Raw genomic sequence first — 57,671 nt, forward strand, 5'->3', positions numbered from 1 at the left:
GTTTGAGTATTTACAATTGAGACAGTTTGTTCAAATTGGTGACGCCCTAACCACAACTCACCATCCAATTCGAAGGGTGGGAAATCCTCAATAAACCAGGCGGGCACTGCAAATGGTTTGCCACTACGACTCAATAACTGCTTGCCATTCCAATAAGCCCGCACGCCGTCTAATTTCTCACTCATAAGCCAGCCATTAATATTTTGCCCTGGCTCATATTGCTTTAATAGCAGTAAATTAGGAGCAACTGGCAATATCGCATTTTCAGTCCGAGACGAATTAAGTATTGATCCCTGCACATTCCCATCTGATGTTAAGTCAATCGCATAGACGACGAAACTAGAACATAAAAGAACTAACCAAATAACCAGGCCTGGTAGATTACGTGTCGAATAGGAAGTCATCAATCATTCTCATTTAAGTATAGGTTTGAATGTATTAAGAGCAAACACAAAGAAATATTTCACTTGCAGTCTAATGAAATATACCAATTGATGAATCTCAGAATAAAAACATAACATCACAGAATATCACCCAAACTCATGGTAAAAAAAAGCCCAATCAGAATGACCAGGCCTGGTTGAAATGCTTTCGCAGTAAAAATTATTTTGCGGTTTTAAACACTAAATCCATCTTGATTTTTTCTAAGGTTTTCTCACCAATGCCTTTTACCTGCAGAAGGTCTTCTGGCTTTGTACATGGCGTTGCTTGGCACAATTTAGAAATAGCCACGGCTTTGGTAGGACCAATACCCTTTAAGGCCGAAGATATCTCTTCTGCTGATCCCGTATTTACATTAACCGGACTGGATAAAACACTTGCACTAAAACTCAATAGTGCGATTAATAACCCTGTTTTCAACAACATAACAATACTCCCATTTGAAAGAACATAACCACATAAAAAACATGGACAAGTTAATCATATCAGAATGCCTAGACCAGGTAAAAAGTAAATATACTTAGCATTGTATTTTTAAATACGCAACGCAGCATCTATAATTAATATTTCTGCTGTCTAAATTCCCTCACCACACGTCATTTTTTTGGTTTGATAGATGGGTTACACTACACAAGGAGAGATAGCGCGTCAATCGCGATAATGCCCCTAGAACTCATCTTTTTCCAACGACACTCACGGAATTTTGCATGGCTAAGTGTCACTTGAGAGTAAAATATAAATTTTTATAATAACCAAATCATGAATATTCTAAGGTAAATTTTCGCCGTATTGGCGTTTATAGGGTTCGCAAATGCAGACACATTTAAACTATTTAATCCAACACCAGTCACATTTTTAGACGTACAAAAATTTAAAGTACGGCATAATATAAAAAGTAATCTTACGTATTCAAAGTAATAGAAAAGTGCTATTAGAATATAGAGTGCGCACAATAAAAGTACTAATTAAATAGATTAACTGGGTTATTTTCACAGTAGAGTGTGAAGTTTGAATGGTACAGCTGACCTAACACTTTTCTTTTAGGTATAATCCTCTCATTAAAAAAAGTGAGTTACTTATGTTATCTGGAATTAAACCCGATCAATCCGGTTTTGTTTGGCTACATCGTTTTACCGATGCAGTGCTTCCCTTAGCTCTGCTTTCTGCCATTGTCCATTTATCACCTGCGCCATGGCATGACCGTTATCTGGTGATGGGTATTCTTGGTAGCTTGTTCTTCGTTTTTTCAGCCCAAACTGTTGGCATATATCAAAACTGGCGTGCCCGCCCTCTTTTCTCCAGCGCAAAACTTATCTTAAATGCTTGGTTATTGACTTGGGCGAGTTTAATCATCATCGCCTTCTTAACGAAAGATGCTAATAATTTTTCTCGTTTAGCAGTAAGTATTTGGGCCGTAGTCACACTACTTGGCTTAATTAGTTACCGAATTCTAATCAGGATACTTTTAGGTAAATTACGCTCTTCAGGAAAAAATGGTCGTACCATTGCTATTATTGGAGCGGGCAACATAGGTAAACGCATTGCCAGCATCATTAATGACAACTCTTGGTTAGGCTATGAGGTTTCCGCTTTTTATGATGACAATCCTGAATTACACAATTCAGATATTAACAACATTCCTGTTATGGGATGCACACATAACATTGCTGACAATGTAAACCTAAACAAATATAATGAAATTTACATCTGCCTACCACTTAGAGCGGAATCAAAAATCAAACAAATACTCGACGAGTTGACTGATACCACGGCCATTGTAAAATTTGTTCCTGATGTTTTTACCTTTGACCTTATGCATGCAAAGTGGACAGAATTAAAAGGCATCCCCATCGTTAGCGTTTTTGACACACCTCTAAACAGTAATTCCGCTAGATTCCTTAAAAGAATAGAAGATATTGCGCTATCCTTGTTAATACTAATATTAATAAGTCCCATTATGTTTATTGTTATTTTAGGTATAAAAATTACATCTCCAGGACCTATTTTTTATAGACAAACACGCGTTGGCTGGAACGGAAAAAACTTTGAAATGTTCAAGTTTAGATCAATGCCTATCGACACTGAAAAATCGGGTATTCAATGGGGTAGCGCAAAAAGCAAAACAAATACTAAGTTTGGACAGTTTATTAGAGCTACTAGCCTTGATGAGCTCCCACAATTTCTAAATGTACTAAAAGGGGATATGTCTATTGTCGGGCCACGCCCTGAAAGAGATATTTTTGTAAAACAATTCAGAAAAGAAATTCCACGTTATATGCAAAAACATATGGTGAAAGCTGGCATTACGGGCTGGGCACAAATTCACGGCTGGAGAGGCGACACATCTTTAGAAAAAAGAATTGAATACGACCTACACTACATTAATGCATGGTCTGTCTGGCTAGATATTAAAATCATCATACTGACTGTATTTAAAGGGTTTATAAACAAAAATGCCTGCTAAAAACAGGCATTTTTTAATTTAAAATCATTATAAAATCATTATAAAATCAGCATTAAATCTTGGCTAGTTTCTTCTCCCATGCCCAAGCATGGCCAACAATGGTTTTTACATCTTCATATTGAGGCTGCCAATTCAGCTCCTGCTTGGCTTTCGTTGCATCCGCTACCAACGCCGCTGGATCGCCAGGTCTTCGCTTACCCTCTTCAACCGTTAGACTGCGCCCTTCTTCAGCAACTACATTTTTAACCACATCGATTACTTGTTGAACAGAAAAACCACACCCATTTCCCAAGTTATACATCAACGCCTTACCCGAACTCTCTTTCAGGATTTTTTCCAAACCTAAAACGTGTGCTGAGCACAGATCATTAATATGAATATAATCACGAATACAAGTACCGTCTTCCGTATCGTAATCACGTCCAAACACAGTTATAGAGTCTCTTCTGCCTGAAGCAGCTTGTAATATTAAAGGAATCAAATGGGTCTCTGGATCATGGTTTTCCCCTAACTCTCCCTCGGGATCGGCACCACAAGCATTAAAATAGCGTAAAGAGACCGAATTTAAACCATAGGCCGCAGCATAATCTTTTAGTATACACTCTATCATTAATTTACTTGAACCATAGGGGTTAATCGGTTCTTTAGGGTGGGCTTCATCTATAGGTGTATATTCCGGCTCGCCAAAAATCGCCGCCGTTGAAGAAAAAACAAAGTTCTTCACATTGTGACGGACCATAACATCAAGTAGATTAAGAGTATTGGCCACATTATTACGGTAGTATTTAGCTGGTAACATCATTGATTCGCCCACCAAGCTATTCGCGGCAAAGTGTATAACACCATCAAATTTATGCTCATTAAACAGATTTTCCAATAAATGAATATCTGCTAAATCACCAATAACAAGATGCCCGTATTTAACGGCGTCCCGAAAACCCGTAGACAAGTTATCCAATACAACTACATCATGATGACCACTTCTAGTCAACATCTTCACCATGTGGGAACCAATATAACCTGCACCACCAACAACTAATACTTTCATTTTAAATTCCAGATTAAATATGTTTAACGCCCATAGATATCATTGATTCGAACAATATCATCTTCACCAGTGTACTCACCTACTTGAACTTCAATCATAATTAAATCAATCTTGCCTTGGTTTTCCAAGCGATGAACTTGCCCCATTTGAATATAGGTTGATTCATTTGGCCTAACTAAGAAAACATCTTCATCAACGGTAACTTTTGCGGTTCCTGAAACCACGATCCAATGCTCATTACGGTGAAAATGCTTTTGTAAAGACAGCTTGCTACCAGGCTTCACCACAATACGTTTTACTTTGTATTGTTCAGAATCTTGTAACACTTCATAAGTCCCCCAAGGTCGGTGTGCTAAGCGATGAATTTCTGCAAGTTCAGGAACCGTTCCCTTAATCTCAGCGACAACCTTCTTCACTTTTTGCGAGCTACCCTTTTGCGAAATCAAAATTGCATCTGAGGTATCGACGATCAACAAATCGTTAATATCAATCAGCGCGATAGTACGTTCACGGCTCACAATTAAATTATTAGTCGAATCCACACAAATAGGTTCAGGTGAATTGGCTAAACGTGGCAAAATGGCATTGACCAGGCCTGGTTGTTTTACTTCGTCATACAAAGCATCAAAACTGCCTAAGTCAGACCAACCCATCTCACAAGGTACAACCTTCACTTTGTCTGATTTCTCCATCACTACATAATCAATACTGTCATCAGGTATCGCATTCATCGCGTCTAAAGCAATACGAATCTCATGGTCACTACAGTCTGTTGGCATGGCATTTTGGCAGGCCTGGAACATATCAGGGGCGTACTGTTTTAGCTCTTCTAAAAACACGCCGGCTTTAAAGCAGAACATGCCAGAATTCCAGTAGTAGTTACCTTGGTCAATATAAGATTGAGCAACCTCTTCAGAAGGCTTTTCCTTAAAAGATAAAACATCATTGCCTTGATTTTTATTCGCTTCAATGTAACCAAACCCTACTTCTGGATAAGTTGGCTTAATACCAAAGGTGACTAAATGTCCTTCTTCTGCTAAAGACTTTGCCTGTTTTACAGCTAGTTCATAAGATAACTGATCTTTAACCAAATGATCAGATGGCGTCACCAGTACTAAATCATCTGCATCTAAAGCCATACAGGTCAACGCGATGGCTGGTGCAGTATTACGCCCAACGGGTTCCAATAAGAACTGAGGTGATTCTGAAGAGATTTGTGCAAGCTGATCTACGGCTAAAAAATATTGTTCATTATTCGAAACTACAAACAGATGTGAGCATACAGATTGATTTCGTAATATTGTATCTTGGAACAATGAGCGGTTATCAAATAAACGCACAAATTGTTTGGGTAACATCGTTCGACTTAATGGCCACAAACGTGTTCCTGAACCCCCACATAAAATAACATTGATCATATTCACTCCATTGTTGAATAAGGATAAAAATTTAAATGCACTTCACCGACGATCTTGTCTCTATGGGTACCGCCCTTACTTTGAAAATAACTCCTAACAAGACCCAACAAATTGGAGCTAGAAAATGCAATTCAAGTACAGGTGTCGTCAAGCCCATTAAACACAATACTAATGCTAAAGGTAAAAGTAATAAGACATTTTTATCATAGACAATCTTTCTTAGTGCAAATACTCTTCCTAGGAGTAATAAAAATGGAACGAGACCAATAACACCAGAGTAATATAAAATCAAAAGATATGAGTTATGGGGATTACTATCTATAATTCCGTTACAGTCTGAAACAAACCATGGTGATGAGAAAGAAGAAAAAACAGTATTTGAAAAAAAAGGAGTCACTCCGTTACCATATAATCCACTTTCAATACTTGTAAACATCAGCTGTACATAATCCTTCCACACTAAAAATCTGTAGCTTATGTTAAACCAAAATATATCCCCATTGTTGGCAAGTGTAATGATATGAGGAAGGTCTTCATAAATAAGATATAAAACTCCTGTAACAAACACGACAACAACAAAAGCCATTGATTTTAAATAAGCTTTACATAAAATTAACAGTAAAGCCAAAATCGCAGCCAGCAGTACACCTTTCACCAATATCAAGTAAGAAAATAAAATAAAAGGTAATAATAAAACTAAATAACGTTTGTTAAACACCCAAGCATAGCAAAGAATGGACACCATCAGACCTCCCGCCATAGCGGGTAAAATATCAGAGGAGGCTCGAATCAAAAATGGCAACTGACCATTTTCAATATAAAATGAACCGACATAATATGAAATACCTAACAAACAACCTAGAAATATAACACCGAAAATCAAGACTACATCTTTACTTTCAAAAAACAAATAACCAAACAAAAAAAATACCGGATAGATAAATATTCCTGAGTGGCCTAAAATAAAGTTTTCAGGGAAAAGGTATATATAACCCCGAATGAGTTGAATAAATCCAATAAAAAAAATGACTAGAAGAATCTTAACTTCAAAGAGTTTGAACAATTTGTATTTGAAAAATAAAATTATTGCAACGGGTGAAACTATCAGCATTACCCATTGAGATGCTCTTAATCCATTAACCTCAAAAGCTTGTATTTCTTTTCCGGACAAAATTGAAAAAAAAAGATAACAAAGTAAAATTATTTTTAATAAATATTTTAGATTCTCTTCCGTAAAACCTAAAACTTTCACTCTGTTTGCCTCCTATGTAATGCTGCAACAACAGCAATAAAACCTAACATAAACCACGTTTGAACATGGTACAAGTTGTGATGCATAAAAGAGACTATAATAATAAAAGCTAAAATTGCAATTAAAAGTCCTTTCTGTAATGAGCGTTCCATTCTAAAAATACCGCCAGTATAGAGAACTATGCCTATAACAAATGTTAGCAATCCTATCAAACCTACTTCATAAAGAAGTTGAAGGGGTACATTATGAACATACATATTGGTTGCCCACCCAAAACCAAACATAAGCCTTAATACATCACTGGATACAGCGTTAAATACATACTCAAACTTTTCAAGTCTTTCCTGTCCAGATGCGCCCATATTGAAACTTGTTCTAGAATCAATTAAATATTTTACTTCTTGCGAACTATTATAAATTACAAAAAATATTAATAAGAATAAGACGACAATACTTAAAGTCCATTTAACATTCTTTTTAAAAATGGGCATGAAAAACGTAGCCAAGAATGTTGAAAGAATTAGTGCAAGCCAAGATGCTCTAGTCAATGTAGCAAATTCGAGGATTAAAAACGCTATTATTAATATGTACTTCTTTCTTTTTGAGAACTTTGTGAAAGGCGTGAGAAAAATGGCATAAGCCAATATCATAGAAAACTCGTTTACATTTGCCCCTGGGTTAAATCTATAAAAATTTACCCCTGCCATATGGATAATATGGACACCTGCTGAAATCGGCTCCAATCCAGCCGAATCTAGGTTTCCAGTAAGAACCATTAATGAAATTCCTGCCCCTATAATAGAAGCATAGATGGTCCCTAAAATAAAATATTCTGCAACGGTTGAGAGCATTCTTGGGTTTTTATAAATAGCACTATAAATGACAGTGGAATACAGAACTAGAATTAAAATGGTCAAAAATCTCAAAGCACTACTTTCATTCTGCTCTGCATTAAGTTTGTATAAGAATACCCAATTAATATTCTCAATATACAACAACGAAGCCAATGGGATAATTAATATCATAAAAATAAATAATACATTTGAATGAACTCCCCTTACCATTAGCCAAATAAAACTAACTATCGCTCCATAAATAAATGAAAACTTTAAACCTGTTAAACCTGGTATTGGAAAATAGATTAACTTACCCAATGGAATAAGTGAAACAGAAAAAATTAATAATTTTTCAACCCACGAATACGTTATCTTTTGGAAAATAAAAATCTTTAAGGCAATAATTACAAATGCAAAATACCCTAGAGAATAAAGAATCGACAACATATTAAGAGCTACCTTTTAATTTCTTTATGAGTCAAGGTGTGATACTCAGCACCAAGAAATTCACACATTCTTTGAAGTGTAAAACAATGCGTCACATGAGCATGAGCTTTATTTATTCTTTGTTGAATATCAGATTCGCTCGAATTAATTGCTGCTAAAATTGTAGTTTTCATTGAAACTATTTCACCCGCTTCAAAAATAAAACCTCTATCGACTCCTAACACATCGACTAGACCACCGACATTTGAACTAATCACTGGCTTGCCCAAAAACATTGCCTCTACAGCAACATAACCAAATGACTCAAATAAAGATGGAATTACTATAAAATTCATACCTAGCATCTTCTCGTTCACATTATCAACTTCACCATGAATAATGATTGATCCACTTAAATTGTCTTGATGTATATTTTCGATCAACGTATCCTTCATTTCACCTTCGCCAAAAAAATGAAGTTCGACATTAAACTGCTCATCAAGCAGTTCTTTAATTACTTGGTAAGCCAAGTGGGGGCCTTTTTCCTCGCGCAGCATTCCAAAAACTCCAAATTTCAATGTATTGTCAAAGTGAAACTCTTTGGCCTTGAGGTTTGGGGGAGTGATACCATTGTAGTTAGTAACTTGTTTAACTTTTTTACAACATATTCTTTTATCAAAAGCTTTTTGTGTATATTTAGATTCAAAGATAATTAAATCTGTGAACTTACAAAGTATTTTTTCAACACCTCTATATATAAAACTTTCAAGTGGGCTAAACATATCATGCACAATTCCCCCATGCGGAGTATAAACAACTTTGCATCCCAGTAACTTCCCGGCAATTCTTGCATACATGCCACCTTTAGCTCCATGACCATGAATAATATCGATTTTATTTTTTATGATAAATTTCATGATTTTGAAGATATTAAATACATCTGTAACAGCAGGACGCTTGACTATATTTAAAGGTAAATAACCTGAAAGTAACTTCATTAAAGCTGGTAATTCATTATAAAAAATTTTATCGCCAAACTGTGAAGTCACATAATAAAGATCAAACTCTCCTTGAAGCCCACCGAAAATGTCATGTATATGTTTTCTGATTCCTCCGGCAGGGTCTCCAACAACATGTAGTACTTTCAACTTATTTTTAGTCATTCCGAAACCTTACTTTTTTGATTAAAGTAACCAAATAAACATTTAAAGGCAGTTTAGTTAACAACATTACACCCATTGCCATTACAAAAAATTTCATATGAAATCTTGACGTTAAAATATGTTTAAAATTCATTATTAGACTTATATTCTGGAAAGTACTTTGCCCCAAAATGAGTCTATTGAGATTTGTATTAGCTCGATCCTTCATAAGTAAAAAATCTTTTTTAGATTTTAGGTAACGACAATAATATAGTTGTTGATCAATAGTGCTGAGGTAATCATTTAAAACTAGAAACAGATCATGATCCTCGACTCTTACCCTAGAAAGGTTAAATGAAAAGCTTACGTTTGATTCCCTATACTTTATTAAAGGCTTATTAATGAACCCAAAACATTGCTTTTCTGTCACTCTAAACCACACATTCAAATCAGCAGAACTCTTGAATTGCTCGCCTCTAAAGCTTTGAATATGCGCTTTAAGCAAATCACTCTTAAATAATACACTTGGGCACGTTACAAAGTTTCCATATTTAAATGAGAGTTCAATCAACTGCTTTCTAGTCAACTCAATAGAAGTCATATTTCTTATTTCATATGGCACAAAGCGTTCACTCAACTCATTATTTTTTTCATCAATTACACTTGCATGAGTAGCAACGGCACCACAAGAGGGGTGGCTTTGTAAAAACGCTACTTGCTCAGAAACCATTGTTGCGGTGTAAAGATCGTCCGAGTGAAAAATTGCTGAATAATCACCTTCAGCATTCTCTATGCAGGTATTAAAGTTCTCTTCTCCACTAACGGTTTCTTTTCTAGTGAATAACTCAATATTATTATATTTATTCACGAATCCACGAATAATATCTCGACTGCCATCAGAAGATGCATTGTCAAACACTTTAATTTTAAGACTAGAGTAGTCTTGAGCAACGATACTGTCTAAAGTCTCTGATATCGTGCTTTCATTGTTGTAACAAGGTATACATATACACACTAACGGTTGTTTGCTCATTCAATGCCTCTGGCATACTGTCTATATAAGATAACTGACGAATATACCCCTACAAGCACTATAAAACTACTTGAGAATATTAAACTATCAGAGTGACTCGAAAATAATACAGATAGTAGCCCAACAGGGGATAAATAGACAATGACACGTAACATAGCCTTAATTGGTAACACAAAAGGTATTAAACGTTTCGCGGAACGTACCATTATAGCCAATGTCGAAAACCAAGCTATTAATAATGAAGCAATGACCCCATACTCCCACTGTGAAGATTGCACGGCAATAAAAATCCCAATCGTAGCGACAAGTGCACCATAGAAATAAGGCTTAATGTTCTGAGCTGTTTTATATTCACTGTGTGCCACATGACTAACAATATTGGCGGTGACTCTAAAAAACTCAATCAATAAGCCAAACATCAGAAATTGATAAACAACAGAAAACCGGGAGTCAACAAGAAGAGTTAAGATAAAGCCTGCGGAACAAATTAGCACAAATAGGGAGCCTGCCATTATGGGTAAAGTCCCATCCACAAACCTTTGAAAAACAATCGTTCTGTCTTCAATTGAGTTTGAACTGGCTAATCCCTTATAAAAAGAAGAATGAAAAACTTGCATCAGGAGTGATTCAATCGAACCCGCCAAGCTCGTTGACAAAATTAATGCAAGACCAATATATGCCAGTGCTTCAGCATCAATTTGTCCCTCTATGATTAATTTATAGGCATTTCCCAGTATCCATAAAAAAAGAGTGGCAATTGATAATGGCATCGCAAATCTTATAACTTTTCCTAACTCTTTCAATTCAAAACCAATCTCTAAATTATTTTGATTTTTCAGAGGTCCAAAAAACATATAAATAAATGCACTTATAAAGCCAAGCGCCAACCCACTCACTTGCCCCATTAACCACCAATATGCAGTTGGTTCTATAAGCAATACAAACACACTCGCAAGCAATAAATATAAGGAGACGGTTAAGATCGTAAAGACTACGAATGCTTTTCGGTGGAATAACAAATTCAACGAAGGGATAATGGTTTGATTCCATGTATTAAAAAATACAAAGAGGCTGACTACAATTGAGAAAGAGAGTGTATTGATTGAGGTACCAACTCCAAACAAGGCCAACAAATATGGGGCGCCAAAAGCAATTACAGAAACGGTTAATATATATCCACTAAATATAACGAATTTACTTAATACCAAGCCATTGAGATACCATTGATTTAATTCTCTATTAAGATAACTGCCTACAGGATTAACCAATGCCAGACCAAAAAACATCGTTACGGCCAGAATTAATATTAGATTCCCTATTTCTACATCAGATAAGTAGTTCGTAAAGAGTCTCACGGCTAAAAAGAGTAACAACATCTGAATGATTTTACCTATAGTCAAAATAAATAAATCTGACTTGATGAAAGTGACCACTCTTTTCATTTTATTACAGTTTTATTTACGACAGTCTGCGCAAATGTCTCAGCTGAAAAATCTTGTATTTTTCCTGAATTCAAAAACAGCTCTATTTCATTCAATCTAAAGGAGTAATCTTCATCGTTCATCTCTATTAAATACAGATATAACTCTTCATATGAATTAAAGTTTCTCATATCGACATAACAGTTGTCTGGAATGTAATCAGAAATATTGCTGGCACCCCAGTAAACGGGGATACAACCTGCAAAAAGGCAATCAAATATTTTTTCAGTGATATAGCCTGGTATGTCTCGTGCATTTTCATAACAAATTGCAAACTTATACTTTTCCAAAGTGGTTTTCTTAACATCAACCCTCCCTTTATAAGAAGGGTATTTAGGTGCAAACAACTTAGTAAGAAATGTGACTCGATTTAAAGCTCTTATTATTTTAGGACCAGAAAATCTGTGACGATCCCATCCAACACCATATAGATCAAAGTTTTCCGGATGATGTTTTTCAAACCAACGAATCACTTCAATTCTCTTAGAATAGAGCTCTAAAGGGTGACTTACCTTCTTATTACCTGCAATTAAGGTGCAAAGCTTTTTCTTTTTTGATAAGTCTTTAGAGACCCCTTTAATAATGTCAAAAGAAAAATTTATTTTGGAATAGTTATTGGTCCCCACCAAGTCGTCATGCCAAGTAAAAACCGTATTAAAAGCTTTATGATTTTCTACAATCCAATTATCTGGCCGAATTAGCTCACTTTCAAACAGCATTAAAAAAGACTTTTGCTTTTCAGACGGGGCTGGTAACACCCGGGGCATTTCATTATATAAAACTAATTCTGAATTGCTGGGTAGATTAAGGTCAGAAGTTGATAATTCATACCCATTTTCTAACAATTGCTTTTGTAATAGGTAAAAAGGGAATAAGCAATTATCTCTATTAGCAATAGGGTCGTCTAAATTAAACAGACGATTGTCAGTATAAAAAGAATCACCCGTAACAATACATGCTTTTTTCATTTGATTTGCTCTAAAATTTTTTCAAATCTATGTATGTATCCATGCGTATTAGTAGCTCTTTGCTGTCCTGACAATCTAACTTTTTCCCTCAATTCTTCATTTTTTAAATAATAATTAATTTGCAAGGCTGCTTCTTCAGGGGTTGAATAGCAAGCAACTTCATTTCCTATATCAAAATATGCTTCTAATGATGGGACATAATCAGAAATCTGAAAGCCTCCAAAAAAAGGAATCTCGAAGTTTCTTGCTTTAATCTGACTATTTGATTTTTTAGATCTTATGGCAAGAATTAATGCCTTAATAGAAGAGGTTAAATATCTGATATCAAAACTATTACTATTTGAAATATTCAAATTAATTTTTGATTCTCTAAAAAGTTGGTTCATGCTTTCTGGTGATAATGAACCATTTGGCCACCCATGACCAAAAACCTCTACCGAAATTCCATTTTTAACAAGCTGATTTATGAACCAAGCTCTATATGGGTGAAAGCCGCCTACAAAACTTACATCGTGTTTATATTGAATTTCTTGAGGTTTATTATTGTGCGAATCAATCGCTGCCCATTGACTCATTACTACTTGATTCTGGCCAATATCCACGTACTTATCAACTGAATATAAATCTGTTGTGACACACCATGTGAAATCATTAGCATAATGCTTAGTAAAAGTATCGAAACGCCACTGATCATCACCAAACCAATTTAATGTTACATATTTAGACTTAAGTTCTAAAAGAGTTGCATGTTCAAATTGATCTTTAAATAAGCAGAAAAAAATCAAGTCAGGCTTAATCTTATCCGCAAATTTAAGCAGTGCTGACTGCAGGGGTTTCGTATCTGGTAGATACTGATCATAATAAAACGGGATAACTTCATGGCCAAGTTTCTCAAAACTGTACTTAAAACCATCATGACCGATTATGTTTTTTCCTCTTGATTCAATTCCGTAGTCAAATTCAAGGTCAACAAAAAGTATTCTCATTTAATTAGCTCAGTAATTCATGAAGTGATGTTATTTTATCTTTGATATCAACTTGTTGATTTCCTACAAACAAACCATATTCATCAATATATTCAGCATTTGTTAAAGAACCAGCCACTTCATAATCAAAGAACTCTAATACTTCTTTATTTTTCAAGAAGTTCCCCGTGACAATAGGTCGGCATTCAACACCATTATCCTGTAATTTAGCAACTAATTCTTTACGTGTGTATGGTGCATTTTCTTTAAGAATCATGGAAAAACCAAACCAGCTACTTTTTTCTGTTTCTTTTTGTATTTGGATATATGGGTGGTTTTTAAAAAGATTTACGAATAACCTGGCATTATCTTGTCTATTCTGAATAAAACTAGGTAACTTTTTCAACTGTTCAATACCAATAGCGCCACTCATTTCCAAGGGACGTACATTATATCCAGGCAAAACAAACTTGAATGCCTCTTCGAACATATCATCACTTTTGGTTCCTGTTACATGATTTACTTTTGGTAGATTACGTGTCCAACCGTGAGCACGAATGGTTAAGAGTATATGGTAAAGCTCTTCATCATCGGTAACAACACAACCGCCTTCCATCGTCGCAATATGATGACTAAAGAACGAGCTATATGTTCCCATTAAACCAAACGTGCCAGCCTGTTTGTCTTGGTAAGTGGCGCCCATCGACTCGCAATTATCCTCTAAAAGGGTGATTCCTTTACCTTTAATCATCTTATTAATGGCATTAAAATCGTTAGGATTTCCAAGTAAATTAACGAGTAGTATTGCTTTTGTTTTTTCGGTAATAGCGGCTTCTAATTTTTTCAAATCGATGTTTAAAGTTTCGCGATCTATATCAACGAACTTAACTTTTAGGCCATACTGTTGTAGTGGAAAATAAGTAGTTGACCACGAAACTGCGGGTACAATAATTTCATCACCACGCTTCAACTTCAACTCTTTATTTTTGGTAAAAAATAAAGACGCTATCATTAATAAATTAGCGGTTGAACCTGAGCTCACCATCAATGCGTATTTTGAACCAAAAAATGATGCAAAATCCTGTTCATACTGTGCAACATGCTTACCCATCGTAAACATATCTGAGTCAATCACGGTCTGAATGGCATTTAGTTCTTTTTCATCCCATGTGCTACTAGCAAGCGAATAACTAGACATTTTCTTGTTCCTTTAAAAATTGAAAGGTGGCCTTCAAGCCTTCTTGTAAGGAAGTTTTATACTGCCAACCAAATGCTTTTAATTTAGTATCGTCAATTAACTTTTGCTTCATACCGACAGGTTTGGATAAATCGTGCACAAACTCTCCGTCAAAGCCAATGACCTTAGCGATTTCAGTATAGTATTCATTAATCGTATGATCATGCCCCAACCCTACATTGATGTTTTGGGGCATTACTTCAAAGTTTTGGATGGCGAAATAGATGAAATCCGCTAAGTCACCCGCATACATGAACTCTCGTCTTGCTAATCCATCACCCCAAATATCAATTTCTTTTTGACCGCGATTCTTTGCATCAGATATCTTTTGAATGACTGCAGGAATCATATGAGAATGTTTTGGATCAAACTTGTCATGCCTGCCATAAAGATTGCAAGGTATCACTGTTTTATATAGGAAGGCATTATTTTCCCTATGAATATATTCACATAGACGGGTACTAGCTACTTTTGCAAGGGCATAACCTTCATTGGTCGGCTCCAACTCACCTTTTAAAATCAACTCTTCTGCTAGTGGGTTTTTTGCATCCCTTGGGTACATGCATGAGCTACTCAGATTCATGAATCGTTCAATGTCTGCATTTTTTGAGGCTGTTAAAATATTTAACCCCATTTGCATATTATCGACTAGAAATCTAACAGGCTCTGCAATATTGGCCTGAATACCACCAACAACCCCCGCCGCATGAATTACCATGTCTGGTTGATTTTGAGACAGATACGCTTCAACCTGTAATGCATCCAGTAAATTTAACTCTTTACGATTGGGAGTTAATAACTCATAAGAGCTGGCGTCAGGGTGCTCTAGAATGTTTTGCCCAACCATCCCATTTGAGCCCGTAATTAATATCTTCATCAATTATTTACTCCACTGCAACGGGAATGTCATGGCCATGTTCTTTGAGTAATGCATGACGCTGTGCGACTTTTAGATCAGCGGCAACCATTTCAGTACACATTTCTTGTACAGTGATTTCGGGTATCCAGCCTAGTTTTGCTTTAGCTTTACTTGGATCACCTAACAGCGTCTCGACTTCCGCAGGACGGAAGTATCTTGGATCGATCTGAACAAGAACATCTCCGACTTTTAAAGCAGGTGCTTTATCGCCGTCAATCGCAATCACAATACCTTTTTCATCAATACCATTACCCGTAAACTCAAGTGTAATGCCTAACTCTTCTGCAGACCAGCTAATAAACTGGCGAACAGAGTATTGAACACCAGTTGCAATAACGAAATCTTCAGCGACATCTTGTTGCAACATCATCCACTGCATTCGCACGTAATCTTTAGCATGACCCCAGTCACGTAATGCATCAATATTTCCCATAAACAAACACTTATCTAACCCTTGGGCCATATTGGCTAAACCACGAGTGATTTTACGAGTTACAAAAGTCTCACCACGACGAGGAGATTCATGATTGAATAAAATGCCATTACAAGCGTACATACCATAAGATTCACGGTAATTTACGGTAATCCAATAAGCGTACATTTTAGCGACGGCATAAGGTGAGCGAGGATAGAATGGCGTAGTCTCTTTTTGTGGAGTCTCTTGCACTTCACCATATAATTCAGAAGTAGAGGCCTGATAGAATTTAGTTTTCTTCTCTAACCCTAACAGACGAATCGCTTCTAATAAACGCAAGGTTCCCATACCGTCTACATCTGCGGTATATTCTGGGGATTCAAACGATACTGCAACGTGAGACTGAGCTCCTAAGTTATAGACTTCATCAGGCTGCACTTCTTGTAAAATTCGCGTTAAATTTGAAGAGTCGGTTAAGTCTCCATAATGCAAAATTAGGTTTTTATTCTCAACATGAGGATCTTGAAAAATATGATCAATACGCTGCGTATTGAAAGAAGATGCGCGGCGTTTAATGCCGTGGACTTCATATCCTTTTTCCAATAAAAATTCTGCTAAATAAGAGCCATCCTGGCCCGTTATTCCAGTTATTAAAGCTTTTTTCATACAACGCCCTTACTGTTAAAATATTTTTTTGTATATGTGTGAACTAAGGGATCACTTTCCAAATCCCTTAAACTAAAATAACGATATTCATTGTGCTCTGAGCTTGGCAAAGTCTCGAGAGAGCTATCACCACACTCTAACTCAAATGCTAACACGACATAATGAGTTGTTATGGACTCAGAAACAAAACTATTGTCATAAAAATGTTCAAAAATGCCTATAAATTTAAAGTTACTCAAACTCTTTTCAAGATTAACTTCTTTTAAAGAAATTCTTTTAATGGCGTGGGAGAGGCATTCATTTTTTAAAACTCGCCCGCCAGGTACAAACCAAAAGTCCTTAGCAGGCTGATTATTTCGCTTACCTAACAACACACCACTTGAGCTTTTGATAATTAAATCAATGGCAACCAGAGGTGCTGTTTCTATAAGGCTTTCAAACTTCGTTAGACTTAACAATGGCTTATAACTTATCGATTAGCATCAACTGCTCAACAATACCTTCTAATGAAGTTTTTTGCGGCGCATAACCAATCATTTCAGCAATTTTATTGAGCGAAAAATATTTCAATTTTGAACCCGTTGCATTCACTACATCTGTAAAGTCAGAAATTTCAACCGGTAAGCCAAATCTACTTTCTAACTCAGATAATAATACCAACTTTTCAACAGGAGACTTCGTATAGCAATCAAGTGCTATATTTGTTGGTTTAGCTTTGATAATCGCTTGAACCAAATCAAAAAAACCATCAGGTGTAATAAAATCCCTAACAATATTCTCAGGCGAAGTTTTAAAAACCTCTTTCATCTGAATTGCACGTACAATATCGGTAATTAAAAATCGCGTATTCATATCTTGCGTATGGCTGAAATAGTTAAATACCCGAACATCAATAATTGAATAATCACTTAGTGCTCTATGTTTTGCTTCTGCATATAGCTTTGCAATGGCGTACCAATCAGTCTCTTTCAAGTTATTTATAGTTACAGTTGCTTGGGTATTTTCGTTAACAGGGGTTTCAAAACTTCCTCCATAAACAGCACCACTACTAATGAAAATATATTTGCAACCTGGATGAACTTTCAAGTAATTTAGTGCTAAATTGTCATAATGCTCGGTAATAGCGAATATGTCTGCACCCATTTTCTTAGCGGCGGCTGGGTCACCAACTCCCACAAAGTTTATAATTACATCATAGGCATCATGTTCAGAAAAAGATTCATAAGTTAAGTTTAAATATGAAATTTTAATATTTAAATCTAAAAACTGTTTATCTACTCTTGCAACATCACGAGAAAATAAAACACATTCATAATCTGTGTACTCTGAAAATGAAATGATCAAATCTTTTGCAATTTGACTTGTTGCACCCAATATTGCAATCTTCATTAATTTCCCTTTACTGGAGGAATAATCATTTCATCTAAAAATTCTTCTCTTGACAAAAATGGGTACATATCTTCAAATGGTTTAGAAACCATCGTTCCATCATCTTTTTTCATAGCTGAAACTGCAGGAATGATTTCCTGAAATGGGGGACAGATAATTTCACAAATTACAGGTCCGACAAAATCCATCGTTTCTTTTAAAGTACCTTCTAAAGCTACGAATGTTTTGGCTATAAAATATTGAAGACCATATGCCTCTGCTATTTTATGCAAATCAGGAAAAGAAATACCTGTTGAAGCTTCTGTTCCCATCAATCTCCCTTCAAAAAATTTCTTTTGTGTAGTCCTTATCGATAAATAGCCATCATTATTCCAGACAAATATTTTTATTGGCAACTGGTAATGAACAATAGTTTGCAACTCCTGTATATTCATCTGAAATGAACCATCTCCTGTTATAGCGACGACCTCACCCTTCTTGGCTATTGAAGCCCCAATGGCAGCAGGAATAGTAAACCCCATATCTGCTTGAGCACCAGAGGTGATATATCTTTGACTTCCTGAAATTCTTAGTGCCTGAGCGGTTACATAATATGCAGAACCTGCATCAGCTACAATAGTTGAATCGGGCAATAAATACCTTCCCAAATACTTTATGAAGGTATACATATTAATTGCACCATCTCTATCTTCATAAGCGTTAAGAGCCACAGGCCATTTATTGCGCCAAATATTACAACGCTCAATCCATTTTTTTCTATCTGAAAAATTCATTTTTTGTGAATTCAATACGTTAAGAAAGCTTTTAATATCCGCATTGATAAAAACGTCTATTTTTACCGTATTTTTTTTGTGTTCAATGGCATCAATATCAACAACAATTATCTTTGCATTCCTTGCAAACAAGTCATACTCAAACCCACTAACGGCAACAGATAAACGTGAACCTAAAACAAGGACCAAATCTGAATTTTGAAGGGCAAAATTACCTGCTCGATCACCCTTTATACCCACGCGCCCAACACATAAATCATCCTCACTTGCTATCAAATCAATACCCAAATACGTCGTAACTACAGGTAATCGATACTTGTTTATAAATTCAATAAATTCAGAAACTGCATTGCCTAACCTAATCCCATTTCCGGCCAATACAATTGGTCTTTGAGCGTTATCTAAATCTTTAATAATAGTAATTAAATCTTTATCAAGTAAATTATCTGTATAGGCCAATCCTTCCTCTAGAGGGGAAAAATGTATTAAATCACACTCTTCAATCATTGCACCTTGAACATCCTGAGGAATATCAACCCATACAGGACCAGGCCTTCCTGAGATTGCCAAAAATGCAGCCTTTTCTAGATGGTAAGCTATCTGACTAGGCTCGTTGACCATGACAGAATATTTTGATATTGAGCTTACAATAGGAATTATATTTGCTTCCTGGACTCCCACTTGCCGTAAACTAAGAGGCGAATTGTGTACTGTTTCTTTTCTTTTGACTTGTCCAGAAATAAAAAACACTGGTGTATTATCTTGCCACGCATCTAACAATCCAGTTACAGCATTTGTTGCTCCGCACCCACTTGTTGTCATTGCGACTGAATATGAATTGTTGTATTTTGCATATGCTACAGCAGCCATCGCAGACGCTTGTTCATGATGATTGCAGATAGGATTTAACTTTTCATGTTTTGCAACACCATCATTTAAAAACATTGCGCCGCCACCAGTCACTAGAAATACATCTTTAACACCCAGGGTTGAAGACAAAAAGTTAGCAACATAATCAGCTACTCTTATTTTACTCATCATTAGACCCTTGTTTATTAACATTCCATTTGATTGTGTGAAGCAACGCCTCTTTAAAGGTGAAATTCTCTTTCACACCAAGTTGTGTATGTATATAATCCAAACTTGGAATAAAATTAGACTCTAGCGTGTTATTATTTTTTACAATGATATCTACAGGTATTGATATAATTGAGTTTATTTCATTTGCAACTTCTAACAAAGAAACCTCTTCAGACGAGCCTAAGTTATAAACTTCACCATCTTTACCATTAGCCAAAATTGCTAGCAACCAGGCAGCCATATCAGTCGCATACAAGTAACTCCTTTTAGGCTTTCCATTCCCTAAAATCCTGATTGGCTGCCCATTTAATGCTTCTTGCATAAAAGAATTGATTGCCCATGGCTTATTTAACTCTTGATAAGGCCCTATAAAAGAAAAAGGCCTTACAATTGTTACAGGTAGTTTGTATAAACTCCTATATGCTAAACATAGCGCTTCAGAGTAACGTTTCGCCTCTGGATAAATAGAATTTATACCCTTTTTTAATAAGTAACCTTGGCTATTCTCACTAATTGCAGCACCATTTCCTGGCGCGTCACCATAAACTTGTCCAGAGCTTAAATATACAATCCCTTTAATATCAGAAAGCCTTGATGCAGCATCCATAATTGCCTTAGTGCCTATAGCGATAACATCCATAGTATTTACAGGATCTGACATATGGACTCGATTATCTGGGTTCGCTGCCGAATGTATAATATAATTAATGTCTTGCGGTAAATCATGCAAACTACGTATATCTGATTTTATAAAAGATATGTCCGACCTTCCATATAAATCAGGATCAAGCTCCTCTAGTTTTTTAGGATTTCTAGTAAGAATAATAATACTACAGTCAAAATTTAATTCATCATTTAGCCAAACTAAAGATCTTGCAACCCAAGCGCCGACAAATCCAGTACCTCCTGTAATAAGTATCACCTTCCCCTTTAGCGAACCAAAGGTTGAAGATAGACCCTGAATAGATCTTTGGATATCATCTTGAATCATTTTTTTCATCTAAAGTCCTTAATGGCCAAAGCTTGAGCTACTTCAACTATCAAATCTTCTTGACCAGCTATAGCTCCCAGCCTGCCCAGTTCAAAATAAATATCCCGAGGATCTACATTGTATATTTCTGCCACTCTTGCTACAGGCTTTGAGAATACAGAAACTACACCACTCATTCCACTGACAATACTCGAGCTAGTAATTTTAGGTAATACACTAAACAGTTTCTCTGCAATATCAGCAGCATCCAACAACTTATATAAGTCAACCCCAGTTTTATAACCTTCCATAGAAAACACTGCGGCTAATAACTCTATACTTGCATTACCCGCACCTCCACCAAAGCCTGAAATTGAGCCGTCAATTATAGTCGCCCCTGCCTTTACTGCAGATAAAGAATTGGCAATTGCCATTCCTAAGTTATTATGCCCATGAAACCCTACAGGAACCTTTAATGAATCAACCAAAAGACCTATACGTTTCTCTACATCTGCTGGCAAAAAAGTCCCTGCTGAATCTAAAATTGTAATTCCTTCAGCACCATATGACTCCATTTTTAAAGCCTCTTGAACCAGCATCTCGGGAGAAATCATATGAGACATCATAAGACCTCCAAATACACGACGCCCAGTTCCTCTTACATAAGATATATGCTGCTCTGAAGTATCTGCTTCAGTACACTGTGTAGCGATTCTTATTACATCGACTCCACAATCAATTGCCTTAGAAATATCCCTTGATATAGTTGCATATCCAGGCACAACATGAATCCCTAACAATGAGTGCTTCAAATTTTCTCTTGCCGTAGTCAACATCTGTTCATCAGATAACAAGCTTTTTCCAATCTGGAGAGAAGAGGCACCAAGCCCAATGCCATGTCCCACTTCTACAACACCTACCCCTGCACTATCAGCTAATTTTGCATAAGTAGCAATTTGATCTACATTCAATTGATGACGAATGGCGTGCGATCCATCCCTTAATGTAACGTCATACAATGAAACTTCTAGATTATCCATAGTTTAAACCTTAGCTAGCTTTTTATGAGCAAAATGCTCTGCAACTTCAATTGCAGCGCAATTTATAATATCTAAATTTCCTGCAAATTTAGGTAAATAATCTCCTAATCCCTGGACCCGAACAGTTGTCAATAATTTCCCATTATCAAATGTCGGCTTTACTATTAACTTATACCCTGGCACATATCGCTGTATCTTGCTCACCATTTTTTCTATTTCTACAAGAATATTTTCAATATCTGGATTTTTAAGTTCGACCAATACTGTTGTTTGCATATCTATCGCAGGATTAGCAGGATTCAAATTAATCATGGCCTTAGCATGACTAACCCCACAAAACAATTTCAATCCCTTCTCCGTTGCTTCAATGTACTCATCAATATTAATTCTGGTTCCTGGGCCTGCGCTTCTAGAGGAAATAGTTGACACTGTTTCAATATAGTCTATCTCAGAATGAACTTTACTTATTGCATATGCAATGGGAATTGACGCCTGACCACCACAAGTAATCATGTTGACATTTCTTGAACCAATAGCCTCTTCCAAGTTCACTTCTGGAACACATAAAACTCCAATTTTCGCTGGCGTCATATCAATCACAAACTTTCCAAGCTGCTCCAGAATCGAAGCATGCGCTAAATGACTTTTTGCAGATGTTGCATCAAAAACAATATCACAAAGATCTGGCTCCCTTACGATGATATCAATCCCTTCATCGCTTAATCGAACACCCATTGCGGCGGCCTTACTCATCCCAGAAGATGCTAAGTTTCGGCCAGAAAAAATAGTACATTCTAAAAACTTTGAACGCTGAACTTTCATAAGCAAATCAGTTCCAATATTCCCAGTCCCTATGATACCAACACGTATTTTACTGCTCATTTACCCACCGACTTTTCAAGCTTTTGAAAAAAGTATTTTTTAACTCTAGACATATTTAAATATCTTTAAAATCCAACACCAAAAAATTCTTCTAGCTTTTCGGCAACATAATCCAGGTGTTCTTTACCCAGGCCTGGGTAAATGCCCAACCACATCGTTTGGTTCATGGTGATGTCTGTATTGGTTAATTCACCAACAACACGGTATTCAACATCTTCAAAATATGGCTGACGTGTTAAATTCCCTGCAAAAAGAAGCCTAGTGCCAACTTTATTCTGGTCAAGATATTTAGTTAAATCCACACGACTAACACCTGAAGTTTCTTTGATCGTAATTGGAAAACCAAACCATGAAGGCGTTGAATTTTCTGTTGGTTCAGTTAATTCAATAAAGTCCGTTAGGCTCGATAATCGTTTTGATAAGTAATCAAAATTAGCATTACGCTTTTCAATAAACTCAGGCAGACGTTTTAACTGCGCGAGCCCACATGCGGCTTGCATATCGGTAATTTTGAGATTATAGCCTAAATGAGAGTAAGTATATTTATGATCATAACCTTGAGGCAAGGATCCTAATTTCATATTAAAACGTGTGCCGCAAGTATTGTCACAACCAGGTTTACAATAGCAATCACGCCCCCAATCACGAAATGATTCTGCAATTACTGCAAGCTGTGGATCATTCGTAAATACGGCACCACCTTCACCCATTGTCATATGATGAGCAGGATAGAAACTGAGAGTGGCTATATCACCCCAAGTTCCAACCATTTTCCCATCATATTTTGCTCCTAACGCGTCGCAACAATCCTCTATTAGCCATAAGTGATGCCTATCGCAAATTTCTTTTACTTTTGCCACATTAAATGGGTTGCCCAGTGTGTGGGCTAGCATAATCGCTTTAGTTTTTGGTGTAATGGCCGCCTCAATAAGATCGGTATCAACATTATGTGTTTTTAGATCAACATCAACAAAAACTGGAATCGCGCCAAATTGTACAACAGGGTTTACCGTTGTTGGAAAACCTGCTGCAACACCAATAACTTCATCACCTTTTTTAATCGCTTTTGGACCAAGCTTGGGTGATGTCAAAGCGCTGAATGCAACCAAATTCGCAGAGGAACCAGAGTTGACGGTAATAAGGTGCTTAACACCAATGAATTCCGCTAACTCTTTCTCAAACATATCATTGAACCGGCCCGTTGTTAACCAACCATCTAATGAGGCTTCAACCATATACTGGAGTTCAGTTTCTCCAATCACCTTTCCCGAAGGTGGCACCACTGAAACTCCCGGCTCAAAAGGCTTTTCGACATATTGCAATTCGGCATATTTTTTAACAAGTTCAGAAATTTCTTTTCTAATGGTTTCAGTGGTTTGCATTATTAATATCTCTCATATATTCGTTAATTTCTTGCAGGCAAACGGATTGCATATTCTCTTTGTTTAGCCAAGCCTGATGCCATTGAACAATTTTTTCAAGCGTCTTATCCAAAGGCCAAGTAGGCTGCCAATTGAGTCTTGACTTAGCTTTCGATATATCCAGTTTTAAATAACCCGCTTCATGTGGATGAGCATCCTTGTCAAGTTCCCAGCTCGTACCAGGCCATTTTTTAACCATGCAATCTAAAATCCAATCAACCTGCTTTGCATCTTCATCACGTGGCCCAAAATTCCAACCTTCGGCATATTGGTCTGGATGTTGGTATAAATTCTGCGCTAAAACGAGGTAACCTGACAATGGCTCTAACACATGCTGCCAAGGCCTTGTTGACATAGGATTGCGAATGACAACCGCCTGATGATGTTCAAAAGCTTTTAATATATCTGGAATTAAACGGTCATCAGCCCAATCCCCACCGCCGATCACGTTACCAGCACGAGCTGAAGCTAACCCTATACCTTTTTCTTGCATAAACGAACGTCGGTAAGCTGAAGTCACTAATTCGGCACAACCTTTTGAACTGCTATAAGGGTCATACCCGCCCATTGACTCATCTTCTCGATAACCCCATACCCACTCTTTATTTTCATAGCATTTATCGGTCGTGACACTCACAATTGATTTTAAGTTTGGACAATTCCTAGCGGCTTCAAGCACTTTAACCGTACCCATGACATTGGTTTCATAGGTTTCTATCGGTTGCTTATAAGATAACCTTACTAAAGGTTGTGCAGCCATATGAATAAGAATATCTGGATTAAATGCAATCATACTAGCGCTTAATTGATTTAAATCGCCAATATTACCGATTTCTGAGTCTATTTTTTGTGCAACATTTGCTTCGTCAAAAAGGCTTGGAAAGGTTGGAGGTATTAACGCGTAGCCTTTTACGACCGCTCCTAATGAACCTAACCACAAAGAGAGCCAACTACCTTTAAAGCCAGTGTGACCTGTTAAAAATACCCTTTTACCTTGCCAGAAAACTTGATCAATCATTGCATTACTTCCATGTATTCCATGGAGCCTTACCAGACAGCCATAATTCTTCAAGATAAACCTTATCTCTCAATGTATCCATTGGTTGCCAAAACCCCTCATGCTGAAATGCCATCAATTGGCCGTCTTCAGCTAAACTCATTAAAGGCTTCTGCTCCCAAGTACAGTTATCACCGGTAATGCGCTCCAATACTTCAGGGGAAAGTACAAAAAACCCTCCATTAATCATCGCGCCATCACCCTTTGGCTTTTCTTTAAATTGCATAATTTGATTATTTTGAATATCTAAGGCGCCAAAACGTCCGGGAGGATAAGTTGCTGTTAGGGTCGCTTGCTTACCATGAGATTTATGGAACGCGACTAATTCAGTGATATTAACATCCGACACTCCATCACCATAGGTAAAACAGAATGCCTCTTCATCTTTCACATGATCAGCGACTCTTGCCAAGCGACCACCTGTCATTGAATCATCACCTGTATCCACCAAAGTAACTGTCCAAGGCTCTGCACGCTCTTCATGAACTTCCATACGATTCTCTTTCATACAAAAAGTCACGTCGGATTGGTGCAAAAAATAATTGGCAAAGTATTCTTTAATCACATAACCTTTATATCCGCAACAAATCACGAAATCATTGATGCCATGAGAAGAATACATTTTCATAATATGCCATAGTATCGGCTTGCCACCAACTTCAACCATCGGCTTAGGACGCAGACTGGTCTCTTCACTTAAACGAGTTCCAAGACCACCTGCTAGAATCACTGCTTTCATTATCTACTTCCTTTTTTAAAAACTTTGAACAAATGCATCTGAATAAAACTGTTTTTCTGGTAAACCTATGTCAGAAAATACCTGTTTTGAAGATTGAATCATGGCATTAGAACCACAAGCATACACATCACTGACCACTAATTTAGCGCCTAACTTCTCTAACGCAATCATCTGAACATAACCTGTCTCCCCCCCCCAGTCTTTATCTGATTTGGAAATGACTTTTTCTACACTTACTTCTATATTCTTGAACATCGGTTGCCAAACAAAGTCTTCTTTATAACGATTGCCCCAGAATAAATGGATAGCATGTTGCTGTGTAAACTCAGAGTCTTGATCTATTTTAGTTAATATCGACATAATCGGAGCGATGCCTGTTCCGGTCGCAAGAAAAACAAGGGGCTTGACTGCATCTCGAATAAAAAAGGTGCCCTTTGGACCTTCAATTCTTAATAAATCATTCACTTGAGCTTGATCAAACCAATAATCACTCATTTGACCTTGGTCAACTTTCTTAATTAATAATTTAACCTTTTTGTCCAAAGAGGTACTCGCAATAGAATAACTACGCCTGATATTATTCCACAGTACATCCAAATACTGTCCCTCAAGAAACTTAATACTAGCAGCAGGAGGGAAACGGAGAACCACCTCAATGATATTTTTAGCAGGAAAATTAATTTCACTAATCCTTACTGGTAAAGTCTTAACATCAATATTTTTTAATCGTGTCAAGTCTTCTGCATCTATCACAACATCAGAAACTGGCTCACAACAACATGTCAATATTTTATGATTTTTCTTTTCTTCATCTGTTAGCGCAAACTGAGACTTTAACTCTAAAACCTTACCCTCAATTAATGTCGTCTTACACACGCCACATAGACCATTTTTGCAACTATATTCAAAGATAAATCCAGCTAACAAGGCCGAATCCAAAATACTGTTGGCTTCCGTAGACGAAAACTCATTACCTTCAATTGTTTTTATTCTCATCACTTATTCAACCGTCACCGACTTAGCCAAATTTCTAGGTTGATCTACATCAGTACCTTTAATAAGTGCCACGTGATAACTCAATAACTGCAATGGGATATTGAACGTGATCGGTGCTGTGATGCGGCCCACATTAGTAGTGGTTTTCACTACTTTAAAACCGGGCTCGGAGCTGATATTTGACTTTTCGTCTTCAAACACGATCATTTGCCCGCCGCGGGCATTAACTTCTTGAAGGTTTGATTTGAGTTTTTCCAATAAATCATCATGTGGGGCAATTGCGACGACTGGAATATGCTCATCAATTAATGCCAAAGGGCCGTGTTTTAACTCTCCGGCAGGATAAGCCTCTGCGTGGATGTAACTAATCTCTTTGAGTTTTAACGCCCCTTCCATCGCAATAGGGTACATAGTGCCTCGACCTAAGAACAAGGCATTGTCTTTATCGGCGAAGGTTTTAGCGATCTCCATGATTTGATCTTCATGCGCTAACGCATTTTTGACTAGACCTGGCAATTTTTGCAGACCTTTTACAATAGTGATTTCGCGTTTTTCACTTAGCAAACCTTTGGCTTTACCTAGGCAGGTAAGCAGTAACGCTAACGCAACTAGCTGAGTCGTGAACGCTTTGGTTGAAGCCACCCCTATTTCTGGTCCAGCATGCGTTAAAAACGTTAAATCGCTTTCTCGGGTCAAGCTAGATTCAGCTACATTGCAGATCGTTAGGGTTGGGATATTCTGATGTTGCTTAAGACCTTTAATCTGCTGCAATGCGGCCAATGTATCAGCCGTTTCACCAGACTGGCTAATGGTGACAAAGAGGGTATTGTCAATAATGACTGGATTGCGGTAGCGATATTCACTGGCAACCTCTACTTGGCAGGACATACCTATAATATCCTCAAACCAGTACTTGGCGACCAGACCAGAATGATAGCTGGTACCGCAAGCGATAATCTGTACCTGCTGAATGGTCTTGAAAACGTCTTCCGCCTGAAAACCAAATGCTGATATAAGTACATGCTCTTGCGTGATACGCCCTTCTAAAGTATCTATAACCGCTTGCGGCTGTTCAAAGATTTCTTTGTGCATAAAGTGGCGATGTTCACCTAACTCTACAGCATTTGCTGACAGATTAGACTGCTTAATCTCTCTTTCGATGCATTCGCCTGCATGGTTATAAATTTCCAGGTGATTACGTTGAATCTTAGCAACATCACCCTCTTCTAAAAAGATAAAATTCTGAGTTACAGGTAATAACGCAGAGACATCGGAGGCAATAAAGTGCTCTCCAATGCCAATACCGATGACCAACGGGCTGCCTTTTCTTGCAACAACCAACGTCTCAGGGTCATCAATAGCAACCACACCTAAGGCGTAAGCACCTTTGAACTGTTTTACGGCTAGTTGTACTGCTCTTACAAGTCTATTTTGGTCATCTCTTGAAGACGAGCGTCGCTCATTTGAAATGTATGCATTGTCGGTGATAGGCCTCTCGGCTTCAGCGTCCTGCAGTTCAGAAAGGGCTTTATGAATGGCGTGTGCAACCACTTCGGTATCGGTTTCAGACGTAAAACGATACCCTTGAGCCAGCTGCTGAATCTTAAGCTCGGCATAATTTTCAATAATGCCATTGTGCACGACTGCAACACGATTATTACAGATGTGCGGATGAGCGTTATTCTCTGAAGGTATACCATGGGTCGCCCAGCGGGTATGTGCAATCCCGATATGCCCTGAAAAAGTTCCAGAATGGTTTTGAATTTTCTCATCAAGACTTTTAATCTTGCCGATTGAACGTAATCGTTGAATTTGACCGTCTGAATCTAAAAGCGCAATACCAGATGAATCATAACCGCGGTACTCTAATCTTCTTAGGCCTTCCAACAGAATTGGAACAATATTTCGCTCAGCAACGCCACCAACAATTCCGCACATAAAACCTAACTCGCCTGAAAATTAAATAAGCTGAGGATTATATCATCACAAACTGTATTTTATAAGCTCATTAAAGCCTAACTACGTAATACTCGCCTCTTTTCACTCATTCATTTGATGCGCTATGATTCTAACAAGAGACAGATATTTTAAAAACGATATTTAGAATGGCAGAAAGGTGCGCGTGTTATGTATTCAAAAGGAATTAGATGACTAAATTAATTCGTTCTGACTGAGGTCTTTAGGTGAAGACACAAGTTACTGGATCGAGCATGGTGATGATGTGGATGGTGATGACTAGGACCAGTCTAGCCATCACACTATTAACGAAATAGGTGACTAACTCAGCAAAGTTATGGGAGTCAGTTTCCAAATATCGTCGTTATATTCTTGCATAGTACGATCGGTTGAGAAGACACCACTGCGAGCCGAGTTGATAATACTCATCCTCGTCCAATCTTCTCGGTTTTTATAAGCGGTTGAAACCTGTTGTTGTACCGTTATATAACTGTGAAAGTCTGCCAAAGTCATCCATGGATCGTTTGAGCTTTTCATGGAGTTAATGATGTCGTTAAAGATGCCTGGTTCGAATTGGTTGAAATGCCCAGATTCCAATAATCCCATGACAGCTTGTAACTCTAAACTTTCATCAATGTAACCTTGTGGATTATAGTGATGTCGTAAAGTTTCTACATCAGGGGTCTGTAACCCAAATAAGAAGAAGTTTTCATCACCGACGGCTTCCCGAATTTCAACATTGGCACCATCCAAAGTTCCTATTGTTAGAGCACCATTCATCATAAACTTCATATTACCGGTTCCGGAGGCTTCTTTACCAGCCGTCGAAATCTGTTCAGAGAGATCGGTCCCCGGGCAGATCACCTCCATCGCCGAGACTCGGTAGTTTGGAAAGAACACCACCTTTAATTTTTCACCCACATCGGGATCGGCATTAACGATCTGTGCAACATTATTAATCAGTTTGATAATATTTTTAGCCATCACATAACCCGGTGCCGCTTTACCCCCGAAAATAACACTTCGATTGGTCCAATCAGTGGTGTCACCGCGTTTAATGCGTGAATAAAGATGAATCACATGCAACACATTGAGCAATTGGCGCTTATATTCGTGAATTCGTTTGACCTGAACGTCAAACATTGAGTCAATACTCAAGGAGACATCGGTCTCTTTTTTAATGAGATCGGCGAGGTTTTGCTTATTTGCTTGCTTGACGCCATACCAAGCCTTTTGGAAGTCCAGGTCTTGCGCTAAAGGTTCAATCTTAGATAACTGAGTGAGTTCGGTAATCCAACCTTCGCCGATTTTATCTTTCAGGAGCGCTCTTAACTTGGGGTTGCAACCCGCCAGCCAGCGACGCTGAGTTACCCCATTGGTTTTATTATTAAATTTTTCTGGCCAAAGCTGATAGAAATCATTGAATAGACCCTCTTTTAGTAATTGTGAATGCAGTGCGGCCACTCCATTGACAGAGTGACTTCCCACAATGGCCAGGTAAGCCATGCAGATATTGTTGTGCTTATCAATAATTGACATGCGATTTTGACGATCATTATCTGCTGGCCACTTCATCGCCACTTGCACCAAAAAGCGATGGTTGATTTCATAAATAATCTCTAGTGGACGAGGTAAGAGCTTTTCAAACAAATCGATTGGCCATTTCTCAAGCGCTTCTGGCAATAAGGTATGATTGGTATAGGCCATCGTTTTAGAGGTAATTTTCCAAGCTTCATCCCAGCCCATCAACTCTTTATCAATTAATAATCGCATTAATTCTGCGACCGCTAAACTTGGGTGGGTATCGTTGAGCTGAAATGCATTTTTTGCCGCAAAGTCGGAAAAATCTTCATGCCTATTTCTCCATTGCGTGACGACGTCTTGCAGGCTTGCAGAGACCAGAAAATACTGCTGCTTCAAACGTAATTCTTTACCATTTTCACTGGTATCATTGGGATATAACACCATGGTAATATTTTCTGCAGCAGCCTTTTCGGCAACGGCTTCATGGTAAGAACCCGCATTAAACTCTGATAGATTAAACCCTTCTTGAGCGGTTGCTGACCATAAACGCAAGGTATTCACGGTGTCGTTTTTAAACCCTGGAATGGGGACATCAAATGGCACGGCTTCAACCACCTCGGCATGCTCCCAATGTGCAATTATTTTCCCTGTATGAGGATCAATGTATTGACGAGAGTAGCCACCAAACTTAACCACTTGAGTATATTCCGCACGTTGCACCTCCCACGGATAAGGCTCCGCCCCTAACCAATGGTCTGGTTCTTCAATCTGGAAGCCATTTTGAATCAGTTGACGAAACATACCATACTCGTAACGCAAACCATAACCCATCACCGGCAGCTGCAAGGTCGCACAGCTGTCCATAAAACAGGCGGCTAATCGACCTAAACCGCCATTACCCAGTCCGGCATCTCGTTCAGCTTCTTCGATCTCCTCTAGACTCAGACCTAAATCATACATAGCCTGTTGAGTTTCATTTTCGATGCCCAGGTTCAATAAGTTGTTGGTCAGCGACCGACCAATTAAAAACTCCATCGACAGATAGTAGGCTTTTTTGTGATGAGTAGCATTGTAAGCTTCCCAGGTTTTTTTCCAACGCGACATAAGACGGTCACGTGTGGCATGGGAGAGTGCTTTAAATAAATAATAATCCTCCGACCCAATATCCCGGCCTAATGTATGACACAAATATTTTAAAAAATCCGTCTCAATATCCTTTTTTTCCATCCCAATATGTTGCAACATACTCGCGATGATTTCGGTTCGTTTGGCTTCAATTTCCGTTGGCATTATCTCTTCTCCAAATACAATTCTACATATTGTTTTGCACTCGCTTCCCAGCCGAAATTTTGTACCATTCCGGTTTTTTGGATCGTTTGCCAGATACCTTTTTTAGTGAACAAGTGTAAGGCATGTAAAACGGTTGATTTTAAGGCTTGTCGACTCGGATCATAGAATACAAAACCGGTTGCAACACCCTGCTTAATATGTTCTTCCGTGGCATTGACGACGGTGTCTGCCAGCCCACCTGTATGGAAAACAATCGGCGGCGTGCCATAGACCAAACTATACATTTGATTTAAACCGCAAGGTTCAAAACGGGAGGGCATTAGAAACATATCCGCCCCCGCTTCAACTCTATGCGCTAATGATTCTGAATACCCCATAAAAGCCCAAATCCGGTTAGGATACTTCTGAGCTAACGCTTTCACCTGCACCTCATAGACCTTATCTCCCGCCCCTACAATGACGAAATTAGCATGCGTCTGTTCAATGAGTTCCGGTAAAATCTCTAACACTAAGTCGATCCCTTTTTGCTCAACTAATCGTCCAACTAAACCAATTAAAGGTTTATCCAGGCAGTCCAACATTCGATCATTAGATCTTTTCTCGGTTTCACCGCGCAATCTACACAGGTCACTTAACAAGGATTTTTTATTGGCACGTTTTCCAGCAAGCCGTCCCTTTTGAGCCGAATAATGCACGGCAATTAGCGCATCCCTCTCAGGATTCCAAACCGTCTTATCTATGCCGTTGATAATACCGACTAAACGACCTTCTGCCTGGCGTTTCTGTAACACACCTTCAAATCCATAAGCGAACTCTGGGTAACAAATTTCTTTGGCGTATGTAGGGCTGACCGTCGTCACTTGATCCGCTTTAATTAGGCCAGCTTTAAGCATCGAAAAATGTCCCCAAAACTCAACGCCCTCACTCTCCCAAAGTGCCCAAGGCAGCTTTAACTGTTCAAAAAGTGATCTCGGAAAATTCCCAGGATAAGCCATATTATGCACAGTGAACACCGTCTTAGGTCGCTGAGCCTCCAGACTCAATAAGGCAGGCACCAAACCAGTTTGCCAATCATTCGTATGTACGACATCGGGCTGCCATTTTAGTCCTAGACGGTTCATAGCCAATTCAGTAACGACTTTTGAAAACATCGCAAAGCGTTCGCCATTGTCCCACCAGTCAGAGCCATCAGCAGCCAAGTAGGGATTACCCGCTCGATCAAATAGATCTGGAATACTGACTAACCAAACTGGCACATCAATTCCTGGGACTGCGCCAGCTTTCAACTGCAGAACCTTGGCAGTGAACTCACGACCACAACCTTGAACCGAAATTTCAGCCATTTTTTTAAGCATCACTCCGGGCGGCAGTTTATCCATAATTGCGCGATAAGCGGGCAAAACCAGACGTATTTTGTGCTTTAAAACGGCCAACGCATTCGGTAAGCTGCCAGAAACATCTGCCAAACCACCCGTTTTAATAAGTGGGTGGGCTTCAGATGTCGCAAAAAGTATTTTCATACAGGGTTCCTAATGATTCTACTCATAAATTTCAGTTTGGAGAGCCTCTCCAAAAACAACATCTGTTTTGCAAAGAGCAAGTTTTATTCGGCTGTTAACTTCAAGACAATGGCTGCCAACGGTGGCAGGGTCAATTCAGCAGAGTAGGCTTGATTCATCCAAGACTGGTTATCAGTGTGAATGAGGCCGCCATTCCCCATATTACCACCCCCAAAGACTTGTGCATCGGAATTTATCAACTCTATATAACGACCCGACTCGGGCAGACCAATACGGTAATTTTGGCGCGGCACCGGAGTAAAGTTAAAGATACAAACCACTTTTTCGTTATCTGTTTGGCGGACAAAGCTTAAGATGGATTGTTCATAATCGTGGCAATCAATCCATTCAAAACCGTGACGCTCAAATTCACATCCATATAAAGCTGAATGATTTTTATACAGATGATTCAAGGCTTGGGTTAGAAGCTGTACCCCACGATTCAGCGGTTCATCACATAAATGCCAATCTAAAGCACGGGCTTCACTCCACTCGCTCCATTGTGCAAATTCACATCCCATAAACAATAACTTCTTACCGGGGTGTAATATTTGATAGGCCAGCAATAGGCGTAAATTGGCCGCCTTTTGCCAATCATCTCCTGGCATTTTAGCGATCAGAGAACCTTTCAGATGCACCACTTCGTCATGTGACAAGGGAAGCACAAAATTTTCAGAATAGGCATACATTTGACTAAATGTCAGTTGATTATGGTGATATGGACGAAAGATGGGTTTATTTTTAAAATAATCCAGCGTGTCGTTCATCCAGCCCATATTCCATTTCATGGAAAAACCTAACCCCCCCATCCAAGTTGGTCGCGAAACCATCGGCCAAGAGGTTGACTCTTCAGCCATCACCACCGCCCCCGGACACTGTGCATGCACTTGTTCATTAAGTGCTTGCACAAAGGCAATGGCCTCTAAATTTTCGCGGCCACCATGCTCATTGGGTACCCACTGACCCGCTTCACGGGCATAATCTAGATACAACATTGAGGCAACCGCGTCAACGCGCAAACCATCAATATGCAGCTCTTTAAGCCAATACAGTGCGTTACTGATTAAAAAATTGCGGACTTCATTACGTCCTAAATTAAAGATATAAGTGCCCCATTCAGTGTGTTCACCTTTACGTGGATCTTCATGTTCATAAAGCGCTGTACCATCAAAACGCCCTAAGGCAAACTCATCTTTGGGAAAATGCGCAGGTACCCAGTCCAAAAACACGCCAATATGGTGTTGGTGACAGTAATCAACAAAATATCGCAAATCATCCGGGGAACCAAAACGGCTAGTAGGTGCAAAATATCCGGTGGTTTGATAGCCCCATGATTCATCTAAGGGGTGCTCGGAAATGGGTAATAATTCAATGTGGGTATAACCCATCCATTGAACATAGGCCACCATGCGGTGAGCGATTTCGCGATAGTTTAAAAAACCACCATCCTCAGCTCTTTGCCAGGAACCTAAATGCACTTCATAAATATTAATTGGTGATTTCTGCCAATCATATGTACTCAGCGATTCTAACCAGGCCTGGTCATTCCATTGGTACTTTGATTCATAAACGATACAGCCAGTCGCCGGACGATATTCCATCGCCATAGCGTAAGGATCGACTTTAGTAAAACTATCACCTGTTTGACGGTTACGAATTTCAAATTTATAGACATCCCCGGCTTGCAAACCCGGGATAAACAACTCCCAAACCCCCGAGCCGCCATTGACACGCATTGGGTGACGCAGTCCATGCCAACCATTAAAATCACCGACCACTGAAACGCGCTCTGCCGACGGCGCCCAAACGGCAAACTGCACCCCTGAAATGCCATCTATTTTTTTAGGATGGGCTCCCAAGACATTGTATAGTTGCCAATGCTTGCCTTGTGCCAATAAGTGTAAATCCAACTCACCTAATTGTGGCTGAAAGGTGTACGGAGAGACCATCGAATGTTCAAAACCATCGGACTCTTTCCAATTGACCATATAGTGTTGGGCGATTTGGTGTTTTTCTTTATCTGTCAGAAATGCGATAAATAAATCCGTATCCTCTACCCGTTGTAATTCAAATAGACCATCGATATTAGCGGATTCTGCAGTCGGCAACCAAGCCCTTACCGCCCATTCCACCGTTCTAGGAGTTTTAGCTGCTTTAGATGTTTGCGTCTTTAAAGTCTTGTTTTCTGATAAGAGCTGCAAAGCTGGCAGTGCATGACACCCTAAGATACCAAACACATCATGGTGACGCCCTTGTTGTAAGGCCTTGAGATCAGTCTGTAACCCCTTATCTAGGGCTTGCCAACGTATTTGCATATTTTAATCAAACCTTATCTGAGAGCGATTGTTAATTTCATGCTTGGCAGCACCATTATTTAAAGACGATCTGTCTGTTGCAATAAGACCCGTAGATTATCTGCTAATACAGCTGACTCTGATGACCAGTCAAACTGCCAACGCCAATTGCCTTCTGCTGTGCCTGGAACATTCATTCGAGAACCACTATCCAGCATTAAAAAATCCTGCATAGGCACTATGACACGCTGTGCGACGGTATTGAATGCCGCAGCGATTAGCAACCAAGGCATCCCTCCTGGTAAATGGGCTTGTTGGATCTGTTCAGCAGCCATGAATTGTAGCTGTTCCAATATCCAATTTTTGGTGCCCTCATCCAAGCTTTGAAACCACCCCAAAGTGGTGTCGTTATCATGGGTACCGGTATAAGTCACGGAGTTCTCAACCTGCTCATACAGTGAATGTGGGTTATCAGGCAAACCATTAAAGCCAAACTGCAGTACCGACATGCCAGGTAGACCATAGCGCTCTTTTAAAGCAACGACTTCTGAGGTAATACTGCCCAAATCTTCTGCGATAATCGGTAAGTTTGGAAATTCTGACTTTAACGAATTTAATAACGCAAGACCGGGCGCTTTCACCCATTGGCCATTGATAGCGGTCTCTTCAGTGACCTTGATCTCCCATGCGGCCTCTAACCCTCTAAAATGGTCGATACGCAGCAAATCAAACTCGGTCAATGCCTGTGCAATCCGTTTATGCCACCAATTGAATCCATCTAGTTGCATCACGTCCCAGTTATAGTGCGGATTACCCCAACGCTGCCCGATTTCTGAGAAATAATCAGGTGGTACACCCGTGACCACAGTGGGATTGTGTTCTTCATCTAATTTAAACTGATCCGGATTCGCCCAAACGTCAGCACTGTCGAAGGCCACAAAAATAGGCATATCGCCAAAGAGTTGAATGCCTTTTTGATTCGCATCCATTTTAAACTGCTGCCAGATCTTGAATAAAACAAACTGCTGTCGCTTAAAAACGAGCAACTCATGTTGGTGGCGTACTGCAAAACGCTGTAAGGCCTCTTTTTCGTGCATTTTCAACTCGTGCGGCCAATCTCTCCATGAAGTTTTATTTTGATGATCTCTTATCACCATAAACAAAACATAATCTTCTAACCAATGAGGAGGATGAGTTAAATAATCGGCAAAGGACCTCTCACCGAACTGCTCAAATTGAATTAGCCAATTATCCGGCAACAGAGCGGGATTCAAAGCAAAAGCAGAAACGGCTTGATAAGGTGAAAGATCTTCATGCGGTTGGGTCAATGGCAACATCTGCCAAATGGTCAACCCAGCACGGGCCATCCAATCCAAAAACAACCAGGCCTGCTCATTTAGTTGCCCTGGTTTACCGTCAGCATTAGGCAAAGAGGAGGGATGCAACAACACTCCAGCTTGTCTTTTATTCACTCAATCACCTCAATTTTAATTATTTAAAATTAAACATGGCTAATCATGCCAAGCAGTCATTTAATTACGGCGCATCGTTCCCGAATTTTCCATATCCCCACCGCCTTCAGAGATTGGGGTATCTAGGTTTTCAGGTGCAGTTCGTCTCAATATTTGGTAGAGGCGCGTTAAATGACGGCGATATAACTGATCAAAATCTTTCACACTGTCTGATGGGTTGTATTCTCCAAACCACCAGAACCAATCCGACCCTTCGCAAATGGCCAGTTGCTCGGTCGCTTGCTGAATCTCAATTTCTGACAACTCGTCTGAAGCCAAGACCAAATCATAGACCTGCTTAGCTTCTACCAAGAGATCCCAGGCTTTGTTTTTATCGGGCTCACCAATCCAGGTAGAAAACGAACCATAAACCCAACTACCAGATTTCAAAACAGGCAGGTGTCGAAGTTTAACCCCTTGTTGTAAAGCATCCTGAAAAGTCGTCATTTGTATCTGTGGATGTTCCGTTAACTTGCAGTACATACTGCTCAAAAAATGATTGGCATTATCATGGTAATATTCCCAAGCATTTTCGCCATCCAATATCACCGTAACGACATGCTCTTTGACATCATCCCCTAGAAAATTCGCGATATTTTGCATATGTTGTGCAAAATCATTTGCGGCATCATCAGCGTTCCAATCTTTGTACTGGAAACCGATCATATCGGATAAACCATCATCCCGAAAGAAGATGGCGCAATTTTGTGAGGCATGTTGTAACGGTTGATATAAGGCTTTTTTACTATTTAAATCATGCTGATCAATATGCGATGCTTCACAAGAATGACGCCAAACACCTTCACCCGAAGCGGTCCATTGAATGTCATATTCGTCCAACAAGCCCACAGCCGCACTACTGACAGCACCTTCTGACAACCAGACGCCTTTAGGACGATTACCAAAATAGTGTTCAAAAACTTTCAAACCGTGTTGCATATGCCATTTAGCGCGTTCATAACCTCCAGGATATTCTTCATAAACGGGTACTGGTGCAGTAGGTAAAGCATCCCGCATACTCGCGAAATCAATTAACAATGGAACAATTGGATGTCCATATGGTGTCATCGAGAGTTCAATTTGATCAGACTCCATTAAAGCACGATAACGCGGAATAATGCTCGCCACCGCATCGGTCATGATTTCCATTAAGCAATGTTGATCGTCAATATTAAAGTTATTTTTTTTAGCCATCAACTGATTCACTCTAGGATCTGTATGACGTAAACTCACCCCTATCCAAGCTAAATGATACCAAATCAATAAATCCGTAAAATATTGCGCATTCAAATAGCTGATGCAGACGTTATCGAGACCAACAGGCGCACTGGCAGACTGTACCATCTCCACCAATTCACGAAAGTGTGGAAAGATATTGATCATGGTCGGCGCATAGGCACGTTGGCAAGCGATGATAATTTCTTCACGCCGTTCAGCTTCAGTTGGAATCGGTGTGACACCCGCCACCAGGTTTAACAAAGGGTCTTGCATCGATGCACCGGTTTTTAACCAAGCCTGCATCTGCTGCGTGTAGTCATCCAGCTGTTCCAACAATACCGGTGCGAAATTCACCACGACTCTTGCCTCTGGGCAATTCTCCAAATGCCATGCCATGTCTGCATAATCTTTAATGGCATGTAAATACACCCATGGCAAACGGTAAAGACCATCCAGTCCATCTCGATAATGCGGTTGGTGCATATGCCAACATAACACGACTTTTAACTTTTTAGGTTTCATGGTTCGGCTCTGTTTTGATAGTGATAAATTTAGTTAAAGATAAGTAACATCAATAAATTATCGTAATGCATGGAGTTTTTGACCAAGCATTTCAGGCGTGACTAAAACAATCCCACTCTCTACTTCAACATAAAAACGTTTTGCATCTTCTATTGGGTCTTCTCCAATAATGGTCTCGGGCGGAATCACCGTACCCTTGTCAATAATGGCATTTTGGATACGACAATTTTGACCGACCTCCACGCGTGGCAGTAGGACTGAATCCTTAATTAAGGAGTAGCTATGCACACGTGAGCCGCTGCCAATAATCGAACGTTTAATGCGTGCCCCTGAAATAATACATCCTCCCGCAACCAGTGAATCAATCGCCTCGCCACGTCGTCCCTCGTCATCAAATGTAAATTTGGCAGGCGCCATTTGTGCCTGATAAGTCCAAATTGGCCAATCGCGATTATAGAGATTTAATTCGGGTTCAATAGAGCATAGATCTAGATTTGCCTTCCAGTAAGACTCAAGTGTCCCAACATCTCTCCAGTAGATAGGTTTTTCCATTTCATCGACAAACAGAAAAGCTTGAACTTTACATCCTTCAATAACCGAAGGAATAATGTCTTTACCAAAATCTCGAGTTGAATTTAGGTTGTCTCTGTCTTCAATCAACTTTTGAAATAAAAAGTCAGCCGAAAAAACATAAATTCCCATGGATGCCAGGGCTTTATCAGGTTTGCCTGGCATGGCGTCCGGATCAGCAGGTTTCTCAGTAAACTTGGTGATTTTTAAGGTTTTATCTACCGACATAACTCCGAAGCCTCTCGCTTCCATGCGGGGCACTTCAATACAACCAATCGTCACATCGGCACCGGAATTAACATGCTCTAACAGCATTTTACTGTAATCCATCGAGTAGATATGATCCCCCCCTAACACCATGACATACTCAGGGGTGTGGCGACGCATGATATCTAAGTTTTGATAGAGCGCATCTGCAGTGCCTAAATACCAATCTTTATCCACACGTTGTTGGGCGGGCATTAACTCCACAAATTCACCCACTTCGTAGCGCATAAAGCTCCATGCACGTTGGATATGACGAATCAAAGAGTGCGACTTGTATTGGGTCAATACCCCAATCTTTCGAAGACCTGAGTTCACGCAATTGGATAATACAAAATCGATAATGCGATATTTGCCTCCGAAGGGCACGGCAGGTTTAGCTCGCCAGCGAGTTAAGTCTTGTAAACGACGTCCTTCTCCCCCCGCAAGCACTAACGCCAGAGTTTTGCGCGTTAAATCTGTAGTCGATTTTGTCTCACAATAGTGCTTCACTCAATCATCCTCTCTGATCCCGGTTTATCAATACTGGCAATTGATTATTAGTCGCGATTTGCGACAATCCACAAGCAAACCTTACCTTTTATTATTTATTGCCACTTATCACAGCTTAACTTTGCTTTGATTCTTAACTTTTTTTACAAAAATGAACGCTTTGCTTATTTTCAGATAATAAAACCGCTTCCCACAACTGGTTTTGTAACATCGCCCCCTTTAATCCCAGGCTTTCATCTATGACCAAAAAGACCGGCATAGTTGCAACCACGGTTGACAGCCTACCCTTCTCTAAAAAAGCCTGTTTAAAACAGGGTTTTTGCATCCAAGGAAGAATTTTCGCCGCGATTCCACCCGCCAAATAAATCCCTTGTGGCGCATGCCAAATAAGGGCAACGGCACCCACAAAAGCACCATAAATTGTCACAAATTCCGTTAAGGTCTTAATGGCAATTGGATCTCCTTGTTCTGCAGCGACACTTATTTGCGCAGCACTGATGCCTTTATCCACTAAATCAATATAGGGAGATTCAATCGTATCAGTAATAAGCGATATATGTGAGTTATTTTGCGTAGCTATTAAAGATTTTTTTTTAAACTTCAATGCTTGACTATGGCTTTTGGATGCATAGGAGACGGGACAATCAAATACTGTAAAGAAGTGATAAAGTGCTTCCAGACCCGGACCTGACAAAATTCTTTCATATGAAACATGCTGCCACCTTTGCCATAACCAGGTAAGTAACAGCTGCTGAGTTTCCGAACTAGGCGCGAAGTCAAAGTGCCCACCTTCTGAACTCACTGGAATATATTTTTCTCCATCATAGAATATCGGTGCGACACCTAATCCTGTCCCGGCACCAATCACTAATCGATTTCCAATTTCATCCGATTGTTCAGGAGGACGATAGAGCGCAATGACCTCGTCTTCGTTAAGGCATTCGACGCCGCGGGCGGCTGCATAAAAATCATTAATGAAATGAACCGATTGAATAGAGCAGATCTCCTCTATTTTTTGCGCATCGACGACCCAAGGCAAGTTGGTCAGTTGTACAATGCGTCCATTCACGGGGCCAGGCAACCCAAAACATGCTGACGGAATACTAACCCTATCTATTTCGATATCAATGCCCGAAAAGAATGACAAATTATCGGCGGAAAGCGCCTGAGAAAGAAACAGGTTGATAATAGATTCGAGTGAATCGAAATGGGCACAAAGATAGCTTTGCTTGAAGAGTTGGAGAGGTTTACACGATATAGAGTCTGTGTGCGATCTATTCGTGGAAAAAGAGAGATCCGTAGTGTGTTCTGGCTGTCTGCAACTTAATTGAAGAAGTGCTTTTGTGCCTCCAATATCACCTGCCAGAAATAACATTTACGGCTCCCTGTAAACTTGCGGATTAATGGTGCGCCGGTAGTCGGCCTTTAATTTATTCATCGGGTTCATAAACGGAATCTAACCCCTCGCAGATCAAATGACTGATAAACCCATGCGCTTCTTGTATACGTGCGGTCTCTTGAGAGGCTATCTGAAAACAAATATCCGCCAACTCACTCAATTGACTCGGTTGTTTTCCTGTCATGCCAACCGTATAACAACCAAGTTGTTTGGCGACCTCAATCGCCTTAACGACATTGGGACTGCTACCCGATGTAGACATGGCAATCACCACATCTTTAGACTTAGCCAACCCTTCAATTTGACGTGAGAAGACCGTGTCAAAATGATAGTCATTACTGTGTGCCGTTAAGATAGAGGAATCCGTCGTTAAAGCTAGCGAAGCGATAGGTTTTCTATTTTTGACGTAACGCACCATCAATTCAGCCGCCATATGTTGTGCATCGGCGGCACTCCCACCATTGCCCAACCAAATAACCTTACCACCCCCTGAAACAGCTTCTAAAATCTGCTCGACGACTTCAATAACTTTATCCGATTGATTTAAAACTGACTCGATCGCTTTTTGGTGCTCATTAATTGCGTGCGCAAATTCTATTTTCATTCGACACACTCTTGTGGAGTTAAATTAGATTCAATGGCTTCTGATTCCTGAATTTTATTCACTAGGCCAGTTGTCGAGTAGCCCTTCCAAAAAGAGAGCACTTCAACTTGTCCGCCACTGTCCCAGACACATTTTGAACCCGCTATCTCAGAAGGCTGATAATCTCCACCTTTCACTAAAACGTCAGGTTTGATTTTACAGACCAACCGCTCAGGTGTCTCTTCATTAAAAGGAACCACCCAATCAACGCAACTTAATGCAGACAACAATTCCATCCGCCCTTCCAAGCCAACGATTGGACGGGTAGGCCCTTTGAGTATTTGCACGGACTCATCCGAATTGACTGCAACAATCAAACGTTCGCCTAATTTAGCAGCTTCATTTAAGTAACGGACATGGCCACTGTGCAATAGGTCAAAACAGCCGTTGGTAATCACGACTCTCTCACCATTTTTCTGTGCGAGCTGAACTAACTCAAGCAGTTCATCTTCATTCATGGCTACATACCCTTTATGGCGCATGGAAGCCTTAATCACTTCATCTAGCTCTACTTTAGAAACTGTTGATGTGCCTACTTTGCGCACCACAATGCTCGCGGCTTGGTTCGCCAGATGTACTGCATTTTGCAAACTCATGCCGCTTGCAAATCCCGTTGCCAATGCGGCCATTACGGTATCGCCAGCCCCCGTAACATCAAATACTTCTTGAGCTTGAGACTGTAGTAGATAAGGCATTTCATTAGACGTCACCAAGGCCATACCATGTTCGCTGCGCGTCACCAGTAAAGCCTCTAATTGCAACTTTTTGATTAATACTTCGGCTTTCGATACCAGATCCGCAGTCTCTAATGCTTCTCCAACAACCGACTCAAACTCACTTTGATTCGGTTTAATCAAAGTGGCACCTTGATAACGGCTAAAATCCAACCCCTTAGGATCCACCAAAACCGGCACATTGACGGCAATAGCAGCCGTTATCATCTGTTCGACAAACTGTAAGGCGCCTTTAGCGTAATCAGAAATGACCAATACATTGTAGTTTGCGATCTGTTCTTTAAGTCTCTCCACCAACTCTAAAGCGGGGGTTTCAGGCACCGGATTTTCGAAATCCATACGAATCAATTGCTGATGGTGACTTAAAACTCTTAATTTACAAATGGTGCCGCTGTCTGATAAAGCCCAGTCGTAACTCACACCTGCTTGGGTCATCAACTGGCTTAACTGTTGACCGTGTGCATCTATCTGGCCTGAGATATCTTTACCAACAATGCCTAAAAGATGCGCATTTGCGCCTAATGCAGCAATATTCAGCGCCACGTTAGCCGCGCCACCAGCACGAACCTCTTCCGTCGCGACCTTAACCACAGGTACGGGTGCTTCGGGTGAAATTCGACCGGCTCGGCCCGTCCAATATTGGTCTAACATTACGTCGCCAACGACCAAAATATTCGCGTGTGAAAAATCGTGCATAGGATTCATTACCAAAGGGTTTTAATATCGATTAAAATAATGGTAATAGTTTATCAGGATTCACTTACATGCATAGTTCCAAAACCTTTTTTTCTAGCTTATTAATGGCCTTATTTACTTTAAGCCTACTATTTTCAACTCAAACACAGGCCAAACAAGAGAACAATGATCTAATGTCATTCGCCATCCTCGGCGCCATAGGCTCTTTGGGGTTGGCCTGTTACGAAGGTAAAGCACCTTGTTCACTTTCACCTGGCGTGGATACCAACAAACTGACTTTCAGCTTGGACATGGGATCGGATCGAACCACTGACCAATTGCGTTTAGGCATTGGTGCAGATTGGAAAGAAGCCGTTTTTGAAACACCCTCGTGGGAAATTGTGGGACGCTTGGAAGGAAGCCTACATCGTTGGTCATCCACCTTAGATAACCCTAAAAATGAGTCTGGTTACATTATTGGCATCACCCCTGTGTTTCACTATCAGCCTAAAAATTATACTTATACACCTTTTATTGAAATGGGGGGCGGGCCACATCTATTAAGTGATATAACCATTGAAAACGAGTATAAATCAACTCAATTTCAGTTCGGGAGTATCTTTGGACTCGGGATTAAAAACCAAAATTTCGAAATCAGTTATCGTTACCTGCATATTTCCAACGCAGGTATTGAAATGCCTAATCCAGGTACCGACTTCCACAATATACATATCGGTTACTATTTTTAAGCTCATTTTTACACCCAAATGTATTGCACTGACTAGGCAATATCTAAGCAAACCCAAAAGAGAGTGTTATGCCACAAGATTACCTCACCATCGCCAAACAAGTTTTTGACATAGAAGCAGAAGCGATCTTAAACCTTAAAAGCCAACTTGATAACGATTTTAATGGCAGCGTTGAAGCCATCATGAATACTCAAGGCCGTGTTGTCATCTGTGGCATGGGAAAATCAGGGTTAATCGGTAAAAAAATCATGGCGACCTTCGCTAGCACGGGAACACCCTGCTTCTTTATGCATCCCGGCGAGGCATTTCATGGCGACCTCGGCATGGTCTCTCCAAATGATGTGTTCTTAGCGCTTTCTAACTCGGGTGAAACAGAAGAAGTGATTCGCTTACTGCCGTTTTTAAAAGACAATGGTAATATCGTTATCTCAATGACTGGTAAGCCAGAATCAACCCTGTCTAAAAATGCTGACTTCCATCTGAATATTGCCGTCCCGAGAGAAGCCTGTCCGCATCAACTAGCACCAACCTCTTCCACTACGGCTACTTTGGTGATGGGTGATGCTTTAGCCGTCGCTCTAATGGACGCTCGAAATTTCCAGCCGCATGAATTTGCTCGTTTCCATCCCGGTGGTAGCTTAGGTAGAAAACTTCTTACGCGCGTAAAACATGAAATGAAAAGCAAAAATTTACCGTTAATTACGGCTTCCGCTCCTATGAAAGAGGTCATTCACACAATGAATGATGGTCGCTTGGGATTGTGTATTGTCGATAATGGCAAAGGCATTATCACAGACGGTGATTTACGTCGACATATGGAAACGGACAGTGGCAACTTTATGAACCTAACCGCAGGTGATATTATGAAAGTGCATCCGAAAATGATTTCCAGCGAAGCCCGCTTAAATGAAGCGGAAGAGCTGATGAATAGTCACAAAATCACCGCACTATTAGTCGAAGAAGATGGCCAAGCGGTCGGTGTTATTCAAATTTACGATTTGAATGGTTAAGCTGAACCAAGCATATATGACTCTTAAGCAGACTGAATGAACCTATTTACCTATCGTTTCCTCACCACTTTAGCGCTACCGCTGATTGCCTATTCAGGGTGGAAACGCTGCCGAAAACATCTCTTAGAGCAAGCCAAACATCCAGAGCTGCCTGACATTGTTGACTGCTTTCGATCTCGTTTTGGCTTTAATCGCCAAAAAATGCAAACCGGTGGTATTTGGATTCATGCTGTTTCAGTAGGGGAAACCCGCTCGATCTTCCCTCTTTTATCTCGACTCAAGCAAGACCACCCGAACCGACCACTCACGCTGACCAGTGGCTCAACCCAAGGCGCCTTACAAGCGTTACAGTTTTCACCGGTTCAGATTCAACATCAAATGATTCCGTATGATTACGCTTTTGCCGTCAATCGCTTTTTGGATCAACTCCAACCCCAACTCGTTATTATGGTTGAAACTGAAATATGGCCCAACCTCTACCAGGCCTGTTCAGAGCGCAAGATCCCAATTATGCTGATTAATGCACGGTTAAAAGAGCAGTCATTCCTTGCTTATAAGAAGTGGGGTGGCAAGATGCTGAGCAATGCTTTAAACCAAACTCAACTGATTGCCGCGCAATTTCCGATTGATGCACAGCACTTTGAATCACTCGGCGTAAACTCACAAAAAATCAAAGTGTTAGGCAGTCTAAAATTTGATTTAAACATTCCACCAGGCCTGGTTAAAGACTCTGAACGTTGGAAATCTGAAAACCAACTTGATCATCGGTTTATTTGGGTTGCAGCCAGTACCCACGCACATCCACAAAATCTTCAGGATTCAGAAGAACAACGGCTATTGCAAGCTCATCAACAGCTATTGGCAAACAGACCAGATGCCTTATTAATTCTGGCACCACGCCATCCGGAGCGCTTTGATGAAGTCGCCGCACAAATTAAAGCCTCTGGATTGAACTTTGCCAGACGAAGCCTAAGTCAAGACATTACAGCAAACACTCAAGTCTACCTAGCAGACAGTGTCGGCGAATTAATGTTGTGGTTTTCAGCGGGTGACGTAGCCTTTATTGGAGGCAGCTTAGTGCCTTTTGGTGGACATAATATTCTAGAACCGGCTGCGCTCAAAAAACCGGTTTTATCCGGGCCCCACTTTGCCAATTTGCAGGCATTGTATGACTCTTTTATGGACGACGAGGCATTAACAATCGTGAATGATACAACCGCTTTAGGCCGTGTACTGATCAAACTCACACATTCATCAGACAGTCGTCAAGCACTGGGTGAACTTGCTTATCAGAGCTTCAGTCGACAAAGCGGCACCTTAGACCTGCTGATGCAAGAAATTCAACCGTTAATTAAGTAGTAGTTCATAACCTTGACGATAACGGCGTCTTCACCCTGAAAACACTCACGGCTTAAAATTAAGGCGCGCGTCTGGGTAAATGCATAGATTAATCCATAGAAGGGTCTATTTCTTAAATCAACCAGGCCTGGTCAGTTCGAGCACCCCCACCAATAGACTTCTAACCTCCTTTAAAAGCAAAAAGCCCGCTATTCGCAAATAGAGGGCTTTTTCTTCTTCAGTCAATTGACCATCCTATTCGGCCTTATCAACCAAACAATCGCCAGGATTAAACACGATTCTTAATGTTTTGACGAAGACATATGTGACAAGTACAGTGCTAAAGAAACCATCATAATGGCTAAGGCATAATACAACAGCTCCAACGGTTCAGTTGGCTTTAAGAAAATTGCCTGCTCAAAAAACATAACAATCAAAATCATGATAATGACTTTTGCGAGTTTGTCTTTTAAATCATCTAAAGAGTTGATCATTAAAATTTTGCTGGCCCCTTTATCACCTTCTGCAATATCAATCTTAGAGATGAATAACTCATACAAACCCAGTGAGAAAATCAACATAATCGCACCGAGTAAAAAACCATCAACCGCCCCTACCACGTGCGCCACGGTTTGCGACTTCAAGAGAGCACGCCCGGCATCATCTAACGAGTGATAATTTGATAGGTGTGAGATGGTGTAATAGACATCAATCGCTGTGGTGTAAAAAACAGCAAATGCCGTTAATAAACTGGCAACAACAGCAATCAACACCACAAAGCGACTATTCCATAAAGCTGATTCAAAAACCCTCTCACCCACTCCTTGGACTTTATGCTCAGTTGTTTTAGAAATATCTTCGTGATTATCCGACATACATACTCTCCTCATTAATCTTGTTTAACATTACTTTTCGGTACGGGGAATGGTTTCTATGGTGAGGTTGTGATTGGTGTAGATACATAAATCACCAGCGATATGCAACGCTTTTTCAACCACCTCACGTGCTGGAAGATCTGTATTAGCCATTAAAGCTTGAGCTGCGGCATGAGCGTAACTTCCACCGGAACCAATCGCAATAAAGTCATCTTGCGGCTCAATCACATCGCCCGTTCCAGAAATCAATAACATATTATCTTGATCTGCCACCAGCATCATCGCCTCAAGCTTTCTCAAAGCGCGATCCGTACGCCAATCTTTGGCCATCTCCACCGCCGCACGCATCAATTGACCATTATGGGTTTGTAAGCGTGCTTCAAAACGTTCGAACAGCGTAAATGCATCGGCGGTCGCCCCTGCAAAACCGGCAATAACCTGCTGATTGTATAAACGACGTACTTTGCGGGCATTGCCCTTCATAACAATATGTCCCAATGTCACCTGACCATCGCCACCGATGACCATTTCGCCATTGCGTTTTGCACATAAGATTGTGGTTCCATGAAATGACATGCTTGAATCCTTTATTGTCCGATTGACTTGATTTGGCTTAATGCTGGCTATTTTAAATGAAAACGCCTGGCGATTCGATAGGATTCGTTTTTTCTTGCGTCGTTTTCCTTAAAGAATTTAAATTAAGAGTTTTTCTTTTTGGCTCGAGGATGGGCTTGATCATAGACTTGTGCGAGATGTTGCAAATCCAGCTTGGTATATATTTGAGTCGTAGAAAGATTCGCGTGGCCTAAAATCTCCTGTACAGCACGCAGGTCGCCACTGGACTCCAATACATGTGTGGCACAGGCATGTCTTAATCGGTGAGGTGACATTTTAGTCGGCAGACCGGCTTGCAAAGTGCGTTTATCAAGCTGATTTTGGATAGAACGCACACTTAACCGCCCACCACGCTGATTGACAAAAACGGCTTGTTCAATGGCTGCAGCATGCTGATCTCTAATCTGTAACCACATTTGAATCGCTTGTAACGCTTTTGAACCAACGGGTGCAAGGCGCTCTTTCATACCTTTTCCCAAAACACGGACCCAACCTGACTGCATTTCATCCAGGCCTGGTGACAGGTCCAATTCAGCGCATTCTGAAACTCTTAAGCCAGCAGAGTACAGCAGCTCGAAAATAGCCTGATCTCGAACATCTTGCCAAGTCTCTAAGGGTTGCTCTAACAGCCTCTGCGTCAAATCGACATCCAAACTTTTCGGCAAAGGTTGGGGTTGCTTCGGTGCTTTTAAGCCCTTAGCGGGATTTTTAATGACTTGGTTTTCAAATAATAGATAATCATAAAAAGAGCGAATTGCCGACAACTGTCTGGCAAGGGTTCTGGCACTGATACCGTTTTGAACCCGAAAAGCTAAAAAAGCGCGAATGGTCTCCGAATCAATGCTTTGCCACTCAGAAAAGTTTTTAACCAGTGAATTTTGATACTCAACCGCCGTTAAGAAAGAGTTTTCACTCACATCGGTTTCAGACAACAACTCCCCCGACAGATAAAACCCCAAAAAGGCTTCAATATCACGCTGATAATTGGAGACCGTATGCACCGATTTATTCTGTGATTGCAACTGCCTTAGATAGTCGTTTAATTGCATCTACATCAACTTTAAAAAAGGTGATTCATTTTAGCCGTCACTAACTCAGCCATCATTTTTAAAAAATAGGTGCCTAAACTTGGATGAAAACGCTCGGTTTGGCTGCCTAATGCCAAGACACCCCAAACGTTATCCGTGCCCAAGGGTAAAACACAAACCGAAGTCATTGGATCTTGCGTATGAAACAAACCATTTTGCCACTCTTTTTCTAATAAACCACATGCCGGTTGATTGGCGCGCATACGGCTTTTCAAGGTTTCAGACCAAGTTTGACTGACGCCTAATTGACTGACCCCTCTCAAACTGACTTTGGGCACGTCCCATGTGACCAAGGAAATGTAATCTACGTCAAACAGCCCCCCCATATATTCATAGATACAATCCACTGCTTGCTGATCGGTTTGGGTCGCCATCAGTGCTTTGGTAAAGTCTTGTACCTTCTGGAACAACAGACTATTTTCGCCCGCCACATCCATTAACCCATCGACTTCTATCTGTAAGCCATCGCGTTGTTCCCGCAATTGATAAACTTGGCGTTCCAGTAACGAAACGGCTTTACCACTTTTAGGGTGCGGTAGACTTAACTCGTCCAATAAATTCGGAAAAACATGAAAAAAAGTTCGATTTTTATCTAAATAGTTGGCAATATCTTCAGCGTGTAATGCGGTATTACTCATACCTCTAAACTCCCTTCAAAAACCGTAACCGTCGGGCCACTCATCCAAAGGGGTGAATCCATGTCACCACTCCAACGAATGACTAAATCGCCACCGGGCAAGCTCACATTAACCTGATCCGCGAGCAATCCCCATTTTTTCAAAACGGCCACTGCCGCACAAGCACCTGTCCCGCACGCTAAAGTTTCCGCAGCCCCGCGTTCATAGACGCGCAGTTTAATATGGGTCGGATCGATGATCTGTGCAAACCCGACATTTACACGCTCTGGAAAAAGCGCATGTGACTCTAACGCCTCACCCAAAGCTTCTACGGGAGCGGACTGAATATCATTGACCAAAACAAGTGCATGCGGATTACCCATTGACACCGCGCCTAAAGAGATTTTTTGCCCCCCCACATCCACTGAATAATGATCCTGCTGCTCTGTTTGACTAAAAGGCAAACTGGCCGGATTAAAATTGGGTGCGCCCATATTCACACGTACAAGACCATCGTCTTCAATATAAAGCACAATTACTCCAGAGGCCGTTTCGACTTGAATCTCTGTTTTATCCGTCAAGCCTTTGTCATGCACAAAACGCGCAAAACAGCGTGCACCATTACCACATTGCTGAACCTCTGAGCCATCCGCATTAAAAATTCGATAGCGAAAATCCACACCCATCTGCATCGCTTGTTCCACGACCAACAGCTGATCAAAGCCAATGCCAAAGTGTCTATCCGACCATTGGCGGATCTTATCGGCTGAAAACTCGATCTTTTGTCCAATGGCATCAATCACCATAAAATCGTTTCCAAGGCCGTGCATTTTTGTAAAATTAAGTGTCATCACGATGCGGTTTTCTTCTTCTCATTCATGTTTGGTTTGGGTTCTTTGTATCGCAACCCACAGATTATTATGGGTTACTATGAATTTAGCATGCAAAACCGCAATACGCAAACCATCAACACGCAAAATATCGCCTTTTACTTTATAATGTGTCTTCACAGAATTTATCACTTTGCATAAGTTTGGTATAAATTAGTCTACGTAAGCGTTTGAAGGATAATGTAAATGATGACCCCTAATGAAATTGTTCACAGTCTAGATGCCCATATTGTTGGCCAGGCAGAAGCCAAGCGTGCCGTTGCCATTGCTCTGCGTAATCGCTGGCGCCGTAACCAACTGCCCGAAGCCTTACGCCAAGAAGTCACGCCCAAAAACATTTTAATGATTGGACCCACAGGGGTCGGTAAAACTGAAATTGCTCGTCGGCTGGCAAAATTAACCAATGCCCCCTTCTTAAAGATTGAAGCGACAAAATTTACTGAAGTTGGTTATGTCGGTCGCGACGTCGACTCGATTATTCGTGACTTAGTCGAAAACGCCATGAAAATTACCCGTGAACACGCGATGAAAAGTGTGCAACGCAAAGCCGAAGACACGGCTGAAGAACGCATATTGGACATTTTATTACCGCCTGCACGAGGTCGAGAGGAGGAGAGTCATGGCACTATGGCTGAAACTCGTCAGAAATTTCGTAAGCGTTTGCGTGAAGGTGACTTGGATGATAAAGAGATTGAATTAGACTTAAGTGCCGCGCCTGCGCATGTTGAAATCATGGGCGCACCTGGCATGGAAGAGATGACACAACAACTTCAAGGTATGTTTGAAGGTTTAGGGCAAACTAAAAAAGAGAAGCGTAAATTATCGATTAAAAATGCCCTAAAAGCCTTGATTGAAGAAGAAGCCTCGCGCCTCGTAAAAGATGAAGACATTAAAGCCCTGGCGATTGAAAATGTCGAGCAAAACGGCATTGTCTTTATTGATGAAATCGATAAAGTGGCCAAAGGCAATGAAAATAGCGGAGGGGTCTCCCGTGAAGGTGTGCAACGCGACTTACTGCCATTGATAGAAGGTTGTACTGTTTCGACAAAATATGGCACGATTAAAACGGATCATATTTTATTTATTGCATCTGGTGCGTTCCATGTTGCCAAACCTTCTGACCTTATTCCAGAACTACAAGGTCGCTTACCGATTCGAGTTGAACTGAAGTCTTTACGAGTAGAAGACTTTGTCCGCATTCTCACTGAACCAACCGCTTCTTTAACACGTCAAGCCATCGCTCTGTTAAAAACAGAAGGGGTTGATTTAAGGTTTACCGACGCGGGCATTCAACGTTTGGCGCAAATTGCCTTTGACGTCAATGAAGGCACCGAGAACATTGGTGCGCGTCGTTTACACACGGTATTGGAACGTTTACTAGAAGAGATATCATTTGATGCACCCAACATGTCTGGCACACAGGTAGAGATTACCGCTGAGTTTGTTGAAGAACGCCTAGGCGAATTGGCTGTGAATCAAGATTTATCACAGTACATTCTGTAACAGACGTCTTCTAATAGATAAATCGCTGAAACACTAAAAAAGAGTAGCTGAACAGTATGACAACGACTCCAAACCTAACCGAACTAAAATTACACCAAGTTTCGCGCAAACTCGAGATTCATTTCGACAGTGGTGAGACCTTTGAGTTAAGCTGTGAATATCTGCGTGTTTATTCACAATCCGCTGATGTCACAGGTCATGCGCCAGGCCAAGAAGTTCTGCAGGTTGGTAAGCAAGATGTGTCAATTGAAGACATCACGCCAGTCGGAAACTATGCCGTAAAACTACACTTTAGCGATGGTCATGACAGCGGTATTTATACTTGGAAACGGTTGTATGACCTCGGTAAAAACCAACAAGACTACTGGGTCGATTATCTACGCCGCTTAATGCGTGCTGGCCATCAACATCCTGAGTTAGATAAACTCAAACAAGAGAATCGTTAAGCATTGCTGAATACGAATCAAAACGTAACTAAAGAGTTCAGATTATGAGTCAAAACAAACCAACCATCGATTTCGGTTTTGCGGAAGTTCCGTTAGAAGAAAAAGTCAAAAAGGTCAAAGGCGTATTTGACTCAGTCTCAAGTAATTACGACATAATGAACGATGTTATGTCGATGGGAGTACACCGTCTATGGAAACGCCACACTATTGAACTCAGCGGCATACGCCCTGGTAATGTAGTATTGGATTTAGCGGGAGGTACCGGTGATTTAACCAAAGAATTTGCCAAACGCGTCGGTAAAACGGGGCGTGTGGTGTTAGCGGATATTAACGAAAGCATGGTGCGTGTTGGCCGTGATCGTTTAATTAATGCAGGCATCGCGGGTAATGTTGAATACACCATTACCAATGCCGAAGCCTTAGCATTCCCAGACAATACCTTTGATGTGTGCACCATCGCTTTCGGTCTGCGTAACGTCACCAATAAAGACAAAGCACTTGAAGAACTTTACCGCGTCTTAAAGCCTGGCGGCCAGCTAATGATTTTAGAGTTTTCTAAAGTCACACAGCCGCTGTTAGCGAAGTTCTATGATTTTTATTCCTTTAATATACTGCCTAAAATGGGCAAATTAATTGCCAATGATGAAGACAGTTACCAGTATTTAGCCGAGTCGATTCGTATGCATCCAGATCAAGAAACCCTTAAGCAGATGATGTTAGATGCCGGATTTGATAAGGTGGAATATCTAAACATGTCCGAGGGGATAGTGGCCTTACACAGAGGCTGGAAGTACTAATAGTCCAGACAAGCCCTTAAAACCCGGAACCTCTTCGTTAGAAACGGTCGAGTACATTTGTACACTCCCTTTTTCAGCCTCGACTTCCCGGCTTTAAGAGCTTTCTGAATCTATTAACCTTATCAATCTATTACGTTATCAAACCTTACGACAAGAGTTTAACTATGAGCAAACAACCAGGCCTGGTGAATATTTCTTTATCGAAAACCATTGAATCGGTTTTAAATACGGCTATTCGTTTAGATGAAGAGCAAGGGCAAGCTTTTAAAGGATTGGAAGATAAGGTGATTAAGGTCACTTTGACGCCGGTCACCTCGCCTGTGTATTTTTTGTTTACCAGCTATATGGTCAGCGTGCAAAATCAGTTGACTGGCGAGCCTGATGCCGCTTTAGAATGTACTTTGTTTGATTTCATGAGCTTGCCGTTAAACCGAACGTTACCCACGAGTTTGATGGAAGGTGATACCGACCTTGCTATGCAATTTATCGACGGGCTTTGCGGCCTAGATATTGATTGGGAAGAGCACCTGTCGCATTATACGGGCGATTTAGTTGCTTTTAAAATCGGCCATGGCATTCGCAGTTTTTTTGAACAAAAACAAACCACCAAAAACAACCTTGGCGAAACAGTTAAAGAGTATCTACAGTTTGAGATTAATGCCTTACCAACTCAAAGCCAAGTGAAACGCTTTGTACAGCAAGTGCAACAAACCCAGGATGAAATTGACCAGTTGGCTTTACGCATTGAGGCCTTGCTCACAAAAACATGACACCACACTTAAAAACCATTTAGCCGTCCTCTTAACCAGACATTTAACTAGATACTAAAAGATTATTCAGCATGAAGCCAATTAAACAATTTTTCCGCATGATTAAGATCAATCGCGTTTTAACCTATTATCAAATCGATAAGATGGTTTTAACCGAGACCAAATATAGCTGGTTAATATGGCTGAATCTTATTTTTCCGTGGAACTGGCGTAAAAAATCCGTTGCTGGCCGGGGTGAACAAATCCGTCTGGCACTGGAAGAACTTGGCCCTATTTTCATTAAATTGGGTCAAGCACTCTCTACACGTAAAGATCTCTTGCCCCACGACATTTCGATAGAGTTGGTTAAATTGCAGGACGACTGTCCGCCATTTGATGAAGTACATTCGAAACAGTTGATTGAAGAAGGGCTGAAACAAACAGTCGAAGAGGCGTTTGCCGAATTCGATCCGATTCCGATGGCATCCGCGTCTATTGCGCAAGTTCATGCCGCAACCCTTCACACCGGTACAAAAGTCATTGTTAAGGTCGTCAGGCCAGACATCAAACCCATCATCGAACAAGATGTCGCCATTATGTTTGGTCTCGCCAAATTGTTTGAAGCGGCTGTGCAAATCGCTAAACGCCTCCACCCGGTCGAAGTGGTTGCTGAGTTTGAAAAAACCATTCTTGATGAACTCGACATGATGCGCGAAGCCGCCAATGCCACTCAGCTTAGACGTAACTTTGAAGACTCTGATCTGCTTTATGTCCCTGAAATCTATTGGTCACACACCAGTCAAAGCGTAATGACTATGGAACGTATCTACGGGATTCGCATCAGTGAGACTGAAAAATTGATCGAAGCCGGAATCGATTTAACAGATCTATCGGCAAAAGGTGTCGTCATCTTCTTTACCCAAGTCTTTAAGCACAACTTTTTTCATGCCGATATGCATCCCGGCAATATCTTTGTTCTGCCAGATGGCCGTTATGCCGCCATCGACTTCGGCATTATGGGTACGCTGGCGCCGGATGACCAACGTTACTTGGCAGAGAACTTTTTAGCGTTCTTTAATCGTGATTATCTGCGTGTCTCTGAACTGCACATTGAATCTGAATGGGTACCAAAAGGCACGCGTGTTAACGAGTTTGAATCGGCGATTCGTTCTGTCTGCGAACCTATCTGGGATCGCCCGCTCAAAGACATCTCTTTCGGTTTAGTGTTAATGCGCCTTTTCCAAACCGCTCGTCGTTTTGGCATGGAAGTTCAACCACAGTTGGTATTGCTGCAAAAAACCCTGTTGAACATTGAAGGTTTGGGGCGACAGTTAGATGATGAACTCGATCTTTGGGATACCGCTAAACCTTTCTTAGAAGATTGGATGCAAGAGCGAGTGGGTCCAAAAGGTCTGGTCAAAAACATTAAAGCGAATCTGCCTTTCTGGATTGAACAAGCTCCCGAATTGCCTGGGTTACTGCATGCCAGTTTAAACAAACTAGCGCACATCGACATACATCAACAATCAGATCAGATCGCTCGGTTAGAGAAACAGATTGAAGCGCAAACGACCGCTCAGCGTAATCGCACTATTGGCGTACTGATTATCCTATTTGCATTGTTACCAGGCCTGGTCAATCAAGAGTGGATTAATGAAAGTTGGTTACAAGTCGTACTGGTCGTTTTCGGGGCTTACTTTATTATTAAAAAGTAAGCCCTCTAGAACAGTAAACTATTCAAGAAGCGTGTTCACCGCCCTTTTTTGAACCTTTTATCCATGCCAATTTTGATTTCAAGCCTGTAAATCCACTGCCGTGATAATGAACTATTCATGACTAAAGATTGAATGTTTACGTAGAGCGCTAGAAGCCATGCATAAACTATGGGACACTCTTTGAGCATGATTGAATAGGTCAGCTAAACTTATGATTAGGATTGGATATACGTTTAAACATTTCTAACGAACATCTAACCGACAATAGGCTTTTCCTTAAAAAGGACTTTAAATGAAAAAACTGCTCTTAATGACCTCGCTGCTGTTACTACTCAGTGCCTGTGCCAGCCCTTACCCACTTGGCATGGATGAAACTCAGTGGAATGCCCTCACAGTAGAGGAACGTCAAGCTTTACTACTGAAACAGCAACAGTACCGTGAAGAGCAACGCCTGGTACAAATGAAAGCCGATGCCGAAGCACGTAAGTTACGCATTCAACAAGAAATGGTTGAAAGTAGACGGCTTGAAAAACTCTACAATCATCCACAAGATGGCAATGTCATTATGGTTAATCTCTTAGGTGGCGAATATCGTCATGGCAAGCGCAGTAAACGTCTGATGGAAGCCACATACCAAGTCGCTCGTGGTGAAACTAAACAAATTGAATTGATTCTAGAAGATACCAAGAAACACTACACTTCAACCGAAACCGCTTACTTAAGTTATGACGTAAATGGCAATGGGGTATATCTCTCTTTAGACAATCCAGGCTATAATTCAAGTAAGCGGATTGCTCTGTTGCGCGATGGCCACTGGCCATGCGGTTCAAATTACACCAAGAATTTACATGGCTCTTACGAGAAGTTAATCGGCGTTAAGGTTTTTGTGAAAGAGAGTGGTAGCCGTTGCCGCGGAAACCATCAGCCCTATCGTCGTTATTAATATCAAACCAAGTGCGTGTTGCCTTTAAAGACACACGTCATAAATCGGTGAAACTAGACCCTCTAGGAGTAGCAACCAAGGATCATTATGAACAGACAACTCAACACTCTCCTAATCTCCACTATACTTGCGTTCACAACTTTACAAGCCCACGCCAGCGAGTATTTGCCGCTCGCTGTAGACTTACAAAAAACCGCCGTTGTCGCTGAAAATAATAAAGTGCCAATTGTTATTTTTGCGACGGCGACTTGGTGTAACTACTGCAAGAAATTGGAAGAAAACATTCTCGAGCCATTGTTTGTGACTACCGATTTAGAAAAGTATGGTGCGTTTAAGCAACTGTTATTGGATAAAGCTCATTGGATGATGAAAGATTTTGCTGGCAATGATGTTGAGATGAAAACTTATGGCCCAAGCCTTGGCGTTAAAGTCGCACCAACGACACTGTTTTTTAACAGCAAGGGCGAACAGATTGCCGACCCTATTATCGGCTTAACCCTAGAAGAGTTTTATCCAGGTAATTTAGAACGTTCGCTCAATCAGGCTCTAAAGGCTTTAGGCAACCCAAAACGCGTCGATATCTATAAAATGATCAACGAAAGCAAAGTAAACTATTGAATCTATAAC

General features: G+C 40.3%; 51 protein-coding genes (1 of these 51 cut by a window edge). 11 read left to right on the forward strand and 40 right to left on the reverse strand.

From position 1 onward, the window contains the following. Positions 1-404, reverse strand: the beginning of a protein-coding gene (locus tag F612_RS0106450; protein ID WP_019556941.1) for a DNA ligase. The gene continues 553 nt to the left of window position 1, outside the view; the window shows 404 of its 957 coding nt (coding positions 1-404); its start codon is at positions 402-404; its stop codon lies beyond the left edge, outside the window. Between the two features lie 199 nt (positions 405-603). Continuing rightward, a complete protein-coding gene (locus F612_RS0106455; protein WP_019556942.1) occupies positions 604-867 on the reverse strand; it encodes a ComEA family DNA-binding protein in 264 nt (87 codons plus the stop codon). A gap of 652 nt (positions 868-1,519) precedes the next feature. On the opposite strand from F612_RS0106455, the gene F612_RS0106460 reads away from it, so the two are divergent. Continuing rightward, entirely contained in the window at positions 1,520-2,905 is a 1,386-nt protein-coding gene (locus tag F612_RS0106460) for an undecaprenyl-phosphate glucose phosphotransferase (protein ID WP_019556943.1), read from the forward strand. Positions 2,906-2,957: 52 nt separating this feature from the next. Here the strand turns inward: F612_RS0106460 and galE are convergent, their stop codons facing one another. The 32 genes from galE to hldE all read right to left on the reverse strand — a co-directional run bounded on the left by galE (position 2,958) and on the right by hldE (position 43,730). Further along, positions 2,958-3,953: a UDP-glucose 4-epimerase GalE gene (gene galE, locus F612_RS0106465; protein WP_019556944.1), complete on the reverse strand. Its 996-nt coding sequence runs from the start codon at positions 3,951-3,953 to the stop codon at positions 2,958-2,960. A 23-nt stretch (positions 3,954-3,976) separates the two neighbouring features. Continuing rightward, positions 3,977-5,371, reverse strand: coding sequence for a mannose-1-phosphate guanylyltransferase/mannose-6-phosphate isomerase (locus F612_RS0106470; protein WP_019556945.1), 1,395 nt, complete (start codon positions 5,369-5,371; stop codon positions 3,977-3,979). A gap of 31 nt (positions 5,372-5,402) precedes the next feature. Further along, positions 5,403-6,623, reverse strand: coding sequence for a hypothetical protein (locus F612_RS0106475; protein WP_019556946.1), 1,221 nt, complete (start codon positions 6,621-6,623; stop codon positions 5,403-5,405). Next, positions 6,620-7,906, reverse strand: coding sequence for an O-antigen ligase family protein (locus F612_RS0106480; RefSeq protein WP_019556947.1), 1,287 nt, complete (start codon positions 7,904-7,906; stop codon positions 6,620-6,622). The genes F612_RS0106475 and F612_RS0106480 overlap by 4 nt, the downstream gene beginning before the upstream one ends. Before the next feature lie 8 nt (positions 7,907-7,914). Next, positions 7,915-9,048, reverse strand: a complete 1,134-nt coding sequence (locus F612_RS0106485; protein WP_019556948.1) for a glycosyltransferase — start codon at positions 9,046-9,048, stop codon at positions 7,915-7,917. Next, positions 9,041-10,060 (reverse strand): glycosyltransferase family 2 protein, encoded by a 1,020-nt coding sequence (locus F612_RS0106490; RefSeq protein ID WP_019556949.1) that lies wholly within the window; start codon positions 10,058-10,060, stop codon positions 9,041-9,043. Before F612_RS0106490 ends, F612_RS0106485 begins: the two co-directional genes overlap by 8 nt. Then, positions 10,057-11,502 (reverse strand): polysaccharide biosynthesis protein, encoded by a 1,446-nt coding sequence (locus F612_RS0106495; RefSeq protein WP_019556950.1) that lies wholly within the window; start codon positions 11,500-11,502, stop codon positions 10,057-10,059. Before F612_RS0106495 ends, F612_RS0106490 begins: the two co-directional genes overlap by 4 nt. After that, positions 11,499-12,509: a glycosyltransferase family 10 domain-containing protein gene (locus F612_RS0106500; protein ID WP_019556951.1), complete on the reverse strand. Its 1,011-nt coding sequence runs from the start codon at positions 12,507-12,509 to the stop codon at positions 11,499-11,501. The genes F612_RS0106495 and F612_RS0106500 overlap by 4 nt, the downstream gene beginning before the upstream one ends. Further along, positions 12,506-13,495 (reverse strand): CgeB family protein, encoded by a 990-nt coding sequence (locus F612_RS0106505; RefSeq protein WP_019556952.1) that lies wholly within the window; start codon positions 13,493-13,495, stop codon positions 12,506-12,508. The genes F612_RS0106500 and F612_RS0106505 overlap by 4 nt, the downstream gene beginning before the upstream one ends. Before the next feature lie 4 nt (positions 13,496-13,499). After that, positions 13,500-14,672 carry a DegT/DnrJ/EryC1/StrS family aminotransferase gene (locus F612_RS0106510; RefSeq protein ID WP_019556953.1) on the reverse strand — a complete coding sequence of 391 codons (1,173 nt, stop codon included), beginning with the start codon at positions 14,670-14,672 and terminating at the stop codon, positions 13,500-13,502. Further along, positions 14,665-15,588, reverse strand: coding sequence for a GDP-L-fucose synthase family protein (locus F612_RS0106515; protein ID WP_019556954.1), 924 nt, complete (start codon positions 15,586-15,588; stop codon positions 14,665-14,667). The genes F612_RS0106510 and F612_RS0106515 overlap by 8 nt, the downstream gene beginning before the upstream one ends. A gap of 7 nt (positions 15,589-15,595) precedes the next feature. Next, positions 15,596-16,711: a GDP-mannose 4,6-dehydratase gene (gmd, locus tag F612_RS0106520; RefSeq protein ID WP_019556955.1), complete on the reverse strand. Its 1,116-nt coding sequence runs from the start codon at positions 16,709-16,711 to the stop codon at positions 15,596-15,598. Next, positions 16,708-17,169 (reverse strand): GDP-mannose mannosyl hydrolase, encoded by a 462-nt coding sequence (locus tag F612_RS0106525; RefSeq protein ID WP_019556956.1) that lies wholly within the window; start codon positions 17,167-17,169, stop codon positions 16,708-16,710. Before F612_RS0106525 ends, gmd begins: the two co-directional genes overlap by 4 nt. Before the next feature lie 4 nt (positions 17,170-17,173). Continuing rightward, on the reverse strand, positions 17,174-18,100 hold the full coding sequence (locus F612_RS0106530) for an NAD-dependent epimerase/dehydratase family protein (RefSeq protein WP_019556957.1): 927 nt from the start codon (positions 18,098-18,100) through the stop codon (positions 17,174-17,176). Continuing rightward, positions 18,100-19,911: a thiamine pyrophosphate-binding protein gene (locus F612_RS0106535; RefSeq protein ID WP_169335986.1), complete on the reverse strand. Its 1,812-nt coding sequence runs from the start codon at positions 19,909-19,911 to the stop codon at positions 18,100-18,102. The genes F612_RS0106530 and F612_RS0106535 overlap by 1 nt, the downstream gene beginning before the upstream one ends. Next, positions 19,904-20,953, reverse strand: coding sequence for an NAD-dependent epimerase/dehydratase family protein (locus tag F612_RS12335; RefSeq protein WP_019556959.1), 1,050 nt, complete (start codon positions 20,951-20,953; stop codon positions 19,904-19,906). The genes F612_RS0106535 and F612_RS12335 overlap by 8 nt, the downstream gene beginning before the upstream one ends. Further along, on the reverse strand, positions 20,950-21,963 hold the full coding sequence (dmpG, locus tag F612_RS0106545) for a 4-hydroxy-2-oxovalerate aldolase (RefSeq protein WP_019556960.1): 1,014 nt from the start codon (positions 21,961-21,963) through the stop codon (positions 20,950-20,952). Before dmpG ends, F612_RS12335 begins: the two co-directional genes overlap by 4 nt. 3 nt (positions 21,964-21,966) lie before the next feature. Next, complete coding sequence (locus tag F612_RS0106550) at positions 21,967-22,845, reverse strand: acetaldehyde dehydrogenase (acetylating) (protein WP_019556961.1); 879 nt, start codon at positions 22,843-22,845, stop codon at positions 21,967-21,969. A gap of 65 nt (positions 22,846-22,910) precedes the next feature. Continuing rightward, positions 22,911-24,227 (reverse strand): lipopolysaccharide biosynthesis protein RfbH, encoded by a 1,317-nt coding sequence (rfbH, locus tag F612_RS0106555; protein ID WP_019556962.1) that lies wholly within the window; start codon positions 24,225-24,227, stop codon positions 22,911-22,913. Next, the gene (gene rfbG / locus F612_RS0106560) at positions 24,214-25,284 is read right to left on the reverse strand and encodes a CDP-glucose 4,6-dehydratase (protein WP_019556963.1); all 1,071 of its coding nucleotides are present in this window, start codon (positions 25,282-25,284) and stop codon (positions 24,214-24,216) included. Before rfbG ends, rfbH begins: the two co-directional genes overlap by 14 nt. Before the next feature lie 4 nt (positions 25,285-25,288). Then, positions 25,289-26,062: a glucose-1-phosphate cytidylyltransferase gene (gene rfbF / locus F612_RS0106565; RefSeq protein WP_019556964.1), complete on the reverse strand. Its 774-nt coding sequence runs from the start codon at positions 26,060-26,062 to the stop codon at positions 25,289-25,291. A 15-nt stretch (positions 26,063-26,077) separates the two neighbouring features. After that, on the reverse strand, positions 26,078-27,058 hold the full coding sequence (locus F612_RS0106570) for a 2Fe-2S iron-sulfur cluster-binding protein (protein ID WP_033394591.1): 981 nt from the start codon (positions 27,056-27,058) through the stop codon (positions 26,078-26,080). Between the two features lie 3 nt (positions 27,059-27,061). Further along, entirely contained in the window at positions 27,062-28,996 is a 1,935-nt protein-coding gene (gene glmS, locus F612_RS0106575) for a glutamine--fructose-6-phosphate transaminase (isomerizing) (RefSeq protein ID WP_019556966.1), read from the reverse strand. 339 nt (positions 28,997-29,335) lie between these two features. Beyond that, on the reverse strand, positions 29,336-31,828 hold the full coding sequence (locus F612_RS0106580) for a glycogen/starch/alpha-glucan phosphorylase (RefSeq protein ID WP_019556967.1): 2,493 nt from the start codon (positions 31,826-31,828) through the stop codon (positions 29,336-29,338). Further along, positions 31,828-33,348 carry a glycogen synthase GlgA gene (gene glgA, locus F612_RS0106585; protein WP_019556968.1) on the reverse strand — a complete coding sequence of 507 codons (1,521 nt, stop codon included), beginning with the start codon at positions 33,346-33,348 and terminating at the stop codon, positions 31,828-31,830. The genes F612_RS0106580 and glgA overlap by 1 nt, the downstream gene beginning before the upstream one ends. An 83-nt stretch (positions 33,349-33,431) precedes the next feature. Then, the gene (gene glgB / locus F612_RS0106590; protein WP_019556969.1) at positions 33,432-35,702 is read right to left on the reverse strand and encodes a 1,4-alpha-glucan branching protein GlgB; all 2,271 of its coding nucleotides are present in this window, start codon (positions 35,700-35,702) and stop codon (positions 33,432-33,434) included. Between the two features lie 59 nt (positions 35,703-35,761). Next, complete coding sequence (gene malQ, locus F612_RS0106595; protein WP_019556970.1) at positions 35,762-37,153, reverse strand: 4-alpha-glucanotransferase; 1,392 nt, start codon at positions 37,151-37,153, stop codon at positions 35,762-35,764. Between the two features lie 60 nt (positions 37,154-37,213). Further along, positions 37,214-38,932 (reverse strand): glycoside hydrolase family 57 protein, encoded by a 1,719-nt coding sequence (locus F612_RS0106600; protein WP_019556971.1) that lies wholly within the window; start codon positions 38,930-38,932, stop codon positions 37,214-37,216. A gap of 57 nt (positions 38,933-38,989) precedes the next feature. Beyond that, the gene (gene glgC, locus F612_RS0106605) at positions 38,990-40,258 is read right to left on the reverse strand and encodes a glucose-1-phosphate adenylyltransferase (RefSeq protein ID WP_019556972.1); all 1,269 of its coding nucleotides are present in this window, start codon (positions 40,256-40,258) and stop codon (positions 38,990-38,992) included. Positions 40,259-40,391: 133 nt separating this feature from the next. Then, positions 40,392-41,633 carry a glucokinase gene (locus F612_RS12340; protein WP_019556973.1) on the reverse strand — a complete coding sequence of 414 codons (1,242 nt, stop codon included), beginning with the start codon at positions 41,631-41,633 and terminating at the stop codon, positions 40,392-40,394. Positions 41,634-41,688: 55 nt separating this feature from the next. Further along, positions 41,689-42,261, reverse strand: a complete 573-nt coding sequence (locus F612_RS0106615) for a D-sedoheptulose-7-phosphate isomerase (protein WP_019556974.1) — start codon at positions 42,259-42,261, stop codon at positions 41,689-41,691. Next, on the reverse strand, positions 42,258-43,730 hold the full coding sequence (gene hldE / locus F612_RS0106620) for a bifunctional D-glycero-beta-D-manno-heptose-7-phosphate kinase/D-glycero-beta-D-manno-heptose 1-phosphate adenylyltransferase HldE (RefSeq protein WP_019556975.1): 1,473 nt from the start codon (positions 43,728-43,730) through the stop codon (positions 42,258-42,260). The genes F612_RS0106615 and hldE overlap by 4 nt, the downstream gene beginning before the upstream one ends. A 68-nt stretch (positions 43,731-43,798) precedes the next feature. Here hldE and F612_RS0106625 point away from each other — a divergent pair, with 68 nt between their 5' ends. From F612_RS0106625 to F612_RS0106635, 3 genes are all read left to right on the forward strand, one after another. Further along, positions 43,799-44,458 (forward strand): acyloxyacyl hydrolase, encoded by a 660-nt coding sequence (locus tag F612_RS0106625; RefSeq protein ID WP_019556976.1) that lies wholly within the window; start codon positions 43,799-43,801, stop codon positions 44,456-44,458. Positions 44,459-44,526: 68 nt separating this feature from the next. Beyond that, a complete protein-coding gene (locus F612_RS0106630; protein ID WP_019556977.1) occupies positions 44,527-45,468 on the forward strand; it encodes a KpsF/GutQ family sugar-phosphate isomerase in 942 nt (313 codons plus the stop codon). Positions 45,469-45,504: 36 nt separating this feature from the next. Then, a complete protein-coding gene (locus F612_RS0106635) occupies positions 45,505-46,827 on the forward strand; it encodes a 3-deoxy-D-manno-octulosonic acid transferase (RefSeq protein ID WP_019556978.1) in 1,323 nt (440 codons plus the stop codon). 281 nt (positions 46,828-47,108) lie between these two features. Here F612_RS0106635 and F612_RS0106640 read toward each other — a convergent pair whose 3' ends face one another. The 6 genes from F612_RS0106640 to F612_RS13220 all read right to left on the reverse strand — a co-directional run bounded on the left by F612_RS0106640 (position 47,109) and on the right by F612_RS13220 (position 51,011). Continuing rightward, entirely contained in the window at positions 47,109-47,681 is a 573-nt protein-coding gene (locus F612_RS0106640) for a YqhA family protein (protein WP_019556979.1), read from the reverse strand. A 30-nt stretch (positions 47,682-47,711) separates the two neighbouring features. Continuing rightward, entirely contained in the window at positions 47,712-48,257 is a 546-nt protein-coding gene (gene hslV, locus F612_RS0106645; RefSeq protein ID WP_019556980.1) for an ATP-dependent protease subunit HslV, read from the reverse strand. A 122-nt stretch (positions 48,258-48,379) separates the two neighbouring features. Further along, complete coding sequence (locus tag F612_RS0106650) at positions 48,380-49,345, reverse strand: tyrosine recombinase XerC (protein WP_019556981.1); 966 nt, start codon at positions 49,343-49,345, stop codon at positions 48,380-48,382. Between the two features lie 11 nt (positions 49,346-49,356). Continuing rightward, a complete protein-coding gene (locus F612_RS0106655) occupies positions 49,357-50,022 on the reverse strand; it encodes a DUF484 family protein (RefSeq protein WP_019556982.1) in 666 nt (221 codons plus the stop codon). Further along, the gene (gene dapF / locus F612_RS0106660) at positions 50,019-50,852 is read right to left on the reverse strand and encodes a diaminopimelate epimerase (protein ID WP_026329672.1); all 834 of its coding nucleotides are present in this window, start codon (positions 50,850-50,852) and stop codon (positions 50,019-50,021) included. The genes F612_RS0106655 and dapF overlap by 4 nt, the downstream gene beginning before the upstream one ends. A gap of 21 nt (positions 50,853-50,873) precedes the next feature. Beyond that, positions 50,874-51,011, reverse strand: coding sequence for a hypothetical protein (locus F612_RS13220; RefSeq protein WP_019556984.1), 138 nt, complete (start codon positions 51,009-51,011; stop codon positions 50,874-50,876). A 66-nt stretch (positions 51,012-51,077) separates the two neighbouring features. Between F612_RS13220 and hslU the strand changes: the two genes are divergently transcribed. The 7 genes from hslU (at position 51,078) to F612_RS0106700 (ending at position 57,662) form a co-directional block, all read left to right on the forward strand. Then, entirely contained in the window at positions 51,078-52,394 is a 1,317-nt protein-coding gene (gene hslU, locus F612_RS0106670) for an ATP-dependent protease ATPase subunit HslU (RefSeq protein ID WP_019556985.1), read from the forward strand. Positions 52,395-52,450: 56 nt separating this feature from the next. Then, positions 52,451-52,840: a gamma-butyrobetaine hydroxylase-like domain-containing protein gene (locus tag F612_RS0106675; protein ID WP_019556986.1), complete on the forward strand. Its 390-nt coding sequence runs from the start codon at positions 52,451-52,453 to the stop codon at positions 52,838-52,840. 44 nt (positions 52,841-52,884) lie between these two features. Further along, entirely contained in the window at positions 52,885-53,637 is a 753-nt protein-coding gene (ubiE, locus tag F612_RS0106680) for a bifunctional demethylmenaquinone methyltransferase/2-methoxy-6-polyprenyl-1,4-benzoquinol methylase UbiE (RefSeq protein ID WP_019556987.1), read from the forward strand. A 164-nt stretch (positions 53,638-53,801) separates the two neighbouring features. Next, on the forward strand, positions 53,802-54,407 hold the full coding sequence (locus F612_RS12950) for a ubiquinone biosynthesis accessory factor UbiJ (RefSeq protein ID WP_019556988.1): 606 nt from the start codon (positions 53,802-53,804) through the stop codon (positions 54,405-54,407). 71 nt (positions 54,408-54,478) lie between these two features. Next, positions 54,479-56,101: a ubiquinone biosynthesis regulatory protein kinase UbiB gene (gene ubiB / locus F612_RS0106690; protein WP_019556989.1), complete on the forward strand. Its 1,623-nt coding sequence runs from the start codon at positions 54,479-54,481 to the stop codon at positions 56,099-56,101. A gap of 292 nt (positions 56,102-56,393) precedes the next feature. Beyond that, positions 56,394-57,044: a hypothetical protein gene (locus tag F612_RS12955; protein WP_019556990.1), complete on the forward strand. Its 651-nt coding sequence runs from the start codon at positions 56,394-56,396 to the stop codon at positions 57,042-57,044. 87 nt (positions 57,045-57,131) lie between these two features. Beyond that, positions 57,132-57,662: a thioredoxin fold domain-containing protein gene (locus F612_RS0106700; RefSeq protein ID WP_019556991.1), complete on the forward strand. Its 531-nt coding sequence runs from the start codon at positions 57,132-57,134 to the stop codon at positions 57,660-57,662. The last annotated feature ends 9 nt before the right edge of the window (positions 57,663-57,671 follow it).

The sequence above is a fragment of the Thiomicrorhabdus arctica DSM 13458 genome (assembly GCF_000381085.1).
GTDB lineage: Bacteria > Pseudomonadota > Gammaproteobacteria > Thiomicrospirales > Thiomicrospiraceae > Thiomicrorhabdus > Thiomicrorhabdus arctica.

What these genes read in the sequence shown, in the direction of transcription:
- F612_RS0106455 (WP_019556942.1), bottom strand. Translation starts at nt 867, where the DNA reads ATGTTGTTGAAAACAGGGTTATTAATCGCACTATTGAGTTTTAGTGCA.
- F612_RS0106460 (WP_019556943.1), top strand. Translation starts at nt 1,520, where the DNA reads ATGTTATCTGGAATTAAACCCGATCAATCCGGTTTTGTTTGGCTACAT.
- galE (WP_019556944.1), bottom strand. Translation starts at nt 3,953, where the DNA reads ATGAAAGTATTAGTTGTTGGTGGTGCAGGTTATATTGGTTCCCACATG.
- F612_RS0106470 (WP_019556945.1), bottom strand. Translation starts at nt 5,371, where the DNA reads ATGATCAATGTTATTTTATGTGGGGGTTCAGGAACACGTTTGTGGCCA.
- F612_RS0106480 (WP_019556947.1), bottom strand. Translation starts at nt 7,906, where the DNA reads ATGTTGTCGATTCTTTATTCTCTAGGGTATTTTGCATTTGTAATTATT.
- F612_RS0106485 (WP_019556948.1), bottom strand. Translation starts at nt 9,048, where the DNA reads ATGACTAAAAATAAGTTGAAAGTACTACATGTTGTTGGAGACCCTGCC.
- F612_RS0106490 (WP_019556949.1), bottom strand. Translation starts at nt 10,060, where the DNA reads ATGAGCAAACAACCGTTAGTGTGTATATGTATACCTTGTTACAACAAT.
- F612_RS0106495 (WP_019556950.1), bottom strand. Translation starts at nt 11,502, where the DNA reads ATGAAAAGAGTGGTCACTTTCATCAAGTCAGATTTATTTATTTTGACT.
- F612_RS0106500 (WP_019556951.1), bottom strand. Translation starts at nt 12,509, where the DNA reads ATGAAAAAAGCATGTATTGTTACGGGTGATTCTTTTTATACTGACAAT.
- F612_RS0106505 (WP_019556952.1), bottom strand. Translation starts at nt 13,495, where the DNA reads ATGAGAATACTTTTTGTTGACCTTGAATTTGACTACGGAATTGAATCA.
- F612_RS0106510 (WP_019556953.1), bottom strand. Translation starts at nt 14,672, where the DNA reads ATGTCTAGTTATTCGCTTGCTAGTAGCACATGGGATGAAAAAGAACTA.
- F612_RS0106515 (WP_019556954.1), bottom strand. Translation starts at nt 15,588, where the DNA reads ATGAAGATATTAATTACGGGCTCAAATGGGATGGTTGGGCAAAACATT.
- gmd (WP_019556955.1), bottom strand. Translation starts at nt 16,711, where the DNA reads ATGAAAAAAGCTTTAATAACTGGAATAACGGGCCAGGATGGCTCTTAT.
- F612_RS0106530 (WP_019556957.1), bottom strand. Translation starts at nt 18,100, where the DNA reads ATGAAGATTGCAATATTGGGTGCAACAAGTCAAATTGCAAAAGATTTG.
- F612_RS0106535 (WP_169335986.1), bottom strand. Translation starts at nt 19,911, where the DNA reads ATGAGTAAAATAAGAGTAGCTGATTATGTTGCTAACTTTTTGTCTTCA.
- F612_RS12335 (WP_019556959.1), bottom strand. Translation starts at nt 20,953, where the DNA reads ATGAAAAAAATGATTCAAGATGATATCCAAAGATCTATTCAGGGTCTA.
- dmpG (WP_019556960.1), bottom strand. Translation starts at nt 21,963, where the DNA reads ATGGATAATCTAGAAGTTTCATTGTATGACGTTACATTAAGGGATGGA.
- F612_RS0106550 (WP_019556961.1), bottom strand. Translation starts at nt 22,845, where the DNA reads ATGAGCAGTAAAATACGTGTTGGTATCATAGGGACTGGGAATATTGGA.
- rfbH (WP_019556962.1), bottom strand. Translation starts at nt 24,227, where the DNA reads ATGCAAACCACTGAAACCATTAGAAAAGAAATTTCTGAACTTGTTAAA.
- rfbG (WP_019556963.1), bottom strand. Translation starts at nt 25,284, where the DNA reads ATGATTGATCAAGTTTTCTGGCAAGGTAAAAGGGTATTTTTAACAGGT.
- rfbF (WP_019556964.1), bottom strand. Translation starts at nt 26,062, where the DNA reads ATGAAAGCAGTGATTCTAGCAGGTGGTCTTGGAACTCGTTTAAGTGAA.
- F612_RS0106570 (WP_033394591.1), bottom strand. Translation starts at nt 27,058, where the DNA reads ATGAGAATAAAAACAATTGAAGGTAATGAGTTTTCGTCTACGGAAGCC.
- glmS (WP_019556966.1), bottom strand. Translation starts at nt 28,996, where the DNA reads ATGTGCGGAATTGTTGGTGGCGTTGCTGAGCGAAATATTGTTCCAATT.
- F612_RS0106580 (WP_019556967.1), bottom strand. Translation starts at nt 31,828, where the DNA reads ATGCCAACGGAAATTGAAGCCAAACGAACCGAAATCATCGCGAGTATG.
- glgA (WP_019556968.1), bottom strand. Translation starts at nt 33,348, where the DNA reads ATGAAAATACTTTTTGCGACATCTGAAGCCCACCCACTTATTAAAACG.
- glgB (WP_019556969.1), bottom strand. Translation starts at nt 35,702, where the DNA reads ATGCAAATACGTTGGCAAGCCCTAGATAAGGGGTTACAGACTGATCTC.
- F612_RS0106600 (WP_019556971.1), bottom strand. Translation starts at nt 38,932, where the DNA reads ATGAAACCTAAAAAGTTAAAAGTCGTGTTATGTTGGCATATGCACCAA.
- F612_RS12340 (WP_019556973.1), bottom strand. Translation starts at nt 41,633, where the DNA reads ATGTTATTTCTGGCAGGTGATATTGGAGGCACAAAAGCACTTCTTCAA.
- F612_RS0106615 (WP_019556974.1), bottom strand. Translation starts at nt 42,261, where the DNA reads ATGAAAATAGAATTTGCGCACGCAATTAATGAGCACCAAAAAGCGATC.
- hldE (WP_019556975.1), bottom strand. Translation starts at nt 43,730, where the DNA reads ATGCACGATTTTTCACACGCGAATATTTTGGTCGTTGGCGACGTAATG.
- F612_RS0106625 (WP_019556976.1), top strand. Translation starts at nt 43,799, where the DNA reads ATGCATAGTTCCAAAACCTTTTTTTCTAGCTTATTAATGGCCTTATTT.
- F612_RS0106630 (WP_019556977.1), top strand. Translation starts at nt 44,527, where the DNA reads ATGCCACAAGATTACCTCACCATCGCCAAACAAGTTTTTGACATAGAA.
- F612_RS0106635 (WP_019556978.1), top strand. Translation starts at nt 45,505, where the DNA reads ATGAACCTATTTACCTATCGTTTCCTCACCACTTTAGCGCTACCGCTG.
- F612_RS0106640 (WP_019556979.1), bottom strand. Translation starts at nt 47,681, where the DNA reads ATGTCGGATAATCACGAAGATATTTCTAAAACAACTGAGCATAAAGTC.
- hslV (WP_019556980.1), bottom strand. Translation starts at nt 48,257, where the DNA reads ATGTCATTTCATGGAACCACAATCTTATGTGCAAAACGCAATGGCGAA.
- F612_RS0106650 (WP_019556981.1), bottom strand. Translation starts at nt 49,345, where the DNA reads ATGCAATTAAACGACTATCTAAGGCAGTTGCAATCACAGAATAAATCG.
- F612_RS0106655 (WP_019556982.1), bottom strand. Translation starts at nt 50,022, where the DNA reads ATGAGTAATACCGCATTACACGCTGAAGATATTGCCAACTATTTAGAT.
- dapF (WP_026329672.1), bottom strand. Translation starts at nt 50,852, where the DNA reads ATGACACTTAATTTTACAAAAATGCACGGCCTTGGAAACGATTTTATG.
- hslU (WP_019556985.1), top strand. Translation starts at nt 51,078, where the DNA reads ATGATGACCCCTAATGAAATTGTTCACAGTCTAGATGCCCATATTGTT.
- F612_RS0106675 (WP_019556986.1), top strand. Translation starts at nt 52,451, where the DNA reads ATGACAACGACTCCAAACCTAACCGAACTAAAATTACACCAAGTTTCG.
- ubiE (WP_019556987.1), top strand. Translation starts at nt 52,885, where the DNA reads ATGAGTCAAAACAAACCAACCATCGATTTCGGTTTTGCGGAAGTTCCG.
- F612_RS12950 (WP_019556988.1), top strand. Translation starts at nt 53,802, where the DNA reads ATGAGCAAACAACCAGGCCTGGTGAATATTTCTTTATCGAAAACCATT.
- ubiB (WP_019556989.1), top strand. Translation starts at nt 54,479, where the DNA reads ATGAAGCCAATTAAACAATTTTTCCGCATGATTAAGATCAATCGCGTT.
- F612_RS12955 (WP_019556990.1), top strand. Translation starts at nt 56,394, where the DNA reads ATGAAAAAACTGCTCTTAATGACCTCGCTGCTGTTACTACTCAGTGCC.
- F612_RS0106700 (WP_019556991.1), top strand. Translation starts at nt 57,132, where the DNA reads ATGAACAGACAACTCAACACTCTCCTAATCTCCACTATACTTGCGTTC.